We start from the raw sequence: 56,917 nt of genomic DNA, 5'->3' as shown, positions 1-56,917 counted from the left end.
GGAACGCATCGCGCAGCCGATCGATCGGCCGCTCCAGCGCGAGCTCGGACAGAAACGGCGGCACGCCGATGCGCAGCTCGCCCGACGGTTCGCCGTCCGGCGCGCCCGCCGCCATCAGCTCGTCGACCGCGCCGAGCACGTTGCGCGCGAGCGCGTAGACGTCGCGCCCGGCCGCGGTCGGCTTCAGCGGCTTGCTCTGCCGCTCGAGCAACGGCACGCCGAGCAGCGATTCGAGGTTCTGCACGCGCCGCGTCAGGCCCGGCTGCGTCAGATGAAGCTTCGCGGCCGCGGCAACCATCGACCCGCTGTCGACGACCGCGACGAACGCCTGGAGATCACGCGTATTCAAAACAAACTCGCATAATCATGTTAGACATATTTCAATTGTCGCATAAACACCGGGGACCTACGATGGGAATTCCTTCGACCTCCCCGTCAGGCTTCCGATGAACTGCCCTGCCAACCGTTGCTCCGCCCCCGTTTCCTCGTCCGTCGCCGCGCCGCCCGCGCTGAGCACCGGCATGACGCTGTTCTTCGCCGCGACGGTCGGCGTGATCGTGATGGATCTGTTCGCCGCGCAACCGCTGACCGGCCCGATCAGCGCGGACCTGCACCTGCCGCCCGGCCTCGCCGGGCTCGTCGCGATGCTGCCGCAACTCGGCTACGCGGCCGGCCTCGCATTGCTCGTGCCGCTGGTCGACCTGCTCGAGAACCGCCGCCTGATCGTCGCGACGCTCGCCGTCTGCGCGGCGGCGCTCGCGCTGCCCGCCTTCACGCGCTCGGGCACCGTGTTCCTGCTCGCGACGCTCGCGGCCGGCGCCGCGTCGAGCGTGATCCAGATGCTCGTGCCGATGGCCGCGTCGATGGCGCCCGAAGCGCAGCGCGGCCGCGCGGTCGGCAACGTGATGAGCGGGCTGATGCTCGGGATCCTGCTGTCGCGGCCGCTCGCGAGCCTGATCGCGGGATCGGCCGGCTGGCGCGCGTTCTATCTGCTGGCCGCGCTCGCGAACGCGGCGATCGCCGTCGTGCTCGCGCTGCGCCTGCCGACGCGCACGCCGTCGATCACGGCCGGCTACCGCGCGTTGCTCGCATCGATGGGACGCCTGCTCGCCGACGAGCCGGTGCTGCGCCGGCATGCGCTGTCGGCCGCGCTCGCGATGGCCGCGTTCAGCGCGTTCTGGACCGCCGTCGGGCTGCGGCTCGCGCAGCCGCCGTTCGCGCTCGATCTGCATGGGATCGCGCTGTTCGCGTTCGCCGGCGCCAGCGGCGCGATCGTCACGCCGCTCGCCGGCCGCGCGGGCGACCGCGGTCACGGCCCGGCCGCGCAGCGGCTCGCGCACGGCACGATGCTCGCGGCGCTCACCGTGCTCGGGATCGCCGGCGCCGGCTGGTTCGGCTTCGACGCGCATGCGCATCGCGGCGTCGCGCTCGCGCTGCTGGCCGGCGGCGCGGCACTGCTCGATGCGGGCGTGATCGTCGACCAGACGATCGGCCGTCGCGCGATCAACCTGCTGAACCCGGCCGCGCGCGGACGCCTGAACGGGCTGTTCGTCGGGCTGTTCTTCGTCGGCGGCGCGCTCGGCGCGGCGCTCGCGGGCAGCGCGTGGGCATGGGGCGGATGGAGCGCAGTGTGCGGTGTCGGGTTCGCGTTCGCCGGCGCGGCGGCCGTGTTCGGGCTGACGGCCGGACGCGGCGCCGGCGCGGTGGCGCTGGATCGCCCGCGTGCGTAAGCGGACAGCGGTGCGACGCGGCGCCCGAAAACTGAACGCCCCGCCCTCTTGCGAGGGACGGGGCGTTCGGTACGCCGGTGCGGGCCGGGAATCAGTGACGAACCAGCGCCATCATCGCGCCGAAGCCGACGAACAGCCCGCCCGTCAGCCGGTTGAACACCTTCGCGACGCTCTGGCTCTTCAGCGTGGCGCCGATGCGCGTGCCGAACGCCGCGTAGACGAGATACCAGCTCACTTCGATCGCCGCGAACGTGACGACGAGGATGCCGAACTGCGGCAACGTAGGCTCGGCCGCGTTGATGAACTGCGGCAGCAGCGCGGCTGCGAACAGGATCGCCTTCGGATTGCTGCCCGCGACCAGGAAGCCATTGCGGAACAGCGCCACGCGCGACGCCGACGCCCCTTGCGACACGGCATCGGCGTCGGCCGCCGGCGCGTCGTCCACGCGTGCGCGCCACGCCTTCACGCCGAGATAGATCAGATAGGCCGCGCCCGCGAAGCGCAGCGCGTTGAACATCGCCGGCCATGCCTCGAGCACCGCGCCGAGCCCCGCCGCGGATACCGCGAGCATCAGCACCAGCGCGCTCAGGCAACCGGCCATCGTCGCGGACGAGCGCCGCAGCCCGTGCCGCGCGCCGTGCGTCATCACGAGCAGCATGTTCGGGCCCGGAATCGCCGACACGACGAACACCGTCGCCACGAAAAGCCACCACGTATGCAAGTTCATGAACTGCCTCTGCCTGGAATGATGTAAGGGAAAACGGACTGCCGATTATGCCGTGCGCACGGCGCTTCTGTCGCGTGTCAGCGGCCGGCGCGGCGCAGCGCGGCCTCGCCGAGCACCGCGAAATCCTGGTCGCCGCCGCCGTGCGCGAGCACGTCGAGCAGGCTGTCGCGCACGACGCTCGCCACCGGCAGCGGCACCGACGTCGCATCGCCGGCCTCCAGCGCGAGCCGGACGTCCTTCAGCCCGAGCCGCGCCTTGAAACGCGCGGGCTCGTAGCGCCGCTCCGCGATCATCGCGCCGTAGCCTTCGTAGACGGGCCCCGGGAACACGCTGCTGGTGATCACGTCGAGGAAATCGCGCATCGCGACGCCGTGCGCGCCCAGCAGCGCGGACGCCTCGCCGAGCGTCTCGATCGCCGACGCGAGCGTGAAATTCGCGGCGATCTTCGCGACGTTCGCGTGCTGCGGCAACGAACCGAAGCGCCAGGTCTTCTGGCCGATCGCGTCGAACAGCGGCTGCACGCGGTCGATTGCCTCGGCCGGGCCGCCCGCCATGATCGTCAGGCGCGCGGCGGCCGCGACGTCGGGCCGCCCCATCACCGGCGCGGCGACGTAGTCGATGCCGCGCGACGCATGCGCGTGCGCGAGCGATTCGGCGAGCGCGACCGACACCGTCGCCATGTTCACGTGGATCAGCCCGCGCGGCGCCTGGGCCAGCAGCGCGTCGTCGAATACCGCGCGCGCGGCCGTATCGTCGCCGAGCATCGAGAACACGGCGTCGCCGCGAAACGCGTCGGCCGGCGTGTCGACGACACGCGCGCCGACTGCCGCCAGCGGCTCGGCCCGCTCGCGCGACCGGTTCCAGACCCGCACCGTGTGGCCCGCCTTCAGCAGGTTCGTCGCGATCGCCTGCCCCATTTCGCCCAGCCCGATAAACCCGAGATCCATGTCCCGCTCCTTCGCTCCGTGAAGCCGCGAGTTAAACACAGATGCCGGCGCTTTGCAGCGCCTGCCGCCGACCGGGCGCGGTGCGATACTGCACGGATGACGACCGCGACCTTCCGCTTTCACGGCGAACTGAACGCCTTTCTCGCGCGCCCGCAGCGCGATCGGACGTTCGCGCACGCGTACGCCCGCGATGCGACGGCGAAGCATGCGATCGAGGCGCTCGGCGTCCCGCATACCGAAATCGGCCGGCTGTGCGTGAACGACGCGCCGGCCGCGCTCGACCGGCCGCTCGACGACGGCGACCGCGTCGAGGTCTTTCCCCAGCGCGCACGGCCGGCGGCCAATGGCGCGGCCGCGCGGCAACCGGCGTCATGGCGCTTCGTTGCCGACGCGCATCTCGGCGGCCTCGCGCAACTGCTGCGCCTCGCCGGTTTCGACACCTGCTACGACAACCACTACCGCGACGATGAACTCGCGGCGCTCGCCGAGCGGGAGAACCGGATCGTGCTGACACGCGACCGCGAGCTGCTGAAGCGGCGCGCGGTCGCGCGCGGCTGCTATCTCCATGCGCTGCAGCCGGCCGACCAGTTGCGCGAACTGTTCGAGCGGCTCGATCTCGCGCCGCACATGCGGCCGTTCCGGCTGTGCCTGCGCTGCAACGCGCCGCTGCATCCGCTCGATGCGGCGGCCGCGGCACCGCGCGTGCCGGCCGGCATCCGGCAGCGGCACCGGCGCTTCGCCGCGTGCGACGTGTGCCGGCGCGTGTTCTGGGAAGGCTCGCACTGGCGGCGCATGCGCGCGGTGGTCGACGCGATGCGCATGCCGCCGCCCGCCCGGCTCGACGAACCCGCCGAACCCGGTGCCTGAAAAAACGAAACCCCGCATGCCGGAGCATGCGGGGTTGGCAGACCGGTGACCGGCAACGCCGGCCGTGGCGGCGAACCGCTTAGTTCTGCGTGCCTGCGTCGTTCGTGCCGGCAGCCGATGCGGCTGCAGCCTTCGCCTGGCCCTTCTTCGAACCGTGGTGCTTCAGTTGGTGCTTCGGCTTGCTGTGATCCTTCTTGGCCGGTGCCGAAGCGGCGGCCGACGTGTCGGCTGCCGGCGCGGACGCCTGTGCGAATGCCGAAACCGATGCGAGTGCGAATGCTGCGGCGATGATCGAAGCGAGCGTCTTCTTCATTGTTCTTCCTTTAGCGGAGAAAAAATCAAACGTACCGGTAATCAAAGATGCGAGGCATTCGCACCGGAGCCCCAGGCCGCGAGGCCGGCTTTCGCCGTTTCCGTCGCGACAAAACCTGACGCACTGGTTCCATAACGCACTGCGTTCGCAGCAAGTTGACACGTTGCTTGCATCCTCGGGTTTCCCCGGGGGCAGGCGCGTCGGCCGGCGCCGGCAGGCCGGACAGGCCGCCGCCGCACGGCGCCGCAAACCGGCTCGCGCGACGCCGGGGCGGCGCTTATACTGGCGTCCATCCGTCCCTTTCCCCGGAAACCGGATCGCGCCGGTCACACGACCGCCGCCGTCTCGAGGCGCTCAAATTGCCCGATCACAATCTGGACAAACTGAAAATCGACCGGCGTCCGATCGCACCGGTGCCGCGCCGGCGGCGGTGGGTCCGCTATGCGGTCGCCGCCGCGCTGATCGTCATCGCGATCGTCGCCGGCCTCGCGCTCACCGGTCGGCCGACCGTCGACACTACGTCCGTCACGTCCGCCTATCCGTACCAGAACGACACGCAGCTCAACGCGACCGGCTACGTCGTGCCGCAACGCAAGGCCGCGGTCGCGTCGAAGGGCCAGGGGCGCGTCGAATGGCTCGGCGTGCTCGAAGGCACGCGCGTGAAGCAGGACGAGATCATCGCGCGGCTCGAAAGCAGCGACGTGCAGGCGTCGCTTGCCCAGGCGCGCGCGCAGGTGCAGGTCTCCCGCGCGAACCTCGGCGTCGCGCAGGCGGAACTCAAGGATGCGGAGATCGCGCTGCGCCGCACCGCCGCGCTCGCGCCGCGCGGCGCCGTGCCGGCCGCGCAGCTCGACACCGACACGGCCCGCGTGAACAAGGCGCGCGCGACGCTCAATAGCGACCGGGCCGCGATCGCGTCCGCCGAAGCGAACGCGCAGGCCGCGCAGGTCGCGGTCGACCAGACGGTGATCCGCGCGCCGTTCGACGGCATCGTGCTCGCCAAGCACGCGAACGTGGGCGACAACATCACGCCGTTCTCGTCCGCGTCGGACAGCAAGGGCGCGGTCGTGACGATCGCCGACATGGAGACGCTCGAGGTCGAGGCCGACGTCGCCGAATCGAACATCGCGAAGATCCGCGCCGAGCAGCCGTGCGAGATCCAGCTCGACGCGCTGCCCGACATGCGCTTCGCCGGCCGCGTGTCGCGGATCGTGCCGACCGTCGACCGCTCGAAGGCCACCGTGCTCGTGAAGGTGCGCTTCGTCGACCGCGACGAGCGCGTGCTGCCCGACATGAGCGCGAAGATCGCATTCCTGTCGAAGCCGGCGTCGCCGCAGGACCGGCAGCCGGTGACCGCCGTGCAGGCGAGCGCCGTGGTCGAGCGCGACGGCCGGCCGGTCGTGTTCGTCGTGAAGGACGACGCCGTGCATGCGGTGGCCGTGACGCGCGGCATGCGGATCGGCGAGCTGGTGGCGATCCGTGGCGTGAAACCCGGCGACACGGTCGTGCTCGCGCCGGGCGCGAAGCTGAAGGACGGCGCGAAAGTGACCGTCGCGAAGAAGTAGCGCGCGTGAACGACGCCCCGCCGCCCCTCGTCGAGATCAGCCACGTCGCGAAGTCGTACCGGCGCGGCAACCAGATCGTGCCCGTGCTGACCGACATCTCGCTCGACATCGGCGAAGGCGACTTCGTCGCGCTGATGGGACCGTCCGGCTCCGGCAAGAGCACGCTGCTGAACCTCGTGGCCGGCATCGACCGGCCCGACAGCGGCGAGTTGCGCGTCGGCGGCCTCGACATCTCGCAACTCGCCGAGGCGCAACTGGCCGAATGGCGCGCCGCGAACGTCGGCTTCATCTTCCAGTTCTACAACCTGATGCCCGTGCTCACCGCGTTCGAGAACGTCGAGCTGCCGCTGATGCTCACGCACCTGTCGCGCCGCGAACGACGCGAGCGCGTCGAGCTCGTGCTCGACATGGTGAATCTCGGCGATCGCACGCGCCATTACCCGTCCGAGCTGTCGGGCGGCCAGCAGCAGCGCGTCGCGATCGCGCGCGCGCTGATCACCGATCCCGTGCTGATCGTCGCCGACGAGCCGACCGGCGACCTCGACCGCACGTCGGCCACCGACGTGCTCGCGATGCTGCAGCGGATGAACGCCGAACTCGGCAAGACGATCATCATGGTGACGCACGACGCGCATGCGGCCGGCGCCGCGCGTTCGCTCGTGCATCTGGAAAAAGGGGAGCTGATCGATGGGCACGCCGGCTGACCGGCGGCGGGAGCGCGCAAGATGGTCGTGAAGCTGATCGCGCGCAACGCGCTGCGGCACCGGCTGCGCACGCTCCTGACCGTACTCGGGCTGACCATCGCGGTGCTCGCGTTCGGGCTGCTGCATACGGTGGTCGACGCGTGGTACGCGGGCGCGGCGGCCGCGTCCAGCGGCCGGCTCGTCACCCGCAACGCGATCTCGCTGGTGTTTCCGCTGCCGGTGAGCGACGAGAACCGGATCCGCGGCGTCGACGGCGTGACGGCCGTGGTCCGCTCGAACTGGTTCGGCGGCATCTACCGCGACCCGAAGAACTTCTTCGCGAGCTTCGCGGTATCGGACAACTATCTCGACCTGTATCCCGAATTCATCCTGCCGGCACAGCAGCGCGCGGACTACGACCGCGACCGCCGCGGCTGCCTCGTGGGCCGCCAGCTCGCGACGCAATTCGGCTTCAAGGTCGGCGACGTGATCCCGCTGAAGGGCACGATCTATCCGGGCACGTGGGATTTCGTCGTGCGCGGGATTCTCGACGGCCGCGACGATTCGACGATCACGCGCCAGTTGGTGTTCCACTGGGATTACCTGAACGAGACGGTGCGCAAGCGCACGCCGAAGCAGGCCGACCAGGTCGGCGTGTTCGTGCTCGGCATCGCGAACCCCGACGACGGCGCGTCGATCGCGCGCAACGTCGACGCGGTGTTCAAGAACTCGCTCGCCGAAACGCTGACCGAGACCGAACAGGCGTTCCAGCTCGGCTTCGTCGCGATGTCGAACCAGATCATCGCGGCGATCCGCCTCGTGTCGTACGTGGTGATCCTGATCATCATGGCCGTGATGGCCAACGCGATGGCGATGAGCGCGCGCGAGCGCACGGCCGAATACGCGACGCTGAAGGCGCTCGGCTTCGGCCCCGGGTTCCTCGCGCTGATCGTGTTCGGCGAATCGGTCGCGATCGCGGTGGCCGGCGGCGGGCTCGGCATCCTCGCGACGCCGCCCGCCGCGAGCCTGTTCAAGCAGGCGGCCGGCGGCATCTTCCCGGTGTTCAAGGTGTCGACCGAGACGGTCGTGCTGCAGGCCGCGTGCTCGGTCGCGGTCGGCCTCGCGGCCGCGCTCGTGCCGGCATGGCAGGCCGCGCGCGTGCGCGTCGTCGAAGGCCTGCGGGCGATCGGATAGAGGCGCGCATGGCGATCCCGCTCACCTACATCGCGCGCAATCTGTGGACCCGACGGCTCACCACCGCGCTCACCGCAGGGGGGATGGCGCTCGTGATCTTCGTGTTCGCGACGGTGCAGATGCTCGACGCGGGGCTCACGAAAACGCTCGTGTCGACCGGCGAGGCGGACAACGCGGTGGTGATCCGCAAGGGCGCCGAGACCGAGATCCAGAGTTCGATCGACCATCAGCAGGCCAACGCGCTCGAGATGCACCCGGCCGTCGCGCTCGGCCCCGACGGCCGGCCGCTCGTATCGAAGGAAGCCGTCGTGCTGATCTCGCTCGTCAAGACGTCGACCGGCAAGCCGTCGAACGTCGTGATCCGCGGCGTGTCGCCGGCCGGCCTCGCGCTGCGGCCGCACGTGAAGCTCGCGGCCGGCCGCCCGTTCGCGCCGGGCTCGTCGGAAATCGTCGTCGGCAGCGCGATCGCGAAAGGCTTCAGCGGCACGCAGCTCGGCGACCGCCTGCATTTCGCGCAGCGCGACTGGACCGTCGTCGGCGTGTTCGACGCGGGCGGCAGCGGCTTCGACTCGGAGATCTGGGGCGACGTCGACCAGTTGATGCAGTCGTTCCGGCGTACCAGCTATTCGTCGATGGTGCTGCGCATCCCGAGCGCCGACGGCTTCGCGCGCTTCAAGGCCGACATCGACGTCGACCCGCGGCTGACCGACGAGGCGAAGCGCGAACAGACCTTCTACGGCGACCAGTCGAAGGCGCTGTCGACGTTCATCAACATCCTCGGCATCACGCTGTCGACGATCTTCTCGATCGCCGCGATGATCGGCGCGATGATCACGATGTATGCGTCGGTCGCGAACCGCGTGGCCGAGATCGGCACGCTGCGCGCGCTCGGCTTCAAGCGCACCAACGTGCTCGTCGCGTTCCTGCTGGAGGCGCTGCTGCTCGGCTTCGTCGGCGGCGTGATGGGGCTCGCGTGCGCGTCGCTGATGCAGTTCGCGTCGTTCTCGACGACCAACTTCCAGACCTTCTCGGACCTGTCGTTCCGCTTCGTGCTGACACCGGCGATCGTCGTGAAGACGCTCGTGTTCTCGCTCGTGATGGGGCTCGTCGGCGGCTTCCTGCCGGCGATGCGCGCCGCGCGGCTGAAGATCGTCGACGCACTGCGCGCGCAGTGACGCGCGCCGCCGCTCACGTTCGACGTTCGCGCGGCACCCACGCGCCGTGGAACCCGGCCGGCACGCGACGCGGCAGATGCACGGTCGCCACCGGCCCCGCGTCGATCGCGCGCGCATCGAGGATCACGACGTCGCTCGTATCCGTCGCCGCGCGGTAGACCATCACCAGCAGCCAGCCGTCGTCCTCGCCGTCTTCGTCGCGACGGCCCGGACGCGGCACGAACACCGGTTCGCCGTTCTGGTCGCCGGGCGGCACCGCATAGTGCATCGTCGTGCCGCGCACGTGATCGAAACGCATCACGCCGCGCATTTCCGTGGGGTTCGGCTGCTCGGCCGCATACAGATAGCGGTAGCGGCGCCCGGTCCGGCTTTCGTCGATGCGCGGCAGCTCGATGCCGCCGTCGGCGAGCGGTCCTTCGTCGACCAATCCGTTCGCCGTATCGATCACGTAGCGCCACAGCTCGCCGACCGGGTTGTCGGCGAAGCGGCCCGTGCGCGCGTCGAGCCGCAGGAACGACGGATAGCGCACCGCGTCGAGCACGATGCACGACGCGTCGCAGTCGTACGCGTTCACGACGTGCTGGATGAAGCACGGCTCGACGCCGAACCAGCGCACGTCGCCGCCGTGGCGCGGGATCACGCCGATGCGCGCGGGCCGGTCGTCGTGCCAGCGCAGCGGCATCCGGTGGCCTTGCTTCAGCAGCGAGAAGTCGTAGCCGACGTTCAGGTCGAGCAACAGGCTGCGGGTTTCGGTGATCGCGAGGTCGTGCATCATCGACGGCGCGCTCAGCTCGATCTCGAGACCGACGCGCAGCACGCCCTGCGCATCCACGACGCCGTAGCGCAGCCACGGCGCACGCCAGTCCGCGCGAAACAGGATCAGCTCGCCGGTCACCGGGTCGACCTTCGGATGCGCGGTCATCCCGCCGTCGAAACCCGCATGCCGCGCCGGCAGGCCGGGCGAATCGAGCGCGGCGGTGATCGCGAGCGGCGCGCCGCCCTCGGCCAGCGCGAGCAGTTCGCCCGCATGCTGCAACACGCTCACGTTCGGATTGGTGTCGGGCAGATGCGGCACTTGCCCGGGTGCGTGCACGGCGGCCCAGCGCTGCGTGCGCGCCCAGCGGTTCCGGTAGCTGGCCGCGCGGCCGCCGTCGAACGCGATCGCATGCAGCATCGCGGCCTCCGGCCACCACGACAGCACGTCGTTGCCTTCGAAACGGCCGCCCGGCGGGTTCGGGCCGTTGCGCAGCAGCGTGCCGTCGAGTTCGCGCGGAATGGTGCCCGTCACACGCAGATCGACGAGGTCGACTTCGTCGGCGACCGGCGCAATCGCGCCGCGGTTCAGGTCGAATACGGTCATTGCGTCGGCGCTCCGTCAGTGGCCTTCAGTGGACGGCGGCAGGTCGCCGCGCGCCAGCGCGAGCGCATGGTCGCGTACGTCGTCGGGCCAGCCGGCGACGCACTCGGCCAGCCGCGCCGGATCGTTCGCATACAGCGCCCGCGCGGCTTCCTCGAAACCGGGCAGGTCGCCCGCCATCGCCGACATGAAGTGGTAGGCACGGGCCTGCGCGTCGCGCTGCCGGTCGGCCGCCGCATGCGTGCGCCGCGCGTCCTCGACGAGCTTGCGCAGCGCGACCGACGCGCCGCCCGGCTGCGCGCCGAGCCATTCCCAGTGACGCGGCAGCAGCGTGACCTCGCGCGACACGACGCCGAGCTTCGGCCGGCCGCGGCCGCGCTGCTCGCCCGCGCCGGCCGGCTCGCCGGCGCCGCCGGATGCATCGCCCGACGGCACCGCATAGCGCGCGCGAACGTCGTCCGCCGTGCCGCGCAGGTCGAGGTCGATCGAGCGGCCCGTCGCGTCGTCGAAGATCAGGATCGAACCGGGCATCGCGTCGCCGGCCGCCTGCCGGACTGCGAGCGCGACCGTCGCGAGCGGGCCCGACGCGAGCCGCCGGTGCCCGTCGAAGGCCGTATACGAAGGAAGGAGCGTGGAAGTCGTCATGGTGGTCGCCCGCAGGCTGGAATCGGAATGACGCTATTTTTATCCGGGTATTAATTGGATGTCAATATTATCCGGGTAAAAAAAGCCAGCGGATCCCACCCCGCCGCGTGGCCGGGATGGCCGACGTGGCCGATCAGGCCGCCCGCGCCGGCACCGCGATGCCGCGCGCGCTGGCCAACGCGTCGTCGAGCGACACATGCCCTTCGAACGCCGACGACGCCGGCGGCGGCAGGTTTTCCTCGATCGCATGCGCGAACTGCACGCCGGCATCGTCGGCGAGCCGCGCGCGCAGCGCGGCGACACGCGGGAACGCATCGCGCTCGAACACCGCGTGATAGTCGGCCCAGCGCGCGATCCCGGCGAAGTACGCATCGGCCAGCGTGCGCCGCGCGCCCAGCAGCCACGGGCCTTCCCCGCGTTCGAGCAGCGCTTCGAGTTGCCGGTGCGCCTTCAGCACCTTGCCGCGACCGTATGCCTGCAGCGCCGTTTTCTCGGCGCCTTCGGTGTCGTGTTCATACACGTACCAGAGCGCACCGAACGCGTTGAAGAACGTCGTGTTCAGCCACGCCAGCATCCGGTTCAGCCGGTCGAAATCCGCGCTGCCCTGGCGAAACGCGAGGCCGCTGTCGAGCGCCTGCGCGCCGATATGGCCGAGGATCGCGATGCTTTCGGTCAGCACGTCGCCGTTCGCGGTGACGAACGCCGGTGTTTCGGCGACGGGGTTCAGGGCGACGAACGCGTCGCTCGTCACCGCGCCCGGCATCGTGATGCGCGACAGCCGGTACGGGCGGGCGACCCATTCGAGCGCGACGATCGAGCCGAACGAGCAGCCGGCGGGAATACCGTAGAGAAGGATCGGAGACATCGGAGAATTCCGCGAAAGTTGAACGAGCCGTCATGCTCCCATGGCGGACGATGGCGCAGTAGCCGCTAAAATCGAAACCCGTCGTTTCTCCATGTGGACGCTGGAAGTGAATCTGAACGATCTCTACCTGTTCGTGCAGGCGGTGGATGCCGGCAGCATGTCGGCGGCCGCGCGCCGGCTCGACCTGCCGAAATCGACGGTCAGCAAGCGCGTGGCCGAGCTCGAGCGCACGCTCGGCGCGCGGCTCGTGCATCGCACGTCGCGCAGCTTCCGGCTCACACCGGTCGGCGCCGAATTCTTCGAGCATGCGCGCGCCGCCGTGATCGAGGCCGAAAGCGCGCGCGACGCGGTGCTGCGGCAGGCCGCCGAGCCGGCCGGCGTCGTGCGGATCACGAGCTCGGTGCCGGTCGCGCAGCACATCCTCGCGCCGTGCCTGCCGGCGCTGGCGATCGCGCACCCGAAGCTGCTGCTGCAGATTCATGCGAGCGACCGCCTCGTCGACATCGCGCAGGAAGGCTTCGACATCGCGGTGCGCAGCCATTTCGCGCCGCTGCCCGATTCCGCGCTCGTGCAACGGCCGCTCGCGGCGTCGCCGATCGTCGTCGTCGCCGCGCCGGCCTATCTCGCACGGGCCGGCACGCCCGAGACGCCGGCCGATCTCGCGCAGCACGACGGGCTCCACCCGGGGCCGCAGCCGTGGCGACTGCAGCGCGGCGGCAACGCCGGCGACACCGTCGACGTGACGCCGCGCTTGCGGCTGCAGGCCGACGAATCGACGCTGCTGCTACAGGCGGCGACGGCCGGCCTCGGCCTCGCATGCCTGCCCGACTGGATCGCCGGGGCCGCGCTCGCGTCCGGTACGCTCGTGCGCGTGCTGCCCGGCTGGTGCGCCGGCACCGTCACGACGACGCTGCTGATGCCGCATCGGCGCGGCCAGTTGCCCGGCGTGCGCGCCGCCGTCGAGTTTCTCGCGCAGCACGTGGCGCACCATCACCGCAACAGCCCGGACGACGCGCGCGCGTAACCGCGCACTTCATTCGATCGATTCAAATGCTGAATCGATCAAGTCAGCAATTGGCATGAAAGCGCAAATGTCGACATGACAGAATGGCCGGGACGCTGCGCCTGCATCGGCGTCCGGTGCCCGGCCTCCCGTCGGCGGCATCCACACACATCACGCGCGCACCCGACGCGCCTGCCGCACGACGGCACCTTCCGCCCTTCGGAGGAGACGAGTCATGAATCCGCTTCACGCGCTGCCGGCGTCCGCGTCGGCAACGGCCCGGCGCACCCGCGTGCGCTGGCTGGTGCTGGCCGTCCTGTTCGCGATCACGACGATCAACTACGCGGATCGCGCCGCCATCGCGATCGCGGGCCCGGCGCTGGCCCGCTCGATGCACCTGAGCCACGTGCAGATGGGCTTCATCTTTTCCGCGTTCGGCTGGTCGTACGTGGTCGCGCAATTGCCGGGCGGCTGGCTGCTCGACCGCTACGGCTCGCGCATCGTCTACGCATTCAGCATCTTCTTCTGGTCGCTGTTCACGCTGCTGCAAGGCGGAATCGGCTTCTTCGGCGGGGCGGCCGCGTTCGCGCTGCTGTTCGGGCTGCGTTTTCTGGTCGGCGCGGCCGAGGCGCCGTCGTTCCCCGCCAACAGCCGGATCGTGTCCGCGTGGTTCCCGGCGCCCGAGCGCGGCACCGCGTCGGCGATCTTCAACGCCGCGCAGTACGCGGCGACCGTCGTGTTCGCGCCGCTGATGGGCTGGCTCGTGCATGCGTTCGGCTGGCAGTCGGTGTTCGCGGTGATGGGCGTGCTCGGCTTCGTGTTCGTGCTGGTGTGGAACCGCACGATGTACGACCCGAAGCATCACCCGAACATCAACCGCGCGGAACTCGACTACCTCGCCGAAGGCGGCGCGCTCGTTAACATCGACCAGGCGACGGGCGGGCGCGACGGCGGCCCGTCGATGCGCCACGTGAAGGCGCTGCTGAGAAACCGGATGCTGGTCGGCGTGTACGTCGCGCAGTACTGCATCAACGCGCTCACCTACTTCTTCATCACGTGGTTCCCCGTCTATCTCGTGCAGGCGCGCGGGATGTCGATCCTCAACGCCGGCCTCGTCGCGTCGATCCCCGCCGTATGCGGGTTCCTCGGCGGGATTCTCGGCGGCGTCGTGTCCGATGCGCTGCTCAGGCAGGGCCGGTCGCTGTCGGTCGCGCGCAAGGTGCCGATCGTGATCGGCATGCTGCTGTCGATGTCGATGATCGTCTGCAATTACACCGATTCGCACGTGCTCGTCGTGGTGTTCATGGCGCTGTCGTTCTTCGGCAAGGGGCTTGGCGCGCTCGGCTGGGCCGTCAACGCCGACACCGCGCCGCGCCAGATCGCCGGCCTGAGCGGCGCGCTGCTCAACACGTGCGGCAATCTTTCCAGCATCACGACGCCGATCGCGATCGGCTATATCGTCGACCGCAGCGGCTCGTTCAACGGCGCGCTCGTCTATGTCGTCGCGCATGCGCTCGTCGCCGTGGTCTGCTACCTGTTCGTCGTCGGCGAGATCCGCCGCGTCGAGCTTCAATGAACGGCGCGGGCCGCGCCGGCGCGTCCGGCGGCCCGCACGCCACCGGAACCAGGAGCGAATCGATGTCCGAACCCAGCCGTGCCGGCACCCCGCGCGTCACCCGCATGCAGGTGATTCCCGTCGCCGGCCGCGACAGCATGCTGCTCAACCTGTGCGGCGCACACGCGCCGTACTTCACGCGCAACCTCGTGATCCTCGACGACAGCAGCGGGCATACGGGCGTCGGCGAAGTGCCGGGCGGCGAAGGCATCCGCCACGCGCTCGAGCGCATGACGGATCTCGTGGTCGGGCAGTCGATCGGACGCTACCAGGCAACGCTCAACGCGGTGCGCGCGGCGCTGTCCGGTGCGGGCGCCGGCGCCGGGCGCACGATTCGCCACGAAGTGACGTCGGCCGGCGAGGCGGCGGTGCTGCGTCAGCCGCACGAGATCAACCTGCGGCTCGACAACGTGATCACCGCGATCGAAGCCGCGCTGCTCGACCTGCTCGGCCAGCACCTCGACGTGCCGGTCGCGGCGCTGCTCGGTGAAGGCCAGCAGCGCGACGCGGTGCCGATGCTCGCGTATTTGTTCTACCTTGGCGACCGGCGCCGCACCGATCTGCCGTATCGCGACGAAGCGCAGGCGTCGGACCCGTGGTTCCGGCTGCGCAACGAAGCGGCGCTCACGCCGGCCGCGATCGCGCGGCAGGCCGAAGCCGCGGTCGAGCGCTACGGTTTCGCCGATTTCAAGCTGAAGGGCGGCGTGATGGCCGGCGCCGACGAGATGGAAGCGATCGCGGCGATCAAGGCACGCTTTCCCGACGCGCGCGCGACGCTCGACCCGAACGGCGCGTGGTCGCTCGACGAGGCCGTCGCGCTGTGCCGCGGGCAAGGCCACCTGCTCGCGTATGCGGAAGATCCTTGCGGGCCGGAAGGCGGCTATTCGGGCCGCGAGGTGATGGCCGAATTCCGCCGCGCGACGGGGATTCCGACCGCCACCAACATGATCGCGACCGACTGGCGGCAGATGGATCATGCGGTGCGGCTGCAGGCGGTCGACATTCCGCTCGCCGATCCGCATTTCTGGACGATGCAGGGCTCGGTGCGGCTCGCGCAACTGTGCCGCGACTGGGGGCTCACGTGGGGATCGCACTCGAACAACCACTTCGACGTGTCGCTCGCGATGTTCACGCATGCGGCAGCGGCCGCGCCCGGCACGATCACCGCGATCGATACGCACTGGATCTGGCAGGAAGGCGACGCGCGGCTCACCCGCGAGCCGCTCGCGATCGTCGGCGGCAAAGTGGCCGTGCCGGAACGGCCGGGGCTCGGCATCGAACTGGACATGGCGCAGGTCGAGGCCGCGCATGCGCTGTACAACGAGGTGGGCGGCACCGCGCGCGACGATGCGGTCGCGATGCGTTATCTGGTGCCGGGGTGGACGTATGATCCGAAGCGGCCGAGTTTCGGGCGGGTTTAGGGTGGGCTGACGGGGGGCGGCTGCCGATTCGGGCAGCCGGCCGCATTCGGCCGGCTGCCCGAATCGGCCCGCGCGGTCGGCGGTCGGGCGCTTCCATCCATCGGCAACAGAACGCGCTCCATGACGGCATCCGGTCCGACACTGCGGCAGATCATCGTCTTCGTGCTGTATTCGGTGCTGTGTCTGGCCGGGAGCATGACCGTCGCTGGCTATGTCGCGCCCCGGATCACGCGGAACGTATCGAATTTCGAAGGCGGTGCGGGCTATGCGGCGCTGGGGTGGATCGTCATCTCGACCTGCACGTTCTGCGGGCTGTCGATCGCCTTCCGCGTGGTGCTGCGGAAAAGAACCGTGGTGCTCGCGGTTATTACGGCGGGATTCGCTGTGTTGGCGTTCAGGGCGATCCGCGAGTTGGCGACCTGGCGGGTCGATCAGCGGTTCCGCAAAAACAAAAAGGGCTTGATCTTGCGATCAAGCCCTTCGAATTCCGTTGGTGGAGCGGAGGAGGATCGAACTCCCGACCTTCGCATTGCGAACGCGACGCTCTCCCAGCTGAGCTACCGCCCCAACAGTCGATCATCATACACACGCATTTCCGCGCTTGGCAATAGGGGTTACGTCACCCCGACGCGTTACTTCGACGGTGCTCCAGCCAACACCCATTCGACCACCGACCGGGCGTCTGCGTCGCTCATGCGCGGATGCGCCGGCATCGGAATCGCGCCCCACACACCCGAGCCGCCGTCCTTCACCTTCTTCGACAGCTTGGCCACGGCCTGCGGATCGGACTTGTAGCGCGCGGCGATATCCTTGAACGACGGGCCGACGAGCTTGCGGTCCACCGCGTGGCAGCCCATGCACGCGTTGCTGCGGGCCACCTTCAGGCCGTCGCCGACGTCCGCATGCGCGACGCCCAGCGTGCCGGCCGCGAGCGCCGCAGCCGCGGCGCCCTGCACCATCCATCGTTTCATCTGCTTCATCCGCATGCCCGTCATTGCGCCTTCGCCTTCGGATTGCCCGGATGCACGCTCGACGAATTCGAGATCGGCGCGGGCGGCTGCAGCGGCGCGGACTGCACCGATGCGTCGGGCACCGCGCCGACCGTCGCGCTGTCCGCCGGTGCGGCAGCCGCCTGCGCGCCGGATGCGCCGCTCGCCGGCGACGCGTCCTGCAGCGCCTGCGCGTCCTGCGGCTTCACGTACTGGAACACCTTCACGACCTTCTCGACGCCCGGCACCTGGCTCGCGGCTTCCGCACCGCGATTGCCTTCATCCACCGTCACGAGACCCATCAGGTAAAGATTGCCGCGTTCGGCGACGACCTTGTAGTAGTTCGCCGAGATGCCCTTCGTCGCGATCAGCTCCGACTTCACGCGCCCTTCGAGGTACGAGTCGTTCGCGCGCGACGACAGCGACGACGCCGGCTCGACCGACAGCTCGTTGACGATGCCGTTCACGTTGTTGATGCCGCGCACGATTTCCTCGGCGCGCTGCTTCGACGCATCGTTCGGCACTTCGCCCGTCAGCAGCACGCGACGGTTGAACACCGTCACGTTCACGTGCGACTGGTCCGGCAGCCCGTTGTTGATCTGCGTGAGCGACTTGACCTGGATCTCGCGATCCTCCGTCTGCGCGCCGAGCGTACGGCGATCGGTCGCGATCAGCGCGCCGCCGCCCGCCGCAGCGCCCACGACTCCGAGCACACAACCCTGCAGCGACACGGCGAGGCCCGCCGTCAGCGCGGCGAGCAGCGTGGTTCTGACGAGCGTCTGTTTGACGCGGCTTTGATTCATCGACGGCTCTCCTTCGTTCAATCCTCACCCAGCAGCATCGCGTCGATGCCGTCGCACAGGCAGTGGATGGTCAGCAGATGGACTTCGTGGATGCGCGCCGCGCGAACGGCGGGCACGCTGATCGGAATATCGGTGTCGGACAGCGCGGCCACGACCGTGTGGTCGTTGCCGCCCGTCAATGCGACGACGGTCATCTCGCGCTCGTGCGCCTCGTCGATCGCCGCGAGCACGCGCGGCGATGCGCCGCCCGCGTCGAGCACCAGCAGGATGTCGCCCGTCTGGCCCAGCACGCGCACCTGCTGCGCGAACAACTGCTCGACGGCCGCGGCGCCCGCGAGGCCGGCCTGCGACGCGTCGGTGGCCAGCGCGATCGCGGGCAAGCCCGGACGCTCGCGCTCGAAACCGCCGACGAGCGACGCGGCGAGGTATTGCGCGGCGGCGGCCGACGGGCCGTCGCCGCATGCGACGATCTTGTTGCCGTTCGCCAGTGCGGCGAACATCGCATCGACCGCGGCTGCGATCGGCAGCGACAGCGTGTCGGCCGCTTCGGCGTGAAGCGCGGCGCTGTCGCGGAATTGTTGCTGAATACGTTCGACTGACATCGATTCCTGGTGAACTGGGCGCGCGGCACAACTCGCGCGACATCGTGGGTGCGGCGAGTTTACCGTACTCCGGCGCCCTCTCCGGGGGTCCGGCAAGAACTCTTTACATCTCGTCACAGCTCGCGGCTACGCGTCGTCGGTACGAAATGCGTCGCGCAACCACGCGAGCCGCCCGGCCTCGAACGCAACGACGTCGAAACGGCACGCGGCGCCGGCGCCGTGCCGCGACCAGAACTGCAACGCGGCCGCGACCAGACGCCGCCGCTTGCGCCAGCCGACGCTCGCGGCCGCACCGCCATGCCGGGTGCTGCGCCGCGCGCGCACTTCGACGAACACGAGCATGCCGTCGGGCTCGCGCATCACGAGATCGAGCTCGCCGCCGCGCATCGTCACGTTCGCGGCGACGAACCCGAGACCGCGGCGCTCGAGAAACTGCCGCGCGCGCTGCTCGAACGCCGCGCCGACCGGTTTGGATCGCGCCGCGCCGGAAAAGTTGTCGCCCGAATGCGGCCGACCGCGCGCGCCATCCGGCCGGGCCGGCGCCGCGTGGCACAATGCCGTCCTTGTTCCGCTCGTGCCGCGATTGCGTGCCTTGCCTGCCATGACTGCCCTCCTCGAACTCGCGCCTACGCAGCACTACCCGGACGCCGTGCTCTACGTGGTCGCCACGCCGATCGGCAATACGGCCGACATCACGCTGCGCGCGCTGCACGTGCTCGGCCTCGCCGACCGCATCGCTGCCGAAGACACCCGCAATACGGGCCAACTGCTCGCCCGCTACGGGATCTCGAAACCGCTCGTCGCCGTGCACGAGCACAACGAACGCGAAGCCGCGCAGCGCGTGATCGAACTGCTGCGTGGCGGCGAACGCGTGGCCTACGTGTCGGACGCCGGCACGCCCGGCATTTCGGACCCCGGCGCGCGACTCGTCGACGCCGTGCGTGCCGCCGGCTTCACGGTGGTTCCGCTGCCGGGCCCGAGCGCGGCCGTGACCGCGCTGAGCGTGGCCGGCGACTGGGCCGGCGCATTCACGTTCGCGGGCTTCCTGCCGCCGAAGGCGAAACAGCGCGCGACCGCACTGCAGGCGCTGGCGTCGCACCCGTACGCGCTGGTGTTCTACGAAGCGCCGCACCGGATCGCCGAAACCGTCGCCGCGCTCGCCGACGCGTTCGGCCCCGCGCGCCGGCTGCTGATCGCGCGCGAGCTCACCAAGCTACACGAGCAGTTGTTCCAGGGCACCCTGGCCGAAGGACAGAGCTGGCTCGCGGGCGATGCGAACCGGCAGCGCGGCGAGTTCGTGCTGGTCGTCGAAGGCGCGCCGGCGGCAAGCGGCGAAGCCGACGACACCGCGCACGACGCGCTGCTCAGGCTGCTGCTGGAAGAAGTGCCGGTGAAGAGCGCGGCCAAGCTCGCGGCCGCGCTCACGGGTGCATCGCGCAACGCGCTGTATGCGCGTGCGCTCGCGCTGAAGGAAGGCTGACGCGCGACGCCGGCGCGCGGAAACGACAAAGGGCTGCCGGAAGGCAGCCCTTTGTGCATGAGCGGACGATCCGCCGCGTTACTTCGCCGAGATCGACGCGAACATTTCGTCGCGCGCCTCGCGCGCTTCCTGCGGCGACAGCCCTTCGATCTTCACGCGGCCCGTGCCGGCGTGCACGAGGCCGATCACCTTGGCCGCCGCATACGACAGGTCGAGCACGCGGCCACGCTTGAACGGCCCGCGATCGTTGACCTTCACGACGACCCACTTGCCGGTCGATGCGTTCGTCACCTTGATGTACGACGACAGCGGCAGCGTGCGGTGCGCGGCGGTGAACGCGTTCATGTTGAAGCGCTCGCCGTTCGCGGTGCGCCGGCCGTGGAAATCCCGCCCGTACCACGATGCGCGGCCGGTCTGGCGGAAATCGGACACGTCCTTGCCGTCGATCGGCTCGGCGTCCGCCAGCGACGACTTCTTCGCGTCCTTGCTGTCGGCAGCCGGCATCGACGCCAGCGCGGAATCGAAATTGAGCGGCTGCTTGTCGTCGTCCGCCTTCGCGGCAGCGGCCGTCCTGTCGACCGCCTTCTTCTGGCTCACGCTGCCGGTGGTCTGGCTGGATGGCACAGCACAGCCCGTCAGCGCAAAAAATAATGCAATGGTTCCGAATCGGCTCGGAAAACGTAAATTCATCGACGTGTCGCCTTCTGGTTCGGGCCGCATCGATACAACGCTGCTTCACAACGCAGAGATGCGGCCCGGACGGCAAATGCGTGCACGCCCCGCTCGAGTGCGAGCAGGCGGCTAGCATGGGCGCGGCGTTCGTCTAGGCCGCAACCGTCCTGATTAGCTTTCACGTCTGGCGCAACCTGTCCCCAACAGCCTGACCAGACCCCACATGCCGCCATCGAACATGGCTTCACGTTCGCGCGCGTCGATACGACCAACGCACAGGAACGGCGGCACAGGCCTCATCCGGCGGCGCGGCAGCTGGGCCGCAGGCGGGCGCGCAGCACCCGGCCGGACAAGACGTGAGCACCGAATGCTCGGTGCTGGATACACCGCCGGATTCCCCCGGCGGCCGATGCTTGACGGTGAATCGGATGCCTTATTTAACAGGGCCGAAACACCAGCGAATTGCGTGAAATTCACGCGCAATGGGGCGCATTATACATAAATCAAAACCTTGTCTCGAAAAGCGCCCCCGGCGGACCATTGATTCTCGCTATGGCTGTAACAATCGGCATGCTCCGGGAATGCCCTCATCCACGCGCCGCGGCATGCATCGCACGCACGGCAGGCGGCGCGCGCGACCGGTACAATCGCTCCTTTTAGCCGCCGGTGCCTCCATGAAAGTCACGCTCATTCCGGTCACGCCATTCCAGCAGAACTGCTCGCTGCTCGTCTGCGAGAAGACGGGCCGCGCCGCCGTCGTCGATCCGGGCGGCGATCTCGACCGGATCGAACAGGAAGTCGCGCGGCAGAACGTGCAGGTCGAGAAGGTGCTGCTCACGCACGGGCACATCGATCACTGTGCGGGCGCGAAGACGCTCGCGACGCGCTACGGCGTGCCGATCGAGGGGCCCCAGGAAGACGAACGCTTCTGGATCGAGAAGCTGCCGATGCAGAGCGAACGCTTCGGCTTTCCGGCCGCCGACAGCTTCGAGCCCGACCGGTGGCTGAACGACGGCGACACCGTGCAGTTCGGCGACGAGACGCTCGAGGTCTATCACTGCCCGGGTCACACGCCCGGCCACGTCGTGTTCTTCAGCCGCGCGCATCGCGTCGCGATCGTCGGCGACGTGCTGTTCGCGGGCTCGATCGGCCGGACCGATTTCCCGCGCGGCAATCACGAGGATCTCGTCCGTTCGATCAAGGAAAAGCTGTGGCCGCTCGGCGACGACGTCACGTTCGTGCCCGGTCATGGCCCGGTGTCGACGTTCGGTGACGAGCGCCGCACGAACCCGTTCGTGTCCGACAAGGTATTCGGATGAATCAGACCGCCATCCCGGAAATTTACGTCAGCACCGACGTCGAAGCCGACGGCCCGATTCCGGGCCCGCACTCGATGCTGAGCTTCGCGTCGGCCGCCTATACCGAGGACAAGCAACTGATCGCGACGTTCTCGGCAAACCTCGAGACCCTGCCCGGTGCGCACGCGCACCCGGTGCAGGAAGCCTGGTGGAAAACCGAACCCGAAGCGTGGGCCGCATGCCGGCGCGACCTGCAGACGCCCGAGACGGCGCTGGTCGCCTACGTCGAATGGGTCGAGGCGCTGCCCGGCAAGCCGGTGTTCGTCGCGATGCCGGCCGGCTTCGACTTCACGTTCATGTTCTGGTACATGATGCGTTTCGCGGGGCGCTGCCCGTTCTCGTGGTCGGCGCTCGACATCAAGACGCTCGCGTTCGCGATGACGGGCCTGCCGTACCGCAAGGCGATCAAGCCGCGCTTTCCGAAGCACTGGTTCGACGATCATCCGCACACGCACGTCGCGCTCGACGACGCGATCGAGCAAGGCGCGCTGTTCTGCAACATGCTCGCCGACCTGCGCCGTCAGCAGGCCGCGCTCGCGGGCCTGGCCGTGTCGGATACCGATCGGTCGGATAGCGCGGGGGCGGGACAAAATCCCACGGATCCGCGAGCAAATTAGCGAATCTCGCTCAACAGCGCGTCGCCAGATTGCCTTTCCTTTCCCGGCCCTCTAACATTCAGCGTGTTGTAGCTGCCGCATGGAGGCGCAGGTGACGCTCGATTCCTTTTCGCAAAAAATCCTTCGCCTGTTGCAGCTCGACGCGCGCCGTTCCGTTCAGGAAATCTCCGACCAGGTCGGGCTGTCGAGCACACCGTGCTGGCGCCGCATCAAGGACATGGAACAGTCGGGCGTGATCCAGCGCTACACGGCGCTGCTCGATCGCGAGAAGCTCGGCCTGCACGTCTGCGCGCTCGCGCACGTGCACCTGACGCGCCACAACGAAGGCGGCGTCGAGCAGTTCGAGCGCGAGATCGCGACCTGCCCGGAAGTCACCGAGTGCTACAGCACGACCGGCGAAGCCGATTACATCCTCAAGATCGTCGCGCCGGACATCAAAGCCTACGACGTGTTCCTGCACGAACGCATCTTCAAGATTCCGGCCGTGTCGCAGGTGCGCACGAGCGTCGTGCTGCGCGAAATCAAGTTCGACACGCAACTGCCGCTGTAACGCGCAGCCCCACCCCTGCGGCCGGCCGCGTTCGCGGCTGCCGGCTGCCGGCTGCCGGTCACGTCTGCACGGGCAGCGTGCGCGTGAAGCCGATCCGGCGCGCACCGAACTCGCGCTTCAGCGTCTCGACGTCGAGCCGACCGGCCAGCGTCGCATCGGCGTCTCGCGGGTCGCTGTCGAGCGTCACGTCGACCTCGAGCCCCGTACTCAGGTAATGCAGATTGATCGCCGCCGCGTGCAACCCGCGCTGCGCGAGCGCGGCCTCGAGCCGGGCCGCGAGCTCGCCGCGCGGCGGCAGCGCGAGCGCCGGACGGCGCGCCGCGTCGTTCTCGGGGTCGACGTGGATCAGCGCGTCCAGCACGCGCGGGTCGGACAGCACGCGCGCCCGCGCGGTCTCGGCGATGTAATGCCCTTCGGAGACGGAGATCTTCGGATCGACGAGGATGTGCGCATCGACGAGCGCGGCATCGCCCATCTTGCGCGTGCGCAGGTCGTGCACGTCGCGCACGCCGGGCGTCGCGGCGAGCAGCGCGCGGATCTCGGCCGTGTCGGCCGTATCGAGCGCGCGGTCGGAGAGGTCCTGCAACGCGTCATAGCCGAACGTCCAGCCCATGCGCGCGACCATGAAGCCGACGATCGCCGCCGCGATCGGGTCGAGCAGCCGTACACCGGCCAGGCTGCCGACGATGCCGATCGCGACGACGAGCGACGACGCGGCATCCGAACGCGCATGCCACGCGTTGGCGACGAGCATCGCCGAGCGCACGCGCCGCGCTTCGCGCAGCATGTAGCGGAACAACGCTTCCTTCGACACGAGCACCGTCAGCGCAACGATCAGCGCGGAAAAATGCACGGCCGGAATGTTTTCGAGATTAACGAGACGGTCGCCGGCGCGCCAGAGCATGCCGATACCGACGGCAATCAGGATCGCACCGAGAAACAGCGACGCGACCGTCTCGTAGCGGCTATGGCCATAATTGTGGTCGGCATCCGGCGATGCGCCGCTATGCCGATTCGCAACCAGCACGACAAAATCCGAGATCAAATCGGAAATCGAATGCACACCGTCGGCAATCAATGCCTGCGAATGCGCAATCACGCCAACGACGATCTGAAATGTCGCAAGCACGACATTCAGCACAATACTGACGAGCGTGCTCTTGCGCGCAACTGCGTGCTTATCCGCGCTCTGCGCGTCGCCGGAAAACGTGGACATGAAATATGAGATATCGGTGTGCGAGTCGTAATTCTATCAAAGGCGCCCTGCGAGCCCTTCCAATACCCACAAATTTCTCATTTAAATCAATCGCTTATGCGAACGTGTCGCATTTTCATTCACGCGACACACGCTTACATTTTCATGACGGCGCAGAGGACCCTGCCGGTGCCCGGAAAACAAAAAAGCCGCGCTCCTCGACGGACACGCGGCTCTCTTGAAGAGCAGGCAACTTAAACGAACGTTTAAATCGCAAACTGATCGCGGTTCTTGCCGGCGATCCAGCGCGGCGGCTTGCCACGACCCGACCACGTTGCGCCCGTTTCCGGGTCACGGTATTTCGCCGCCACGCCTGCGCGCGGACGACCGACCTTGCCGGCCTTCGCGCGGCTGAGACCGAGTTCGGCGAGCGAAAAGCCGTAGTCGGCAATTTTCTGCTTCACGTCATTCAGCACTTCAGCGTATTCACGCGACTTCGCTTCTTCGATTTGCTTCTCCAGCTTCTCCCGCTGGGCCAGCAGGTCCTTGTAAGAAGACATAGTTTCCCTTTCTATCTATCTGACCAATGGCGCCGGTCTGCAGCCAGCTCACCATTCATGAAATATATGTGCCTCGGATTTTCGAAGGCAGAGATTAGCACAAAAAAGATTTGATAGAAGCGAGATTCATGAAAATCCCGAGGCCAATTGGTATTCGCACATGTCATTTTGACCGGCCGCGGCCTTTTCTCAAATTTTTACGCTCCTGCATAGAGATTAGGACATTAGCGATCGACTATTCGGTCTATCAACATACGCAATTACCCTGCATTCAAGAAAATCAAAGCTTTCATCGGACGACAGTTTTGCAAAAACCACATGACGCAGTTTGCTAAACGGACAAATCCCTGACCCGTGACGTCACGTCACATCCTTTGCGCAGGCGATCAGCCGCTCGTGCAGCGCACCGGCATCGGCCGAAGGCGACTCGAACGGCGTGCGCACGCGGCGCCCGTCGCATCGCCAGTCCGCGCCATGGCGATCGACGCCGAGCAGGTCGAGCCCGTCGCGGCGTGCGTCGCTCGTCTCGTATGCACGCCACAGCGCCTGTTCGTCGTCGAATGCGAGCGGCGGCAGCGCATCGAGATGCGTGCCGTCGACCCAACCCATCCGCCCGAACCCGCCGATATAGCGCAGCCGCTCGATCTCGAGCGCCCAGAACGCGAAATCGCCGAGCGCGAGATAGCGCGCGGCGTCCGGTTCGTAGCGCAGGTAACGCGCGGTGACGTGCGGATCGTCGCCGAGCGGCACGAACCGGCCCAGCAGCGTCGCGCGCTCGGCATTCAGGACCTCGCCGCCGCTCGCATCGACGACGAGGAAACCCGCACGCGGATCGGCGGCGAGATTGCGCGTATGCTCGGCCAGGCCGCTCACCAGGATCACGGGCCGATGGCTTGCATCGGGCGCAAACGGCACGACCGTCGGATACGGGAAGCCCTGCGGTTCGCGCGCATGGGTGGCGAGCGTGCCGAGCGCGCAGCGATGCAGCAGATGCAAGGCGAAGGCGGGATCGATGTTCAAGCGGAACTCCTGCGGTCGAAAGGCGGCGCGGCGGGCATCGCTTCGATGTTACCCGCGCTCGCCGCACGTTGCGCATCGGCCGAACGGCCGATGCGACGCCGAGCCGCCGCCGCAAGATGGCCCGATCGCCCGAGCATCGACCGAACGGCCATCGCCCGGCAAGAACGTAAGCGGTTCGATAGAATCGGACAAATCCGACGGGCGCCGTGTGCGCCCGCGCATTTTCCTGGCGAGCCTCCCCGTGTCCGAATCCTCCTCCCCCGAATCGTCGTCCCCGTTCGCCGCGCCGCCCGACGCGCATCGCGTGCTGCCGCTGCCGGCCCGCCAGCGTGCGCGCACGGCGTCGATGGCGCTGTTCTTCGTCGCCGGCATGATGTACGCGTCGTGGGGTGTGCACGTGCCGACCGTGCGCGACAAGTTCGCGCTGAGCCCCGGGCTGCTGTCGATCGCGCTGTTCGCGGTCGCCGGCGGGTCGATCGCCGCGATGCTGACCATCGCGCGCTGGATCGCGCGCGTCGGCTCGCGCACCGCGTGCCTCGCCGGCGGGCTCGTGATGTCCGCGTGTGCGGCGCTGATCCTCGTCGTGCCCGACTACTGGATGCTGCTTCCGGTGCTCGCGCTGTTCGGCTTCTCGATGGCGACGCTCGACGTCGCGATGAACGCCGAGGCCAGCGCGGTCGAAATCGCACTCGGCAAGCCGATCATGTCGTCGCTGCACGGGATGTTCAGCATCGGCGGGATGGCCGGCGCGGCGGCCGGCGGCGCGCTGCTGTCGGCCGGCATGGCGCCGGTCGCGCATCTCGCGCTCGCGGCGGCGGCGTGCGCCGCGGTGCTCGTGGCCGCGAGCCCGGCCGTGCTGCCGCACGTGCCGCATCACGAACAGGCGCACGGCGGCGGCAACCGCTGGCGCTCGCCCGCGTTGTGGATGCTCGGCGGCATCGCGTTGATCGCGCTGGTCGCCGAAGGGGCGATGTACGACTGGGCGACGGTCTACATGCGCGACGTCGTCGCGGCGAGCCCCGCGCTCGCGAGCGCCGCGTACGCGGCGTTCTCGGGCGGGATGGCCATCGCGCGCTTCGCGGGCGACGCCGTGCGCGCCCGCTTCGGCGCGCCGCAGCTCGTGTTCGCGAGTGCGTCGCTCGCGTGCGCGGGGATGATCGGCGCGCTGCTGCTGCCGAACCCGGTCGCGGTGCTGACGGGTTTCACGCTGATGGGCCTCGGGCTGGCCAACATGATGCCCGTGCTGTTCGCGGCCGCCGCGCGCGTGAAAGGCATCCATGCGGCCGAAGGGCTCGCGCACGTGGCCGGGCTCGCGTATTTCGGGCTGCTGTTCGGTCCGGTCGTGATCGGCGCGGTCGCGCAGGCCGCGAACCTGACGATCGGCCTGTCGGTCGTCGCACTATGCGCGGCGCTCGTCGCGCTCGTCGCACCCAGGGTGCTCGCGCACCTGAAAATCTGACGGCGCGGCGGCGCACGCCGGCCCAAAAAGAAAGCGCGCATGCGTGGCCGCATGCGCGCTTTCACCCCTGCTGTTGACCGCTGGTCGCGTTACATCTTCACTTCGTCGAGCAGCGACTTCTTGCCGCTCTTGTAGTTGTACAGCGAAATCACGCCGTGCTGCAGGTCGCCCTTCGAATCGAAGGTCGTCGTGCCGATCACGCCCGTGTATTTCGTCGCCGGCATCGCCGCGAGGATCTTAGCCGGGTCAACCGAGTTCGCGCGCTTCATCGCGTCGGCGATGATGTACACGGCGTCATACGTGAACGGCGCGTAGATCTGGATCGGCTGGCCGAAGCGCTTCTCGTACTTCGCCTTGAACGCGCTGCCGCCGGGCATCTTCTCGAGCGAAGCACCGGCTTCCGAGCACACGACGTTGTCGGTCGCGTCGCCGGCCAGGTCGGCCAGCTTCTCCGTGCACACGCCGTCGCCCGCGAAGATCTTCGCGCGCAGGCCGAGCTGCTTCGCCTGCTTCGCGAACGGGCCGCCGGTAGCGTCCATGCCGCCGTACATGATCGCGTCCGGGTTCTCGCCCTTGATCTTGGTCAGAATCGCGCGGAAGTCGACCGCCTTGTCGTTCGTCGCGTCATGCGACATCACCTTCAGGCCGAGCGCCTTCGCCTTCTTCTCGAACTCGTTCGCGAGACCCTGGCCGTACGCGGTCGAATCGTCGACCACCGCCACGCTCTTGATGCCCTTCGAGTGCGCGTAGTTCGCCAGTGCCGGGCCCTGCTGCGCATCGGTCGCCACCACGCGGTACGTGGTCTTGAAACCTTGCTGCGTGTACACCGGGTTGGTCGCCGACGGCGAAATCTGCACGATGCCCGCATCGCTGTAGATCTTCGAGGCCGGGATCGACGTGCCCGAGTTCAGGTGGCCGACCACCGCGACGACCTTGTCGTCGACGAGCTTCTGCGCAACCTGCGTCGCCTGCCGCGGGTCGGCGGCGTCATCCTGCGGGTCGAGTTGCAGCGTGATCTTCTGGCCGCCGATCGTGAGACCCTTCGCGTTGATCTCCTCGACTGCGAGACGCGCGCCGTTTTCGTTGTCCTTGCCCAGGTGTGCAATGCCGCCCGTCAACGGCGCGACGTGGCCGATCTTGACGACTTGATCGGCGCACGCGTTGCTTGCAGCTGCAGCACACAGCATCGCCGCTGCGGTGATCGGCAACAGCTTTTGCATCTTGATATTCATGTAAGTCTCCAGTTCGGTCCCAAAAAACGCCATCGCCCGGTGCCCCGCTGCCATCCCCGTGTTTGCAATCACTGGACGATTCGCCGGTTGCATCGTTCATGCACTTGGCCTCAAGCACGTGAAAACCGCCGCTTTTAGCGGCCGCCCGCCCGTACTTGCGCGCAAGTGTAGGTGATCAAATTAATTTGTGGGACTTTTTTGGGGTAGTGGTAACACTACCGATATGTGCGCTTTGGAAGGAGGACTCGAATAGCGCTGCAAGCCCCGACGGATAAGGGTTTCCGCTAATTCGCGACATACTTTCGAAAGGTCGTTTCGACCCATTCGCGAGGGCATTTCGATTCGGTATTTTGTGCCCGCGATCGTTGAATGAAACGCGCGTGACACCACGCGCGTTTCGTCGTCCGGTATCGATCGTTCTGGCGGATGAAGCAGCGTTCAGGCGGCCGCCGCACGCCATTCCGCGTCGAGCGCGGCGACCAGTTGCGACGTCGTCAGCGCATCGCCGCGCCGCCGCGCGAGCGGCGCGCCCTGCCCGGCCCACAGCGACAGGTAGTCGCCGTCGTTCGCGCGCGCGGCGGCCTGGCGCAACGGCTGGGTCAGCGCGTTCTGGATCGGATACGGTGCGGCGTCCGCGACATGCTCGCCGAGCCGCGCCATCAACGCGTTGCGCAGCCCGCGTGCATGACGGCCGGTGATCGCGCGCGTGACCTGCGTCGACGTATCGGCGCTCGCGAGCAGCCGCGCCTTCCAGTCCGCCGCGATCGCGCTTTCCGCGCAGGTGAGGAACGCGGTGCCGAGTTGCGCGCCCTGCGCGCCGAGCGCGAGCACGGCCGCGATGCCGCGGCCGTCCATGATCCCGCCCGCGGCGAGCACGGGCAGGCCCGTCGCGTCGACGAGCTGCGGCACGAGCGCGAGCGTGCCGATCAGCGCATCGTCGGCGGAACCGATGAAGGTGCCGCGATGGCCGCCCGCCTCGGCGCCTTGCGCGGAGATCGCGTCGGCGCCGGCCGCCTGCCACGCGAGCCCTTCGGCCACGTGCGTCGCGGTGCCGATCACATACGTGCCGGCGGCTTTCAGGCGTGCGACGTCGGCCGCGTCGAGCACGCCGAACGTGAAGCTCGCGACCGGCACGCGCAGCGCAACGAGCGCATCGAGCTGCGCGCGGAAATCCGGCGCGTAGCGCGCAGGCGCCGTGCCCGGCGGCAAGCCGAGCGTTGCGTTCAGCGGATCGATTGCGGCCAGCGCGCGCGCGACGGTCGCCGCGTCGGGCGCGGCTTCATCGGGCAGCACGAACAGGTTGATCGCGAACGGGCGATCGGTCGCCGCGCGGATCGCGGCGACTTCGGCTTCGATACGTTCGGGCCCGAGCGCGCCGGCGCCGAGGCTGCCGAGCGCACCGGCATTCGACGCGGCCGCGACCATCGCGGTCGTGGTCGCGCCGACCATCGGCGCCTGCACGAGCGGCAGGCGCAGGCCGAAGCGTTCGGAAAAGGGCGTGGAAAACGAGCGGGCAGACATGGCGAATCCTTGGATGACGATGCGCGAAAGCGCTTTGTAAAGGCCGACAACATCGACTCTATCGAAGCGGCGCGGCGCCGAAAAATGAATAATCGAGATCGAAACGATCGCTGCGCGAGAAGCGGCCGCGCGCGCTGCAGCACCGGACGATCGGTGGCACACTAGGCCGCCCTCTACTTGTTCCCCGGGGCGCCTCGCGCACCCCGTACGCCAGGAGTTCAAAACGTGACTGCCCAATGGATCGACATCCCGACCGGTAACGACAGCTTCGGCGGCTATCTTGCACTGCCCAAGCGCGGCAAGGGCCCTGCCGTCATCATCATCCAGGAAATCTTCGGCGTGAACGCGCACATCCGTTCGGTCGCCGACCAGTACGCGGCCGACGGCTTCGTCGCGCTCGCGCCGGACGTGTTCTGGCGCACGCAGCCGCGCGTCGAGCTGACCTACGACGGCGCGGATCGCGACAAGGGCATCGAGCTGATGAAGAAGACCGACGTAGGTCTCGCGGTCGCGGACATCGGCGCGGCGGCCGACGCGTTGCGCGCGCGCCCCGAAGTGGGCGGCAAGCTCGCCGCGATCGGCTACTGCTTCGGCGGCCAGCTCGCGTACCGCGCGGCGGCGACCGGCAAGCTCGACGCGGCGGTGTCCTATTACGGCGGCGGCATCCACAACGCGCTCGATCTCGCCGGCCAGGTCAAGCAGCCGATCCTGTTCCACTACGCGGAAAACGACCACGGCATTCCGCTCACCGCCGTCGACCAGGTGAAGGCCGCGTTCGCCGGCCACGGCGATGCGTCGTTCCACGTGTACCCGGGCGCCGAGCACGGCTTCAACTGCTCGGACCGCGCATCGTACAACCAGCGCGCGGCGGCGCTCGCGCACGGCCGCACGTTGACCTTCCTCGCCGAGCACCTTTAAAAAAGGCACGACCGCGGGCCCGCCACGCCGGGCCCGCGTTATGCTCGCACCATCGCCACGCGTGACAACGGGGGTGACGCGATGCACTCGGACTATCTCGCGCATGATGCAATCGGCCTCGCCGCGCTCGTGCGCGAGCGCCGCGCAAGCCCGCGCGAACTGCTCGACGCCGCGATCGGCCAGGCCGAAGCGGTCAACGGCGCGATCAACGCGATCGTGCTGCAGGACTACGAAGCCGCGCGCCAGCGTGCGGCGGCAGCGCCCGCGCTGGGCGCCGACGCGCCGTTCGCGGGCGTACCGTATCTCGTCAAGGATCTCGGCGCGGCGGTCGCCGGGCTGCCGCTGTCGATGGGCAGCCGGCACTACCGTTACTTCGTGCCGGCCGACGATTCGCCGGTGATCGCGCGCAGCCGCGCGGCCGGCCTCAACGTATTCGGCAAAACCAACACATCCGAGATCGGCCAGATGCCGTACACGGAACCGGAACTGTTCGGTGCGTGCCGCAACCCGTGGAACCTCGATCACACGCCCGGCGGTTCGAGCGGCGGCGCGGCGGCGGCCGTTGCGGCCGGCATCGTGCCGCTCGCGCATGCGTCCGACGGCGGCGGCTCGATCCGCATTCCGGCGTCGTGCTGCGGGCTGTTCGGCCTGAAGCCGAGCCGCAACCCGGTGCTCGTCGACCTGCCGTCGAACGGCGAACTCGTCGTCCAGCATGCGGTGTCGCGCAGCGTGCGCGACAGTGCGCTGCTGCTCGACGTGACGACCGGCCAGACACTGCCGCCCGGCGCGGCCGGCACCTTCCTCGGCGCGCTCGATACGCCGCCCGGCCCGCTGCGGATCGGCCTCGTCGTCGATCCGATGCTCGCGCCGGCGCTCGCCGACGACACGCGCGCGGCGCTCGACGATGCGGCCGCGCTGCTCGAATCGCTCGGCCATCACGTCGAGCCGGCGACGCTGCAACTCGACTACGCGCGCGCGGCCGAAACCTTCCTGACGCTGTGGGCGACGATCGCCGAGGAAATGGTGCTCGGCGCGCGCGAACTGACCGGCCGCACGCCGCGGCGCGGCGAATTCGAGGCCGCGACCTGGGCGATGGCCGTGGTCGGCCGCCGCCTCGCGCGCACGCGGCTGCCGGACGTGCTCGAATGGCAGCGCCAGCTCACCGTGCAGGTCGCCGGCCTCGTGTCGCGCTACGACGCGATCCTGTGCGCGTCGCTCGCCGGGCCGCCGGTGAAGATCGGCGAATTGCAGCCGACGCCGTTCGAATCCGCGCAGATGAAGCTTCTCGCCGCGCTGCCGGTGAAACCGCTGCTGAAGGAAATGCTCGCGAAGTCGTCGGAGAAGGCGTTCGCGTGGGCCGGCTGCACCGAGCTGTTCAACCTGACCGGCCAGCCGGCGATGTCGGTGCCGCTGTACTGGAATGCGCGCGGACTGCCGATCGGCGTGCAGTTCGCCGCGCGCCACGCCGACGACGCGTTGCTGCTCCGGCTCGCGCGGCAGCTCGAACAGGCACGGCCGTGGTTCGACCGCCGCCCGCCGCTGATGCAGGCACAACGCTGACGCGCGCACGTTTGCGCCACGCGTCCCGCGTCGCCCGTCACGATAAAAAAAGCCCCGCCGGCACGAACCGGCGGGGCCGTTGCGCATGCAACCGCGTGACGGCGCTTACACCGCGAGCCGTTCGCAGATCGTCCGCGTCGCGGCCGCTGCGTTCAGCGTGTAGAAGTGCAGCCCCGGCACGCCCGCGTCGATCAGGCGCTGGCACAGGCTCGTGACGACGTCCGCGCCGAACGCACGGATCGACTCGCGATCGTCGCCGAAGCTCTCGAGCCGGCGCGCGACCCAGCGCGGCACTTCGGCGCCGCACATCTCGGAGAAGCGCATCAGTTGCGAGAAGTTCGTGATCGGCATGATGCCCGGCACGATCGGCACGTCCACGCCCAGCTTGCGCGCATCGTCGACGAAGCGGAAATACGCATCCGCGTTGAAGAAATACTGCGTGATCGCGGAATTCGCGCCGGCTTTCACCTTGCGCGCGAAGCTCTCGAGATCGGCCTTCGGCGACCGCGATTGCGGGTGGTACTCCGGGTAGCCCGCGACCTCGATGTGGAACCAGTCGCCATGCTCGGCGCGGATGAAGCTGACGAGCTCGGACGCATAGCGCAGCTCGCCGACCGCGCCCATCCCCGACGGCAGGTCGCCGCGCAGCGCGACGATGTGCCGGATGCCGTGCGAGCGGTACTGGTCGAGAATCGCGCGCAGGCTGTCGCGCGACGAGCCGATGCACGACAGGTGCGGCGCGGCCTCGAGGCCGCCCTTCTGCATGTCGAGCACGGTATCGAGCGTGCCCTGCTGCGTCGATCCGCCGGCGCCGAACGTCACGGAGACGAATTTCGGCTTCAGCGGCAGCAACTGCGCGCGCGTGGCGCGCAGCTTCTCGACGCCGTCCGCCGTCTTCGGCGGGAAGAATTCAAACGAGAGTTCGATCGGTTTCATGATTCGATGGGGTTGGGCCCATGCCCGCCCTCAGCCGATGTCGCGCTGGCCGAAGATCAGGGCGGACAGCAGCCACGACACGATGCTGTACAGGATCGAACCGAAGAACGCGGACCAGAACCCCGACACCTCGAAGCCCTTCAGCAGCGACGACGCGAACCAGAAGCACAGCGCGTTCACGACGAGGATGAACACCCCGAGCGTGACGATCGTGACGGGCAGCGTCAGCAGGATCAGCACCGGCCGGATCACCGTGTTGATCAGCCCGAGCACGACCGCGATGATCAGCGCGGTGCCGAAGCTCTTGATGTGGATCGACGGCACGAGGTACGTGATGATCAGCAACGCGAGCGCGTTGATGACCCAGGTGAGGATGACGCTCATGGAGTGCTCCGGTTCGGTTGTCGATCGGTACGATCGGTGAGCGCCGCCGCGCCGTGCGCCCCGCGGCGGGTACGCACGGCACGGCGGCGGACGCGCATCAGTAGCGGTAGTGGTTCGGCTTGAACGGGCCGTCCTTCTGCACGCCGATGTACGCAGCCTGCTCGTCCGACAGCACCGACAGGTTCGCGCCGATGCGCGCGAGGTGCAGGCGCGCGACCTTTTCATCGAGGTGCTTCGGCAGCACGTACACCTTGTTCTCGTATTGATCGCCGCGCGTGAACAGTTCGATCTGCGCGAGCGTCTGGTTCGCGAACGAGTTCGACATCACGAAGGACGGGTGGCCGGTCGCGCAGCCGAGGTTCACGAGGCGGCCTTCGGCCAGCAGGATGATCCGCTTGCCGTCCGGGAAGATGATGTGGTCGACCTGCGGCTTGATGTTTTCCCACTGGTACTGGCGCGTCGACGCGACGTCGATTTCCGAGTCGAAGTGGCCGATGTTGCAGACGATCGCGTTGTGACGCATCGCCTTCATGTGATCGTGGTTGATCACGTGGTAGTTGCCGGTCGCCGTCACGAAGATGTCGGCCTTGTCGGCCGCGTATTCCATCGTCACGACGCGGTAGCCTTCCATCGCCGCCTGCAGCGCGCAGATCGGATCGATTTCGGTGACCCACACGGTCGCGCCCAGGCCGCGCAGCGATTGCGCGCAACCCTTGCCCACGTCGCCGTAGCCCGCGACGACCGCGACCTTGCCCGCGATCATCACGTCGGTCGCGCGCTTGATGCCGTCGACGAGCGACTCGCGGCAGCCGTACAGGTTGTCGAACTTCGACTTGGTGACCGAATCGTTCACGTTGAACGCCGGGAACGGCAGGCGGCCGTCCTTTTCCATCTGGTACAGGCGATGCACGCCGGTCGTGGTCTCTTCGGTCACGCCCTTGATGTGCGCGAGGCGCTTCGAGTACCAGTTCGCGTCGACGTCGAGGTGCGCCGCGATCGACTTGTACAGCGCGACTTCTTCCTCGTTGGTCGGCTTCGCGATCACCGAACGGTCCTTCTCGGCCTTCGAGCCGAGGATCAGCAGCAGCGTGGCATCGCCGCCGTCGTCCAGGATCATGTTCGCGAATTCGCCGTTCGGCCATTCGAAGATGCGGTGCGAGAACTCCCAGTATTCGTCGAGCGATTCGCCCTTGAACGCGAACACCGGCGTGCCGGCTTCGACGATCGCGGCAGCAGCGTGGTCCTGCGTCGAGAAGATGTTGCACGATGCCCAGCGCACGTCCGCGCCGAGCGCCTTCAGCGTCTCGATCAGCACGCCCGTCTGGATCGTCATGTGCAGCGAACCGGCAATGCGCGCGCCCTTCAGCGGCTGCTGCGCCTTGTATTCGTCGCGGATCTGCACGAGGCCCGGCATTTCGGTCTCGGCGATGTTCAGTTCCTTGCGGCCCCAGCCGGCCAGCGCCATGTCGGCGACGACGTAATCGTGGGAAGCCTTGGAATCGATAATGGCGTTCATCACGCCCTCCTTTCTAAAAAGTTTCTAGATTGGTGACGTGAGCGCCGTTCAGGAAGCGGGGCCGGCGCGGAAAAATCGCTGCACGGCTGCTTGGTGAAGCCTTCCGAGCCTGGCGGACGCTGGATGGTCCGTCGCAACGCTCCTCGGAAAACGGAGGGGATTGTAGCAAATCGGCGCGCGAAATGCGCGAGCGCCGGGCAACCGCGGCACGGGCGCGCGGCGTCGGCGCGCGCGGCCGCCCCAAAGGGTCAGGATTCGGCGCCGACCCACGCCTGTTCGCGCAGCCGCGCACGCAGGCGCGCGACGGCCTGGCTGTGCAACTGGCACACGCGCGATTCGCTCACCTCGAGCACCGCGCCGATCTCGCGCAGATTCAGACCCCGTTCGTAGTACAGCGACATCAGCAGCTTCTCGCGCTCCGGCAGCCGCTCGATCGCGTCGACCAGCGCCTCGCGCAGGTGCTCGTCGAGCAGCGCCGACAGCGGATCGGCGTGATCGACGCGATAGCGGTCGAGAAACGGCTCGTCGTCGGCCGCGCGGTCGAAATCCTCGTAGTAGATGAGCTGGCTGCCGTGCAGGTCCTGCAGCATCCCCTGGTATTCGTCGAGCGGCATGTTCAGGTGCTGCGCGATCTCGGTTTCGCTCGCCGAGCGGCCGAGGTGCTGCTCGACCTGGTGCACCGCGTGCTCGACCTCGCGCGACGTCTTGCGCAGGCTGCGCGGCAGCCAGTCGTTGCTGCGCAGCTCGTCGAGCATCGCGCCGCGGATGCGCTGCGTCGCGTAGGTTTCGAATTGCGCGCCCTGGTCTTCCTTGTAGCGGCCGGCCGCATCCATCAGGCCGATCATGCCGGCCTGGATCAGGTCGTCGAGATCGACGCTCGCCGGCATCTTCGCGACGAGCTGCAGCCCGAGGCGGCGCACGAGCGGCGCGTATTGCGCGAGCACGTCGGCCTGGGACATCTTTCCTTGAGCGTTGTACATCATGGCTCCCTCCTTCGGGTGGCGCTCACGCGGCGTGTGCCGCGCCCGCCTCGTACGACGGCTTGCCGCCGGCGTGGACCGCGCGGCCCGCGCCCGAACGCGGGCGCATCGGCCAGTACAACAGGTCGGCGGCAATCTGCCGGTAGTCGCGCGCAGCAGCCGACGACGGGAACGCGTCGACCACCGCATGCATCAGTTCGCGGGCGTGCTCGACGAGCGGATCGGCGCTCACGCAGCCGGCGTCGGCGATCGATACGGTCAGGTAGCGGCTCGCGACGCCCGCGAGGTTGTCGAAGGCCGTCTTCGCGTCCGCGTGGCTGCCGACCTGATTCGTCAGCACGCGGAACTGCGCGAACGCGTGTGCGAAATGCAGCCGCTTCATGCACGCGTACGCCTCGGTGATCGCCTGCGCGGCGACCCGCGTGACGACCAGCACGTCGTGTGCTTCGCGCGCGAGCGCCGAGAACGACCCGTCGGCGCCGAGCTGCGCGTCGACGAGGACGATGTCGGCCGGGCCGTCGATGAAGTCGCTCAGTTGCGCGTCGCTGTAGCCGGCGCGCGCGAGCCGCGCGGCGCCGCACAGGCCGAAGCCGGCCGCCACCCGCGTGCGTTCGCCGTCGCGCAGCCACGCGCCGGCGAGCGTCGCGCTGGCCGAATGCACGTCGGCGCGCTCGTCGACGACGAGCACGTCCTTGCCGAGCGACGCGAGCGCCGCCGCGAGGTTCACCACGGTGGACGTGCAGCCGACGCCCGCCGGGCCGCCCGTCACCGCGACGATGCGCGACGCGCGCCCGGCCAGCAGGCGCCGCAGCCCTTCTGCCTGGTCGATGATCCGTTTATCCAAATCGCACCTCGTGCAGCTCGGCGGTGGAACGTGCGGTCAGTGCGGAAAGCAGCGTCGGCATGTCCTCGTCTTGCGGCACGAAGGGCGAGCCGTCGCGCGGCACACAGAACGCGCTCTTCAGCAGGAATCGGGTCGACGCGACGTACAGGTTCTCCGGCACCTTCTGGCCGGTCGACACGTAGTGGACCGGCAGCTTGTAGCGGATCACCGTGTCGAGCACGCCGCCGAGGTGGGTCGCCTCGTCGAGCTTCGTGAGAATGCAGCCGGCCAGGTCAGGCCCGGCCAGGTCGGGATGCTCGCCCGCGCTGCGGTACGCCTGCACGACTTCGTTCAGCGTGTCGCCGTGGCTCGTCGCGTTCAGCAGCAGCAGGCGCTGCACCGGCGCGTTCGCGCCGTGCAGCATCGCGATCTGATCGGACACCGCGCGGTCGCGCTGGCTCATGCCGATCGTGTCGATCAGCACGATGTGCTTGTTGCGCAGCTCGGACAGCGCGAGCGCGAGGTCGCCCGCATCCTTCACCGCGTGAACCGGCACGCCGAGAATCTTGCCGAAGATGCGCAGTTGCTCGTGGCCGCCGATCCGGTAGCTGTCGGTGGTCAGCAGCGCGACCTTGCTCGCGCCGAAGCGCATCACGCAGCGCGCGGCCAGCTTTGCGGTGGTGGTCGTCTTGCCGACGCCCGTCGGCCCCATCAGCGCGAACACGCCGCCGCGCTCCATCAGCGCGTCCTCGCTGTCGAGCACCGGCAGGTTCGACGCGAGCACCGACTGCGCCCATTCGGCGGCCTGCTCGAAAGTCTGTGCGCCGTCGCCGGATGGCAGGTTGTCGACCAGCATCCGCACGAGCTGCGCGGAGAAGCCGGCCGCGAACAGGTGCTTCGTCAGCGCGCCGTGGACGGCGCTGCGACGCTGGCGGTCGTGCCACATCAGGCTGTCGAACTGCTCCGTCATCATCCCGCGCAGCTCGCCGAGCTCCTGCATCACGGTGTCGTTGACGATCCGCTCGATGCGCGACTTCACCGCATCGGCTACCGCGGCGGCCGTGTCCGCGGACAGGCGCGTGCGCTCCGTCGCCTTGGCGGCGTATGCGCCCATGTCGGAGGCGCGCTTCGTGGCGGCCGGCGATCCGGCGGCCGGCGCTCCGGCGGCCGGCATCCGGCGTTCCGCGTCGCGCACGATGTCGCGCGCCCAGTCGTGCGGCGTCGCGCCGGCCGCGGCTTGCGGCGCGGGCGCGCCCGCCCGCGGCTCGGCCGGCGCCTGCGCGCGGGCCATCAGCGCGTCGCGCTGCTGCGTCAGGCGCTTCGCGTGCTCGACCAGCCACGGCGCGGGTTCGGAAGTGGCGGCCGGCGCGCCGGCGGCCGACGTACCGGCGACGGGCGTACCGGCAGCGGGCGCACCGGCCGTCGCTGCCGCGATCGAAGACGCTGCCGCCGGCTCGTCGGCATCGATCGACGAAGCGTGCACGTCGGCCTCTTGCGCGTCGGCGCTCGCGCCGAACACAGACGAGAACACGTCCGGCAGCCCGCCTGCGCCCGCCGCATACGGATTGACGGCCGGGCGCGGCGCCATGCCCGGGCGCGATACGATGCCCGGCACGGCGGCGGCCGGCACGGATTCCGGCTGGCGCGACGTCGCGAGACGCGGACGCGCGGCCGGCGGCGCCACCGCGGCGAGATCCGAATCGGCGAGTGCAACGATTTCGACGCTGCCGTCATCGAGCGTGCGGTTCGACAGCACGACCGCGTCGGCGCCGAGCGCCTCGCGCACGAGACGAAGTGCGTCGCGGCTCGTTGCGCCGGTGAATTTGCGAATGTTCAAGCGGAACCCCCGATGACGTTAACGACTTTGATCGTGCGCGTGTCCGGCACTTCGGCATACGACAGCACTTTCAATTGCGGCAGGCTGCGGCGCAGGAAACGCGCGAGCATCGCGCGCAGCGCGTGCTGCACGAGCAGCACGGGCGGCAGCCCGAGATTCTGTTGACGCAGCATCGCCTGCTGCGTGCCGGTCAGTAGGTTGTGCGCGAGGCCGGGTTCGAGGCCCGGGTTCGCGCCGGTGGCGAGCGCCTGCGACAGCACGCGCTCCAGATTCGCGTCGAGGCCCATCACCTGCATTTCGCCGTTGCCCGGATACCACTGCTGCGTGATCGCGCGGCCGAGCGAGAGCCGCACCGCGGCCGTGATCTCGTACGCGTCGCCGCGGCCCGCATGCTCGGACACGGCCTCGAGGATCGTGCGCATGTCGCGGATCGGTACGCCTTCCTCGAGCAGGTTCTGCAGCACCTTCTGCAGCGTGGTGAGCGAGATCGTCTTCGGCACGAGGTCCTCGACGAGCGACGGCGCGTCCTTGCCGGTGCGCTCGACGAGCGCCTGCACTTCCTGGCGGCCGAGCAGCTCGGCCGCATGCTGGACGACGAGATGGTTCAGGTGCGTCGCGACGACCGTGCTCGCGTCGACCACCGTGTAGCCGTACACCTGCGCCTGCTCGCGCAGCGCGACGTCGATCCACACGGCCGGCAGCCCGAACGCGGGATCCTGCGTGACGGCGCCCGGCAGCGCGGCCGTCACCTGGCCCGGGTTGATCGCGAGCCACTGGCCCGGGAACACTTCGCCGACGCCGATCTCGACGCCCTTCAGCGCGATCCGGTACGCGTTCGGCCGCAGTTCGAGGTTGTCGCGGATATGGATCACCGGCGGCAGGAAGCCGATTTCCTGCGCGAATTTCTTGCGGATGCTCTTGATGCGCTTGAGCAGCTCGCCGTCGCTGTTCTTGTCGACGAGCGGAATCAGCCGGTAGCCGACTTCGAGACCGAGCGGGTCGATCAGCTGCACGTCGTCCCACGTCGCTTCGTGGCTGTCGGCCGGCAGCACGGCGGGCGGCGCGATGTCGGTCACGTCGCCGGCCGCCTTGCGGGCCGCCGCGCGCCTCGTCTGCGTGCGCGCCAGCCAGATCGCGCCGCCGCCGAGCGCGAGGAACGCGAAGTGCGGCATCCCGGGGATGAGCCCCATCAGCGCGATGATCGCGCCGGTGATGTTCAGCACGCGCGGGTTCGTGAACAACTGGCCGGTGATCTGCGTGCCGATGTCCTCGTCGGTCGCGACGCGCGACACGATCACGCCGGCCGCGGTCGAGATCACGAGCGACGGGATCTGCGCGACGAGGCCGTCGCCGATCGTCAGCAGCGTGTAGTTGGTGCCGGCCGCGGCGAACGACATGTCGTGCTGGACCATCCCGACGATCAGCCCGCCGATCACGTTGATCGCCATGATGATCAGGCCGGCGATCGCGTCGCCGCGCACGAACTTCGACGCGCCGTCCATCGACCCGTAGAACTCGGCTTCCTGCGATACCGCGAGGCGCCGCTTGCGCGCCTGTTCCTCGTTGATGAGGCCCGCGTTCAGGTCGGCGTCGATCGCCATCTGCTTGCCGGGCATCGCGTCGAGCGTGAAACGCGCGGACACTTCGGCGATCCGCCCCGCGCCCTTCGTGATCACCATGAAGTTGATGATCATCAGGATCACGAACACGACGATGCCGACCGCGAAGTTGCCGCCGACGAGGAAGTGGCCGAACGCCTCGATCACCTGGCCGGCCGCGTCCGGCCCGGTGTGCCCTTCGAGCAGCACGACGCGCGTCGACGCGACGTTCAGCGACAGGCGCAGGAGCGTCGAGAACAGCAGCACGCTCGGGAACGCCGCGAAGTCGAGCGGCTTCATCGTGTACATGCTGACGAGCAGCACCATCACGGACAGCGCGATGTTGAACGTGAACAGCAGATCCAGCAGCAGCGGCGGCAGCGGCAGGATCATCATCCCCAGGATCATGCAGATGAGGATCGGGCCCGCGAGCGCGCGCAGGTTCGTGCCCGCGAACGGGTTCGCGCGCTTCGCGAACAGGCCGGTGGTCGGGGTGCTCATGCTGCGCTCCCTTGCTTGCCGAGCGTGTCTTCGGCTTCTTCGCGCTCGTCGTCGGCGGACACCGACGCGCCCTTGTCGAGTTCGGCCGGCACGTCGAGATCGACCGGCACCGCCGGGAACGCGCCGCCTTCCGAACGGAAGCGCTTGAGCTGGTACACCCACGCGAGCACTTCGGCGACCGCCGAGTACAGCGAACCGGGGATCTCGCGCTCGAGTTCGACGTTGTGATACAGCGCACGCGCGAGCGGCGGCGCTTCGAGCAGCGGCACGTTGTGTTCGGCCGCGAGCTCGCGGATGCGCGCGGCGACGAGGTTCACGCCCTTCGCGACGACCTTCGGCGCGCGCATCTCGCCGTCCGTGTATTGCAGCGCGACCGCGAAGTGCGTCGGGTTCGTGACCACCACGTCGGCCTTCGGCACGGCCGCCATCATCCGGCGGCGCGCGATTGCGCGCTGCTGCTGGCGGATTCGCCCCTTCACGTGCGGATCGCCTTCGTTCTCGCGATGCTCGCGCTTCACTTCTTCCTTCGTCATGCGCAACTTCTTGTTGTACTGCCAGAGTTGGTAAGGCACGTCGAGCCCGGCGACCACCAGCATCCCGGCGACCGTCGTGCCGCAGCACACGGCGACCAGATGCAGCGCATCGGGCAGCGCGGCGCCGAGCGGCTGCGTCGCGAGACCGAGCAGTTCATCCTTGCTGCGCCAGATCGCGATGCCGCCGATCCCGCCGACGACGAGCGTCTTCGCGACCGACATCCCGAGCTGGATCGGGCCCTGGATCGAGAAGATCCGGCCGAGGCCCGAGATCGGGTTCAGGCGGTCGAACTTCAGCTCGAACGTCTTTGGCGAAATCAGCCAGCCGCCGAGCGCCATCGGCGCGAGCAGCGCGGCGACGCCGGTGAGCGCGAGCAGCGGCAGCAGCGCGGCGAAGCCTTCGAGGCTCGCGCTGCCGGCCGCCGACAGCATCCGGTTGGTGTCGAACGCGGTCGCGCGATCGAAGGTGAACGCGCCGCGCAGCATCGCCTGCAGGTGCCCGCCCGACGGACCCGCGAGCAGCCATGCGCCGTAGAATCCCGCCGCGAGCAGCGCGAACGAAGCCAGTTCGCGCGAACGCGCGACCTGCCCCTCCTCGCGCGCCTTCTCGCGGCGCCTGGGAGTGGCGGCTTCGGTCTTGTCGAGATCGCTCTCGTCTGCCACGGGGCCTCCGGTCGGGTACGGCGGAATGCCGCTTTCCAGTGACACCGATTATTCATGGAGGCGTCAAACGCCGATCGGTCGAGCAAAGCCGGGAAAGGGGGGTATTTCGGGCAATCGGGCGAGTCGCCGCAAACGCTGTCGGATCGGGGCGGAACGATGCGACGCGGGGCGGAAAACGGTCCGGTCGGTGCATGGGCGAAGCGGCGGTCGCAACCGGGACGGCCGCGGCGTAATGCGAGGGGGAACGGTGAAACGACGGGGGAAAGATCGGGGGAAACGGGGCCAGACGCAAGGGAGTCGGGAGTCGGGAGTCGGGAGTCGGGAGTCGGGAGTCGGGAGTCGGGAGTCGGGAGTCGGGAGTCGGGAGTCGGGCGTCGGGCGTCGGGCGTCGGGCGTCGGGCTTCGGGACAGGCCGGCGGCCGCCGGCCCGAACGACCTGAGCGGCCTAAGCGGATTCGCCTGCCGCCGCCCGCTGCAGCGCGCCGAGATCGAGCTTCTTCATCGTCATCACCTGCGCCATCACGCGCTCGGCGCGGGCCGGGTCGCCCGTCATCAGTTCGGCCATCTGCACGGGCACGACCTGCCACGACACGCCGAAGCGGTCGCGCAGCCAGCCGCATTGCTGCGCGCGCTCGTCGCCGCCTTCGGACAGGCGCGCCCAGTAATGGTCGATCTCGTCCTGGTCGCGGCAGTTGACGACGAACGACACGGCCGGCGTCATCTGGAACACGGGGCCGCCGTTCAACGCGACGAACGCCTGCCCGTCGAGCTCGAACGCAACGGTCATCACCGCGCCCTCGGCGTTGCCGGACGCGTGCGCGCCGGCCTTGCCGTAGCGCGCGACGTGCACGATACGCGCGTTGTCGAACACCGATACGTAGAAATCGGCCGCCGCCTCGGCGTCGCGGTCGAACCACAGGAACGGCGTGATGCGCTGGATACGCGGGTTCATGGCGTTGTCTCCTCGATGTCGTGCCGGCACCGGTGCCGGTCTTACATCGTAGGCGCTATGCCGGCGTCTGGCAGCGATCCGGTCCGTAGCGCACGCCCGGCGCATCGGAATAAAAAAGGGGGCGATCGCTCGCCCCCTCGTTGCTGCGTCCGGCCGTGCCGCGTCAGAACGCGACGAACGGCTGCGCGCCGCCGCTCGCGGTCTTGTCCATCCCGAAGTAGATCGTCTTGCCGTAGAAGTGCGGCATGCCGATGTCGAGCCAGCTGGACGAGCCGAACGGGCCCGCGATGTCGTTGAACGCGAACGTCGACGGGTTCGCGAACAGCGCATCCGCGTTCGCGACCGTCATCGACACGGTGCCCGACGCGCCGTTCTGGCCGCTCAGCGTGGCCGAGTAGGGCGTCGTGGCCGACGGGCAGTAGAACTGCGTATTCCTCGAACAGACCGTCTGCGAATCGTTGAAGAAATACGCGTTCGAGCCCGTATCGAAGAACGCGGTCACGTTGCGCCCCTGGAACGTCGCGCTGACGTCGCCGGTCGTGGTCGACGTCATCACCGTCTTGCCGCTCAGGCTCGGCAGGCCGAACGTCAGCGTGCCGGTTGCGCTCGCCTGCCCGCTGGACGAGATGTCGGGCATCTGCACGCTCACGCCGTCGTTGTTCGCGAACCGATGCACCGGGTTGGCCACCTGCTGCGCGAGCGGCACGAGCGCGACCGTGCAGCTCGCGTTGTCGCCGTTCGGGCACGCGTAGTAGTTGTTGCTCGTCGACGTCGACGTCGCGCAGGTCGTGCCGCAGTCGTACGGCGCCGGCCCGATGCCGAGGATCCCGTTCGCGCCGAGCGCGCCGGTCGAGTTGGCCGACGCGCCGCCGTTCGTGCACGAGCTCGGCACGTTCGTCGTGCCGAGGTCGCCGATGATCTGCACGGGCAGCGAGCTCGCCTGCTCGGCGCCGATCGACAGGTCGACGGTGCGCACCGACCCCCACGTGTAGCTCGACACGAACTTGCCGCATTCGGCGACCGGCGCGCCGCCGCTCGTCACCTGCGGCAGGCTGTCGTGCACACCCGCCACCGCGCTGCCGACGAGCCGCAGCCCGTAGGACGCGGTATCGACGAGCACGTTGTTGACGATCTGGCAGTTCGACGTGCCCGGCACGCAGACCTTCACGCTGATGGTCGGGATGTTGATCACGTTCGCGGCGCCCGCGCCGACCGTGATGACGGCCGTGTTGCCGCTGTTGCCGTCGGATCCGCCCGAGCCGTTGCCGCCCGTGTTGCCGTTGTTGGCCGAACCGCCACCGCCGCCGTCGCCGCCGCCGCATGCCGTCACGAGTACGGCCGTTGCGGCCAGGAGGCCCAGCACGCCGAGCCAGCGCTTGAATGTACGAGGAATGCTCAAGATCGCTCTCCCGCTGTCACTGGATATCGGTGCCGGCCACGCCGGCCGGCAGCGCCGACGGCAGCCATGCCTGGCCGGAGAAGGCGCCCATGTGGCCGCCCGTCCGGATCACGAGGCCGCTCGTCTCGACGGCCACCGGTGCGCGCCAGCCGCGCGCCCGGTGCGCCGCCTGGACGCCGGCGGTGTACTGCGGGAAATAGCTGCCGAGCAGCGACGCGAGATCCGGCATCGTCGGCCCGCGCCACGCGAGGCCGAACACGCTGCCGGCGGCCGACGTGTATTCGTGGATGACGGTGCCCGATCCGAGCGTGATCTCGCGGACGGTATAGGCGGCCGTGCTCGTCTGCACGCCGTCCGCCGAGCGCATCGCGCGCTGCAGCGCACGCACGGTGGCGGCCTGATCGTCCGCCGGCGGCGACATCGGCGCGCCGCCCAGTTCCGCGTGTGCGTGGACGGCCCACAGCACACCCATTGCAGCCGTCGCATGCGCGACGGTCCAGCCCAAGCGTTTCAGCTTCACGTTCCCCCCCACGGGACTGGCTTCGTTGCCGACGGCGCCGCCATCGGCCCACGCCGCCTGCCAACTTATCAATCTTACGGATGACGCTACGTTGCTGCTGACGCGTAGTATGCCTGCGGAGTGTGGTGAAGTGTCAATTCGACGCAGGATCGCGCCGCGCCGCGCAGGGGCGGCGCGCACGGTAGAACGAGGCGGGGACGGGGAATGCGCGCATCGGACGGCCCGCGGAACGGGGCGCGCGGATGCGCCGCGGCAGGATCAGAAGCCGAGGCTCGCGAGCAAGTCGTCGACCTGCCCCTGATCCTGGACGACGTCGGATTTGCCTTCCGGCGCGATCTGCGGGCCGTTCAGCAGCGATTCGGGGCTGCCGGTCGCGCTCATCTGCTCGGCCGCGAGCGCGGCCGCGGTGGCGGCGAACTGCTCGCGCCGCTCCGGCGCGATGTTCTCGACGAGCACGGTGAGGAGCTGCTGCTCGATCAGGTAGACCATGTCCATGATCTTCTTGATCACCTGCCCGGTCAGATCCTGGAAATCCTGCGCGAGCATGATCTCGAGGAGTTGCGCGCGGGTCGCCGACGTCGACTCGGGCAACGTGCGCAGGAACGCGCGCGTATCGTCCATCAGCTCGCGCACTTCCGCGTGCTCGATCGGTGCGGCGTACCACTGCGCCCAGCGTGCGTCAAGCGCCTCGGCCTCGTTCTGGATGCGCTCCTGCATCGGCTTCGCGACCTCGATCGCATTCAGCACGCGCACCGCGGCCTGCTCGGTCATCGTCGCGACGTAGCGCAGCCGATCGCGCGCATCGGGCACGGCCTCCGCCGCACGCTCGACGTGCTTGTCGAGCCCGAGCTCGCGCATCGAATCGCGCAGCGTGCGCGTGACGTGGCCGATGCGCGCGAGAATGCGATCGCTCGGGAAGTCGGCGCCTTCTGGATGGCTGTCGGCGCTGAACCCCGCGCCGGCGAGCGCCGCATGGATCGGCTCGTTCACGTCAGCTCCCGGCTTTCGCCATCTTGTCGATGATCTTGTTCAGCTTCTCGTCGAGCGTCGCGGCCGTGAACGGTTTCACGACGTAGCCGCTCGCGCCGGCCTGCGCGGCCGCGATGATGTTCTCCTTCTTCGACTCGGCCGTGACCATCAGCACCGGCAGGTGCGTGAGCGTCGCGTCGGCGCGGATTTCCTTCAGCATCGCGAGGCCGTCGAGGTTCGGCATGTTCCAGTCGGAGATCACGAAGTCGAAGCCGCCGCCGCGCAGCCGCGCGAGGCCGGCCGCGCCGTCCTCGGCTTCGTCGACGTTCGTGTAGCCCAGTTCCTTGAGCAGGTTGCGGACGATCCGGCGCATCGTCGGGAAATCGTCCACCACCAGGATTTTCATGCTCTTGTCCATCGTCGTTCCTTTCCAGATTCGTTTCCGTCGGGACGCGTATCGTGGCACGCGCCCCGTGACATTCCCTTCACACGCGCTGCACGCGGTCGCCCATCGTCGCCAGGCGCGCCATCACGCGGCGGCTCATGTCGGCGAGCGGCGCGATCTCGTCCGCGCCGCCGAGCGCGATCGCCTCGCGCGGCATCCCGAACACGATGCAGCTCGCTTCGTCCTGCGCGAACGTGTGAGCGCCCGCGCGTTTCATTTCCAGCAGGCCGGCCGCGCCGTCGCGGCCCATCCCGGTGAGGATCACGCCGATCGCGTTCTTGCCCGCGTGCGTCGCCGCCGAGCGGAACAGCACGTCGACCGACGGGCGGTGCCGGTTCACCGGCGGCTCGTCCGACAGTTGCGCAATATAGTTCGCGCCGCTTCTCGCGAGCAACAGGTGCGCGTGGCCCGGTGCGATGTACGCATGGCCCGGCAGCACGCGTTCGCCGTGCTCGGCTTCCTTCACCGCGATCCGGCACAGGCCGTTCAGCCGCTGCGCGAACGACTTCGTGAAGCCCGGCGGCATGTGCTGCGCGATCAGCACGGCCGGCGCATCGGGCGGCAGCGGCGTCAGCACTTCGCGGATCGCCTCGGTGCCGCCCGTCGACGCGCCGATGATGATCAGCTTCTCGGTACTGACGAGCGGGTTGTTGATCATCGGCGCGGCCGCGGCGCTATCCGCCGTGCGGGCGGCGGCCTGCGGCTGCGGCGCCTGGCGCACGCGCGCGCGCGACGCCGCGCGGATCTTGTCAGCGAGCTTTTCCGCGTAGTCGAGCATCCCGTCGCGAATCCCGACGCGCGGCTTCGTGACGAAATCCACCGCGCCGAGTTCGAGCGCACGCAGCGTGATTTCCGAGCCGCGCTCGGTCAGCGACGACACCATCACGACCGGCATCGGCCGCAGGCGCATCAGTTTCTCGAGGAAGTCGAGCCCGTCCATGCGCGGCATTTCGACGTCGAGCGTGAGCACGTCGGGGTTGTGCTGCTTGATGAGCTCGCGCGCGACGAGCGGGTCGGGCGCGGTCGCGCACACCGTCATGTCGGGCTGGCTGTTGATGATCTCGGTCATCAGGCTGCGGATCAGCGCCGAATCGTCGACGCACAACACTTTGATCTTCTGCACTGCGGTCATGCCTCCTGCTTTCTTGATAGGGTCGCCGCGTACGGGGCGCCCGGGCTCCCGGCATGCGGGTTCGCCGTCCGCGCGCCGCCGCCACTGCCGGCCGGTGCGGCACCGCGCGCGCCGAACAGCTCGATGCGCGGGCGCGCCGGTTGCGGCGCCGCCGGCCGCTTCGCGGCGAACAGCTCGACGTGCGCGCGCGTGCGCGCGGCGCGGGCGCGATCGGCCTCGCGCGCGAGCGCGGCTTCGCGCTCGGTCACGCCCGGCACCTGCAGCCGCAGCTTCTTCACCATCGCGCGCCCGCTGTGCGGCATGAACGCGACCTTGCGCGGATGCACGCCCTGCAGGTCTTCCGCGGTGATGCGGATGCGCTCGAGCGCGAGATAGCGGCGCACGAAATCCGCATTGCGATCGCCGATGTTGATCGTCGTCATCCCGGCCAGCACGGCCGCGCCGCCGAACACCTTCGCCTCGATGCGCTCGCGGCGCCCGCCGGCCTTGATCAGCTCGTTGATCAGCACTTCCATCGCATACGCGCCGTAGCGCATCGATTCCGACGCGGCCGCGCCCGGATCGGCGCCGTCGTCCGGCAGCATGAAGTGGTTCATCCCGCCGATGCCCGCGTACGGGTCGTGCAGGCACGCGGCGACGCACGAGCCGAGCACGGTCATCAGCACCATGTCCTCGGCCGTCGTGTAGAACTCGTTCGGCAACAGCTTCACGCCGGGGCGCTCGAAGTGGTTGTCGAAGTAGCGATTGGTCGCGATCGGCAGTGCGCTCATCCGCGCTCTCCATAGGCGAGCGCACCGCCCGCGGCCCGCGCGCGCGACGGCATCGCGCTCGCCGCGCTCGCCGCGCTCGCCTGCGCGCCGCGCGGCCGTGCGCTCTGCGCGGCGTCGCGCGTCAGTTCGTACACCGTCTGCCCGCGCAGCCGGAACGCCTGCGTCACATACGTGAAGTTCTCCGAATGGCCGGCGAACAGCAGCCCGCCCGGCTTCACGAGCGGCTCGAAGCGCGACAGCACCTGCCCCTGCGTCGGCTTGTCGAAATAGATCATCACGTTGCGGCAGAAGATCGCGTCGAACGGCTTCGCGATCCCGTAATCCGCATCGGTCAGGTTCAACTGTTCGAAGCGGATCATCGCGCGCAGCTCGGGGCGCACCTTCACGCGGCCGGCCTGCGCGCCCGTGCCCTTCAGGAAGAAGCGCTTCAGCCGCTCCGGCGACAGGTGCTTGACCTGGTCGTACGTGTAGATGCCGGCTTCGGCCTTCGCGAGCACCTGCGTGTCGAGATCGGTCGCGAGGATCGACGCGCTGCGCGCAGCCGTTTCGCCGAGCGCCTCGATCAGCGTGATCGCGATCGAGTACGGCTCCTCGCCGGTCGACGCCGCCGAGCACCAGACCGATACCGGCGCCGGCCGCGATTTCACGAACTCGGACAGGATCGGGAAATGGTGCGACTCGCGGAAAAACGCGGTCAGGTTGGTCGTCAGCGCGTTGGTGAACGCTTCCCACTCGAGCGGATCGTCTTCCTGCTCGAGCAGGTCGAGGTAGTCGCGAAACGTGTCGAGGCCGCGCGCCCGCAGCCGTCGCGCGAGACGGCTGTAGGCCATGTCGCGCTTGTGCTCGGACAGCGAGATGCCCGCGCGTTGGTGGATCAGCGCGCGGATGCGGGCGAAATCCGCGCCGGTGAACGCGAAGTCGCGCCCCGGCTCGCCCGCGCGAGGCGAGGCATCCGGTGCATCGGGTCGAAACGGCGCGCGCGCGTGCGACATGGTTTAGAAGGTCTCCCAGTCGTCGTCGGACGCGCCGGCGGCCGCCAGCGACGGCTTCTCGCCGTTCAGCGCCGGGCGCACGAGCGCGGGTTTCGCGGCCGGCTTGTCCGCCGGCGCGGCCGTCTTCGCGAGACGCGGGCCGTAACCGCCCGCCGCGGCGCCGCCACGTGAAGCCGCTGCGTCCTTCTGCGTACGCGCGGCGGCATCGGCCTCGCGCTTCGTTTCGGGGGCGGCGCCCGCGGCTGCCGCGCGCGACGCCGGCGCGGCGCGGCGTGCCGCCGCTTGGGCCGCAGCCTGCGGCGCCGGCAGCGCGGCGACCGGCGCACGGTCGCGCGATTCCGACGGCAGCGCGGCCGGTTCGTGCGCGATCGGCCGCGCGACGCCGCGCGCCGGCGCGAGCGCGATGCCGCCCGCGACACGCCAGCCCGACACGATCGCCTTCATCTGGCGCGTCTGCTCCTCGAGCGACGCGGCCGCGGCGGCCGCCTGCTCGACGAGCGCCGCGTTCTGCTGCGTGACCGCATCCATCTGGCCGACCGCGCGATTGACCTGCTCGATGCCGGTCGACTGCTCGTCGGACGCGGCGCTGATCTCGCCCATGATGTCGGTCACGCGGCGCACGGCCTGCACGATCTCGTCCATCGTCGAGCCGGCGCGCGCGACGAGCGCCGAGCCGCTGTCGACCTTCTCGGCCGAATCGCCGATCAACTGCTTGATTTCCTTCGCGGCGCTCGCGCTGCGCTGCGCGAGCGAGCGCACCTCGCCCGCGACCACCGCGAAGCCGCGGCCCTGCTCGCCGGCCCGCGCCGCTTCGACGGCCGCGTTCAGCGCGAGGATGTTGGTCTGGAACGCGATGCCTTCGATCGTGCCGATGATGTCGACGACCTTGCCCGAGCTCGCCGCGATGTCCTGCATCGTCGACACGACCTGGCCGACCACTTCGCCGCCCTGCGTCGCGATGTCCGATGCATTCACCGCGAGCTGGCTCGCCTGCCGCGCGTTTTCCGCGTTCTGCCGCACGGTGCCCGTCAGTTGCTCCATGCTCGACGCGGTTTCCTGCAGCGATGCGGCCTGCTCCTCGGTGCGCTGCGACAGGTCGGTGTTGCCGGTCGCGATCTCGCGCGCGCCGACGTCGATCGACTCGGCGCCGCGATGCACCGCCTGCACCATCGTCGTGACGGCGTCCTGCATCCGCTTGATGCCGCCGAACAGGCGGCCGATCTCGTTGGTGCTGAACACGCTCACCGGCTGCGTGAGATCGCCGCCGGCGATGCGCTCGAAGTGCGCGATCGCGTCTTCCAGCGGCTTGACGATCAGCCCGCGCAGCGCGAAGCGGATCGCGATCACGACGACGAACGCGATCGCAATGCCGGCCGCGATCAGCGCGATCATCATCGAGATCTGCGACTGCGTCTCGGTCTGACGTTCTTCCGCGCGCTTCTGCAGCGCCGCGATCACGGCCGCCGCCGTCTGGTCGAACGCGACGAACATCGGGCTGATCTTCGTGTCGGCGATCGCGTGGTACGCCGCCATGTCGCCCGCGCGCGCCGCGGCGAATTCGGGCTCGACGCCTTCCTTCACGATCGTCGTATACCGTGCGGTGAGCTCGTCGACGAGCGCCTGCTCGATACCGGGTTTCGGCGTCGACTGGAACGCCTGCCAGTTCTGGTTCGACTTTGCATACAGCGCCTGCGCGCGCTCGAGCACCTTCGCGGCCTCGGCCGCATTGCCGGCTTCGGTCAGCGTACGGAAGCGGTCGAGCGCCACGCGCGAGCGCAGCAGGTGCGCGGCCGTGTCGTCGAGCGTGTGGATCGCCGGCAGGTCGACGTGCGCGATCTCGTCGAGCGAGCGGCTCGCGTGATTCAGCGCGTAGAGGCCGAGCCCGCCGACCGCGGCGGTCAGGCACACGAGGATGAGTCCGACCGCCGTGAGCGTCGTGCGGATCGACCAGTTATGCAACATTGCAGATTCTCCCGAAATTGCTGCGCGCGCGGCGCGCTTACCCGCCGAGCGTCTCGATCAGCGCCATTTCACGGCTCGACATCAGCTTCTCGATGTCCATCAGGATCAGCATCCGGCCGTCGACCGTGCCGAGGCCCGTCAGGTACTCGGTCGTCAGCGTCGCGCCGAATTCCGGCGCCGGCATGATCTGGTCGGTCTGCAGCGTCAGCACGTCCGACACGCCGTCGACCACCATCCCGACCACGCGGTTCGACACGTTCAGGATGATCACGACGGTCTGGTGGTCGTACTCGACGCGGCCGAGATGGAACTTGATCCGCATGTCGACGATCGGCACGATGATCCCGCGCAGGTTGATCACGCCCTTGATGAACTCGGGCGCGTTCGCGATGCGCGTGACGCTGTCGTAGCCGCGGATTTCCTGCACTTTCAGGATGTCGATCCCGTATTCCTCGTCACCGAGCGTGAACACGAGGAATTCCTGGCCCGTCGCGTCGCCGTGTTCCGCGTCGCGGCGGCTCGTTACCGCGTTCGCCGCGGCCGGATTGATCATTTGGACTTCAGCAGACACGTTTGCCCCCAATCGGTTGATGGCGAGAGTCAGAACATCGCGAGCTCGGCGCCGGCACGGGCGCCGTGCGTCGCACGGGTTTCGCGGTTCAGCGCCGCGACGTCGACGATCAGTGCGACGCTGCCGTCGCCGAGAATGGTCGCCGCCGAGATGCCGTGCACCTTGCGGTAGTTGGTTTCGAGGTTCTTCACGACCACCTGCTGCTGGCCGACCAGCTCGTCGATCAGCATCGCGAAGCGGCGCCCCTCGGTTTCCATGATCGTGACGATCCCCTGCGTCGGGTCGGTGCGCGCGTCGTCGACCGAGAACACCTCGTGCAGCGCGACCAGCGGCAGGTATTCGCCGCGCACGCGCACCACGCGCTCGCCGTTGCCGACCGTGTAGATGTCGTCGTTCGACGGCTGCAGCGACTCCATCACGAAGTTCAGCGGCAGGATGAAGATCTCGCTGCCGACCTTCACCGACATCCCGTCGAGGATCGCCAGCGTGAGCGGCAGCACAATCCGCGTGGTCGTGCCGCGGCCGGCCTGCGACGAGATCTCGACGTGGCCGCCCATCGACTGGATGTTGCGCTTCACCACGTCCATCCCGACGCCACGGCCCGACACGTCGGTCACAGTCTCGGCGGTCGAGAAGCCCGGCGCGAAGATCAGTTGCCACACTTCGTCGTCGCTGATGTTCTCGGAGATCTGCATGCCTTGCTTCGCGGCCTTCGCGAGGATCCGCTCGCGGTTCAGGCCCGCGCCGTCGTCGCTCACCTCGATCACGATGTTGCCGCCGTGATGCGCGGCCGACAGCACGAGCTGGCCGACCGCGTCCTTGCCGGCGGCGACGCGCCTGTCGACGGTTTCGATGCCGTGGTCGAGGCTGTTGCGCACCAGGTGCGTGAGCGGATCGATGATCCGTTCGATCAGGCTCTTGTCGAGCTCGGTCGCCTGGCCGAACGTGACCAGCTCGACCTGCTTGCCGAGCTTGCCGGCGAGGTCGCGCACGAGCCGCGGGAAGCGGCTGAACACGTAGTCCATCGGCATCATGCGGATCGACATCACCGCTTCCTGCAGGTCGCGCGCGTTGCGCTCGAGCTGCGCCATCCCGTTGAACAAACGGTCGTGCAGCGCCGGATCGAACGCACTCGCCGTCTCGGCCAGCATCGCCTGCGTGATCACCAGTTCACCGACGAGGTTGATCAGTTGATCGACCTTCTCGACGCCGACGCGGATCGAGCTGCCTTCGGCGCCGCCCGCGGCCGCGGCGGCCGGGCGGGCGCGCTTGTCGTCGTGATGCGCGGCGGCCGGCGCCGCGTGTTCGGCCGGTTGCGGTTGAGCGTGCTGTTGCGGCTGCGGCTGCGCTGCAGCCGCGGGCGGCTCGGCCGGCGCCGGAGCGGCCGGCTGCGGTGCGGCAGCCTGCGGCGCGAACACCTCGACGCGCGCGGGCTGCGCGGCGGCGGCCGCTTCAGCCGCTTCGGCAGCCGCGGCGGCGGTGTCCTGCGCGACGGCCGGTGCCGCCTGCGCGGTCGGCGCCGTGCCGTGCGCGACGCGGATCTGGCTTTCGTCGATCACGAAGCAGCACACCGCGACGATATCGTCGGACGGCACGTCCGATTCGACCCACAGCGACAGGTCGGCGCCCGCTTCCTCGCGCCCGACGATCCGGCCGAGGTTGCCGAGTTCCTCGGTGAGCAGCGCCTGGTCCTTCGCATCGACGCCGACCAGCGTGATCTTCAGGTGCGGGCCACCGGCGCCGGCGTCGGCCGCCGGATGCGCGGCCGCGACGGCCTGCTCGACCACATGGTCGGGCGCACGGTCGCCGCCGGCGGCGGGCGCGGCGGGCGGCGCCACGGCTGCGGCAACCGGGGCGGCCGGCGCGGGCTCGGCTGCGGCAGCGGATGCACCCGCCCCGCTTTCGGCCTTCAGCCGCTCGAGCTTTGCGCAGATCGCCGCGGCGGCGGCCGCGTCCGGTTCGGCGCTCGCGCGGTAGTCGACGAGCTGGTCGGACAGCACGTCCTTGGTCTCGAGGAACGCGTCGACCATGTCCTTGGTCAGCGTCAGCTCATGGTTGCGTGCGCGGTCGAGCAGCGATTCGAGGATGTGCGTCGTATCGGTCAGCGCGGAAAAGCCGAACGTCGCCGCGCCGCCCTTGATCGAATGCGCAGCGCGAAAGATCGCCGCCAGATCCTCGGGATCGGGCGAATCGACGTCGAGATTCAGCAGCAGCTGCTCCATCTGCGCGAGCAGCTCGTCCGCTTCGTCGAAAAAGGTCTGGTAGAACTGAGTGATGTCGAGAGTCATGCCCGGTCACCGGTTGAATTCGTCGCGTTCATGTCAGGAGGCAGCCGGCTCGGACAGCGTGGCGACCAGGTCGACCAGCACGCCCGGGTCGATCGGCTTTTCGATCCAGCCGGTCGCACCCGCGTCGCGTGCGGCGTCCTTGAACGCGTCGCTGCCCTCGGTCGTCAGCACGAGGATCGGCGTGTCCGCGTACGCGCTCAGCTTGCGCAGCGCGGCGATCACCTCGAGCCCGCTCTTGCGCGGCATGTTCTGGTCGGTCAGGACCAGGTCGTACGGCGCCGTCGCCGCCATGTCGAAGCCGGCTTCGCCGTCCGGCGCCACCGTCACGTCGTAGCCGGCCTGCGCAAGCGTGGCCTGCAGCAGCGCACGCATGGTCGCGGAGTCGTCGATGGCGAGAATGGTTCGGATCATGTCTGTCTCGGAAACGTCAGGGTTTCGGCGCCACGGCAACGGCGCTCGCCACGACCGGACGCACCGCCGGCGCCGGGCCGCCGAGCTGCTGCGCGAGCAGCTTCGAACCGGCCGCGTCGGCGGACAGCGTCGTCGTCGTCGCGTCGTCGCGCATCAGCGCTTCTTCGGATTTGCGATTCAGCACGATCACGCTGATCCGGCGGTTTTCCGGATCGAGCGGATCGGCCTTGTTCAGGTTCTGCGTCGACGCGAGGCCCAGCACGCGCAGCACTTTCGCCTCGTCCATGCCGCCGGAGATCAGCTCGCGGCGCGACGCGTTCGCGCGATCGGCCGACAGCTCCCAGTTGCTGTAGCCGCCCTCGCCGCCCGCGTACGGCACGGCGTCGGTATGGCCCTGGACGATGATCCGGTTCGGCACGTCGTTCAGCGTCTTGCCGATCTCGCGCAGGATGTCGCGCATGTACGGCTCGACGTGGTCGCTCGACATCGCGAACATCGGCCGCTTCTGCGTATCGACGATCTCGATGCGCAGCCCCATCAGCGTCGAATCGATGCGGATCTGCTGCTTGAACTGGCGCAGCGTCGGATTGGCCTCGATCGCGGCCATCAGCTTGATCTGCAGGTCGTGCAGGCGCGCCTGCTCGAGCCGTTCGAGCGCGCCCTGCGCCTGCGCTTGCGCATGCTCGTCGACCGGCTTCGCGACGCGCTCGGCGAGCGACGTCGTGCCGTCGGTGCGGCGCAGCGTGCCGGCGTCGACGCTCGACAGGTCGCGGCCGCCGCCGTTGATGATGCTCGCGTCCTGCGAGCTGCGATCGCCGCTGCCGAGAATCGCGGCCTTCAGCGGCATGTTGAAGTATTCGGCGATCCCCTTCAGCTGCACCGGCGTGACCGAACTCAGCAGCCACATCAGCAGGAAGAACGCCATCATCGCGGTCATGAAGTCCGCGTACGCGAGCTTCCATGCGCCGCCGTGGTGGCCCTTCTTCGCCGGGGCCACCCGCTTGACGACGATCGCGCGATCCTTGCTCTTGCTCATCGGTCGCTCCGCGTCACTTCGCCTTCACGCGGCGCACATGTTCTTCGAGCTCGGAGAACGACGGGCGCTCGGTGGAGAAGAGCACCTTGCGGCCGAACTCGACCGCGATCGCCGGCGCATAGCCGTTCAGCGTCGCGAGGATCGTCACCTTGATGCACTGGAACATCTTGGTCGACTCGGCAACGCGCTGCTCCGCGAGGCTCGCGAGCGGCCCGATCAGCCCGTACGACAGCAGGATCCCGAGGAACGTGCCGACCAGCGCCTGCGCGATCATCGCGCCCAGCACCGCGGGCGGCTTGTCGGCCGACGCCATCGTGTGCACGACGCCCATCACGGCCGCGACGATGCCGAACGCCGGCATCGCGTCGCCGACGCGCATCAGCGCGTGCGCCGGGCCTTCGCCTTCCGCGTGGTGCGTCTCGATCTCCTCGTCCATCAGGCTTTCGATCTCGAACGCGTTCATGTTGCCGCCCACCATCAGGCGCAGGTAGTCGGTCAGGAATTCGACGATGTGGCGATCGGCGAGGATCTTCGGGTATTGCGTGAAGATCGGGCTCTTTTGCGGATCGTCGATGTCGGCCTCGAGCGTCAGCGTGCCTTCCTTGCGTGCCTTCGCGAGCAGCACGTAAAGAAGCGCCATCAGCTCCATATAGACGTCCTTCGTGTATTTCGAGCCCTTGAAAAGCGTCGGCAGCACGCGCAGCGTGGCCTTGATGGTCTTGCCGCCGTTGCCGAGAATGAACGCGCCGACGCCGGCGCCCACGATCATCAGGATCTCGACCGGCTGGATCAAGGCGCCCAGATGCCCGCCTGCCAGCGCATAACCGCCGAAGACGGACAACAGCGTCACGAGTGTTCCCACGATAATCAGCACTGCCTGTCCCTCACGAAAGACCGGCGGGGAGACCGCCGTTAAACAGGTTTACGGCAGTCGGCAGGAAAACTTTCGCGGCCGCCCGGCGGCGGCCCGACGGTGTTTACCAGAGCAATGCGCGGACGATTCGCGCGGCCCGCGGGCGTCGCCCGTGCGCCGCGCGTGCCCCGTCCTCCCTTGCC

The 56,917-nt window shown here is 68.8% G+C and carries 55 protein-coding genes, 1 tRNA gene and 1 riboswitch (1 of these 57 cut by a window edge); of the genes, 16 read left to right on the top strand and 40 right to left on the bottom strand.

What is annotated here, in order from left to right:
- Positions 1-349: the start of a LysR family transcriptional regulator gene (locus tag WS61_RS21920; protein WP_059503355.1), read on the bottom strand. Its footprint begins 581 nt before the window's first position; only the first 349 of its 930 coding nucleotides appear in the window; its start codon is at positions 347-349; its stop codon lies off the left edge, out of view.
- A gap of 97 nt (positions 350-446) precedes the next feature.
- On the opposite strand from WS61_RS21920, the gene WS61_RS21915 reads away from it, so the two are divergent.
- On the top strand, positions 447-1,730 hold the full coding sequence (locus WS61_RS21915; protein WP_059503353.1) for an MFS transporter: 1,284 nt from the start codon (positions 447-449) through the stop codon (positions 1,728-1,730).
- A gap of 91 nt (positions 1,731-1,821) precedes the next feature.
- On the opposite strand, the gene WS61_RS21910 is transcribed toward WS61_RS21915, so the two are convergent.
- Positions 1,822-2,457 carry a LysE family translocator gene (locus WS61_RS21910; protein ID WP_059503351.1) on the bottom strand — a complete coding sequence of 212 codons (636 nt, stop codon included), beginning with the start codon at positions 2,455-2,457 and terminating at the stop codon, positions 1,822-1,824.
- Positions 2,458-2,534: 77 nt separating this feature from the next.
- Entirely contained in the window at positions 2,535-3,611 is a 1,077-nt protein-coding gene (locus WS61_RS21905) for an NAD(P)-dependent oxidoreductase (protein ID WP_257127324.1), read from the bottom strand.
- Between WS61_RS21905 and WS61_RS21900 the strand changes: the two genes are divergently transcribed.
- Entirely contained in the window at positions 3,501-4,271 is a 771-nt protein-coding gene (locus tag WS61_RS21900; protein ID WP_059503348.1) for a Mut7-C RNAse domain-containing protein, read from the top strand. The genes WS61_RS21905 and WS61_RS21900 overlap by 111 nt on opposite strands.
- A 79-nt stretch (positions 4,272-4,350) precedes the next feature.
- Here WS61_RS21900 and WS61_RS21895 read toward each other — a convergent pair whose 3' ends face one another.
- Positions 4,351-4,584 (bottom strand): hypothetical protein, encoded by a 234-nt coding sequence (locus WS61_RS21895; protein WP_012327737.1) that lies wholly within the window; start codon positions 4,582-4,584, stop codon positions 4,351-4,353.
- Positions 4,585-4,943: 359 nt separating this feature from the next.
- Here WS61_RS21895 and WS61_RS21890 point away from each other — a divergent pair, with 359 nt between their 5' ends.
- From WS61_RS21890 to WS61_RS21875, 4 genes are read left to right on the top strand one after another with little or no spacing between them, the layout of a single operon-like run.
- Positions 4,944-6,149: an efflux RND transporter periplasmic adaptor subunit gene (locus WS61_RS21890; RefSeq protein WP_059503346.1), complete on the top strand. Its 1,206-nt coding sequence runs from the start codon at positions 4,944-4,946 to the stop codon at positions 6,147-6,149.
- 5 nt (positions 6,150-6,154) lie between these two features.
- The gene (locus tag WS61_RS21885) at positions 6,155-6,853 is read left to right on the top strand and encodes an ABC transporter ATP-binding protein (protein ID WP_059503344.1); all 699 of its coding nucleotides are present in this window, start codon (positions 6,155-6,157) and stop codon (positions 6,851-6,853) included.
- Between the two features lie 21 nt (positions 6,854-6,874).
- Positions 6,875-8,026 carry an ABC transporter permease gene (locus WS61_RS21880; RefSeq protein ID WP_059503342.1) on the top strand — a complete coding sequence of 384 codons (1,152 nt, stop codon included), beginning with the start codon at positions 6,875-6,877 and terminating at the stop codon, positions 8,024-8,026.
- An 8-nt stretch (positions 8,027-8,034) separates the two neighbouring features.
- The gene (locus WS61_RS21875) at positions 8,035-9,201 is read left to right on the top strand and encodes an ABC transporter permease (RefSeq protein ID WP_059503340.1); all 1,167 of its coding nucleotides are present in this window, start codon (positions 8,035-8,037) and stop codon (positions 9,199-9,201) included.
- A gap of 13 nt (positions 9,202-9,214) precedes the next feature.
- Here WS61_RS21875 and WS61_RS21870 read toward each other — a convergent pair whose 3' ends face one another.
- From WS61_RS21870 to WS61_RS21860, 3 genes are all read right to left on the bottom strand, one after another.
- Positions 9,215-10,561: a carotenoid oxygenase family protein gene (locus WS61_RS21870; protein WP_059503337.1), complete on the bottom strand. Its 1,347-nt coding sequence runs from the start codon at positions 10,559-10,561 to the stop codon at positions 9,215-9,217.
- Positions 10,562-10,576: 15 nt separating this feature from the next.
- Complete coding sequence (locus tag WS61_RS21865) at positions 10,577-11,203, bottom strand: DUF2239 family protein (protein ID WP_059503335.1); 627 nt, start codon at positions 11,201-11,203, stop codon at positions 10,577-10,579.
- A gap of 133 nt (positions 11,204-11,336) precedes the next feature.
- Complete coding sequence (locus tag WS61_RS21860; protein WP_059503333.1) at positions 11,337-12,068, bottom strand: glutathione S-transferase family protein; 732 nt, start codon at positions 12,066-12,068, stop codon at positions 11,337-11,339.
- A gap of 40 nt (positions 12,069-12,108) precedes the next feature.
- Here WS61_RS21860 and WS61_RS21855 point away from each other — a divergent pair, with 40 nt between their 5' ends.
- The 3 genes from WS61_RS21855 (at position 12,109) to WS61_RS21845 (ending at position 16,107) form a co-directional block, all read left to right on the top strand.
- Positions 12,109-13,092, top strand: a complete 984-nt coding sequence (locus WS61_RS21855; RefSeq protein WP_059503331.1) for a LysR family transcriptional regulator — start codon at positions 12,109-12,111, stop codon at positions 13,090-13,092.
- 214 nt (positions 13,093-13,306) lie between these two features.
- Positions 13,307-14,647, top strand: a complete 1,341-nt coding sequence (locus tag WS61_RS21850; protein WP_059503330.1) for an MFS transporter — start codon at positions 13,307-13,309, stop codon at positions 14,645-14,647.
- A gap of 62 nt (positions 14,648-14,709) precedes the next feature.
- Entirely contained in the window at positions 14,710-16,107 is a 1,398-nt protein-coding gene (locus WS61_RS21845) for an enolase C-terminal domain-like protein (protein ID WP_059503408.1), read from the top strand.
- Positions 16,108-16,598: 491 nt separating this feature from the next.
- Here WS61_RS21845 and WS61_RS21840 read toward each other — a convergent pair.
- From WS61_RS21840 to WS61_RS21820, 5 genes are all read right to left on the bottom strand, one after another.
- Positions 16,599-16,674: transfer RNA gene (locus tag WS61_RS21840), tRNA-Ala, on the bottom strand.
- Positions 16,675-16,739: 65 nt separating this feature from the next.
- Complete coding sequence (locus tag WS61_RS21835; RefSeq protein WP_059503328.1) at positions 16,740-17,102, bottom strand: c-type cytochrome; 363 nt, start codon at positions 17,100-17,102, stop codon at positions 16,740-16,742.
- Complete coding sequence (locus tag WS61_RS21830; protein WP_059503406.1) at positions 17,099-17,899, bottom strand: BON domain-containing protein; 801 nt, start codon at positions 17,897-17,899, stop codon at positions 17,099-17,101. The genes WS61_RS21835 and WS61_RS21830 overlap by 4 nt, the downstream gene beginning before the upstream one ends.
- Positions 17,900-17,916: 17 nt before the next feature.
- Complete coding sequence (locus WS61_RS21825) at positions 17,917-18,501, bottom strand: SIS domain-containing protein (protein ID WP_059503326.1); 585 nt, start codon at positions 18,499-18,501, stop codon at positions 17,917-17,919.
- 126 nt (positions 18,502-18,627) lie between these two features.
- Entirely contained in the window at positions 18,628-19,056 is a 429-nt protein-coding gene (locus WS61_RS21820; RefSeq protein ID WP_179949298.1) for a YraN family protein, read from the bottom strand.
- 46 nt (positions 19,057-19,102) lie between these two features.
- Here WS61_RS21820 and rsmI point away from each other — a divergent pair, with 46 nt between their 5' ends.
- The gene (gene rsmI / locus WS61_RS21815) at positions 19,103-19,981 is read left to right on the top strand and encodes a 16S rRNA (cytidine(1402)-2'-O)-methyltransferase (RefSeq protein WP_059503322.1); all 879 of its coding nucleotides are present in this window, start codon (positions 19,103-19,105) and stop codon (positions 19,979-19,981) included.
- Positions 19,982-20,059: 78 nt separating this feature from the next.
- On the opposite strand, the gene WS61_RS21810 is transcribed toward rsmI, so the two are convergent.
- A complete protein-coding gene (locus WS61_RS21810; protein WP_059503320.1) occupies positions 20,060-20,671 on the bottom strand; it encodes a septal ring lytic transglycosylase RlpA family protein in 612 nt (203 codons plus the stop codon).
- 656 nt (positions 20,672-21,327) lie between these two features.
- Between WS61_RS21810 and WS61_RS21805 the strand changes: the two genes are divergently transcribed.
- The 3 genes from WS61_RS21805 (at position 21,328) to WS61_RS21795 (ending at position 23,178) form a co-directional block, all read left to right on the top strand.
- A complete protein-coding gene (locus WS61_RS21805) occupies positions 21,328-21,972 on the top strand; it encodes an MBL fold metallo-hydrolase (RefSeq protein ID WP_059503319.1) in 645 nt (214 codons plus the stop codon).
- A complete protein-coding gene (locus WS61_RS21800; protein WP_059503317.1) occupies positions 21,969-22,628 on the top strand; it encodes a hypothetical protein in 660 nt (219 codons plus the stop codon). Before WS61_RS21805 ends, WS61_RS21800 begins: the two co-directional genes overlap by 4 nt.
- Positions 22,629-22,707: 79 nt before the next feature.
- Complete coding sequence (locus WS61_RS21795; protein ID WP_006477376.1) at positions 22,708-23,178, top strand: Lrp/AsnC family transcriptional regulator; 471 nt, start codon at positions 22,708-22,710, stop codon at positions 23,176-23,178.
- 58 nt (positions 23,179-23,236) lie between these two features.
- Here the strand turns inward: WS61_RS21795 and WS61_RS21790 are convergent, their stop codons facing one another.
- The 3 genes from WS61_RS21790 to WS61_RS21780 form a co-directional block, all read right to left on the bottom strand.
- Positions 23,237-24,394, bottom strand: a complete 1,158-nt coding sequence (locus WS61_RS21790; protein ID WP_059503316.1) for a cation diffusion facilitator family transporter — start codon at positions 24,392-24,394, stop codon at positions 23,237-23,239.
- Positions 24,395-24,639: 245 nt separating this feature from the next.
- Positions 24,640-24,933 (bottom strand): H-NS family nucleoid-associated regulatory protein, encoded by a 294-nt coding sequence (locus WS61_RS21785; protein WP_034209561.1) that lies wholly within the window; start codon positions 24,931-24,933, stop codon positions 24,640-24,642.
- A 360-nt stretch (positions 24,934-25,293) separates the two neighbouring features.
- Entirely contained in the window at positions 25,294-25,953 is a 660-nt protein-coding gene (locus WS61_RS21780) for a HugZ family protein (RefSeq protein ID WP_059503314.1), read from the bottom strand.
- 241 nt (positions 25,954-26,194) lie between these two features.
- Here WS61_RS21780 and WS61_RS21775 point away from each other — a divergent pair, with 241 nt between their 5' ends.
- Complete coding sequence (locus tag WS61_RS21775) at positions 26,195-27,412, top strand: MFS transporter (protein ID WP_059503404.1); 1,218 nt, start codon at positions 26,195-26,197, stop codon at positions 27,410-27,412.
- Between the two features lie 89 nt (positions 27,413-27,501).
- Here the strand turns inward: WS61_RS21775 and WS61_RS21770 are convergent, their stop codons facing one another.
- Together WS61_RS21770 and WS61_RS21765 are read right to left on the bottom strand one after the other, a co-directional pair.
- Positions 27,502-28,644, bottom strand: a complete 1,143-nt coding sequence (locus WS61_RS21770) for a branched-chain amino acid ABC transporter substrate-binding protein (RefSeq protein WP_059503402.1) — start codon at positions 28,642-28,644, stop codon at positions 27,502-27,504.
- Between the two features lie 438 nt (positions 28,645-29,082).
- Positions 29,083-30,165, bottom strand: a complete 1,083-nt coding sequence (locus tag WS61_RS21765; protein WP_059503312.1) for a nitronate monooxygenase family protein — start codon at positions 30,163-30,165, stop codon at positions 29,083-29,085.
- A 225-nt stretch (positions 30,166-30,390) separates the two neighbouring features.
- Here WS61_RS21765 and WS61_RS21760 point away from each other — a divergent pair, with 225 nt between their 5' ends.
- Entirely contained in the window at positions 30,391-31,083 is a 693-nt protein-coding gene (locus WS61_RS21760) for a dienelactone hydrolase family protein (protein ID WP_059503310.1), read from the top strand.
- Between the two features lie 81 nt (positions 31,084-31,164).
- Positions 31,165-32,643, top strand: a complete 1,479-nt coding sequence (locus WS61_RS21755; protein WP_059503308.1) for an amidase — start codon at positions 31,165-31,167, stop codon at positions 32,641-32,643.
- A gap of 105 nt (positions 32,644-32,748) precedes the next feature.
- On the opposite strand, the gene metF is transcribed toward WS61_RS21755, so the two are convergent.
- The 22 genes from metF to motA form a co-directional block, all read right to left on the bottom strand.
- Positions 32,749-33,579, bottom strand: coding sequence for a methylenetetrahydrofolate reductase [NAD(P)H] (gene metF / locus WS61_RS21750; RefSeq protein ID WP_059503306.1), 831 nt, complete (start codon positions 33,577-33,579; stop codon positions 32,749-32,751).
- A 30-nt stretch (positions 33,580-33,609) separates the two neighbouring features.
- Positions 33,610-33,963, bottom strand: a complete 354-nt coding sequence (locus WS61_RS21745; protein ID WP_006477367.1) for a phage holin family protein — start codon at positions 33,961-33,963, stop codon at positions 33,610-33,612.
- 97 nt (positions 33,964-34,060) lie between these two features.
- Positions 34,061-35,479: an adenosylhomocysteinase gene (ahcY, locus tag WS61_RS21740; RefSeq protein ID WP_059503304.1), complete on the bottom strand. Its 1,419-nt coding sequence runs from the start codon at positions 35,477-35,479 to the stop codon at positions 34,061-34,063.
- Positions 35,480-35,511: 32 nt separating this feature from the next.
- A riboswitch (S-adenosyl-L-homocysteine riboswitch) is annotated at positions 35,512-35,630 on the bottom strand.
- A gap of 97 nt (positions 35,631-35,727) precedes the next feature.
- A complete protein-coding gene (locus WS61_RS21735) occupies positions 35,728-36,462 on the bottom strand; it encodes an RNA polymerase sigma factor FliA (RefSeq protein ID WP_059503301.1) in 735 nt (244 codons plus the stop codon).
- 22 nt (positions 36,463-36,484) lie between these two features.
- Entirely contained in the window at positions 36,485-37,303 is an 819-nt protein-coding gene (locus WS61_RS21730) for a flagellar biosynthesis protein FlhG (RefSeq protein ID WP_027806797.1), read from the bottom strand.
- On the bottom strand, positions 37,296-39,119 hold the full coding sequence (gene flhF, locus WS61_RS21725) for a flagellar biosynthesis protein FlhF (protein ID WP_059503299.1): 1,824 nt from the start codon (positions 39,117-39,119) through the stop codon (positions 37,296-37,298). Before flhF ends, WS61_RS21730 begins: the two co-directional genes overlap by 8 nt.
- A complete protein-coding gene (gene flhA / locus WS61_RS21720) occupies positions 39,116-41,218 on the bottom strand; it encodes a flagellar biosynthesis protein FlhA (protein WP_059503297.1) in 2,103 nt (700 codons plus the stop codon). Before flhA ends, flhF begins: the two co-directional genes overlap by 4 nt.
- Positions 41,215-42,414, bottom strand: a complete 1,200-nt coding sequence (gene flhB / locus WS61_RS21715; protein ID WP_059503295.1) for a flagellar biosynthesis protein FlhB — start codon at positions 42,412-42,414, stop codon at positions 41,215-41,217. Before flhB ends, flhA begins: the two co-directional genes overlap by 4 nt.
- Before the next feature lie 445 nt (positions 42,415-42,859).
- On the bottom strand, positions 42,860-43,366 hold the full coding sequence (locus tag WS61_RS21710; RefSeq protein ID WP_059503293.1) for a VOC family protein: 507 nt from the start codon (positions 43,364-43,366) through the stop codon (positions 42,860-42,862).
- A 163-nt stretch (positions 43,367-43,529) separates the two neighbouring features.
- A complete protein-coding gene (locus tag WS61_RS21705; RefSeq protein WP_059503291.1) occupies positions 43,530-44,765 on the bottom strand; it encodes a DUF3443 family protein in 1,236 nt (411 codons plus the stop codon).
- A 16-nt stretch (positions 44,766-44,781) separates the two neighbouring features.
- The gene (locus WS61_RS21700) at positions 44,782-45,285 is read right to left on the bottom strand and encodes a DUF2844 domain-containing protein (RefSeq protein WP_059503289.1); all 504 of its coding nucleotides are present in this window, start codon (positions 45,283-45,285) and stop codon (positions 44,782-44,784) included.
- Positions 45,286-45,543: 258 nt separating this feature from the next.
- On the bottom strand, positions 45,544-46,275 hold the full coding sequence (gene cheZ, locus WS61_RS21695) for a protein phosphatase CheZ (RefSeq protein ID WP_059503287.1): 732 nt from the start codon (positions 46,273-46,275) through the stop codon (positions 45,544-45,546).
- Position 46,276: 1 nt separating this feature from the next.
- On the bottom strand, positions 46,277-46,672 hold the full coding sequence (gene cheY / locus WS61_RS21690; protein WP_006754880.1) for a chemotaxis response regulator CheY: 396 nt from the start codon (positions 46,670-46,672) through the stop codon (positions 46,277-46,279).
- A 67-nt stretch (positions 46,673-46,739) separates the two neighbouring features.
- Complete coding sequence (locus WS61_RS21685) at positions 46,740-47,831, bottom strand: chemotaxis response regulator protein-glutamate methylesterase (RefSeq protein WP_059503284.1); 1,092 nt, start codon at positions 47,829-47,831, stop codon at positions 46,740-46,742.
- The gene (gene cheD / locus WS61_RS21680; RefSeq protein WP_059503283.1) at positions 47,828-48,601 is read right to left on the bottom strand and encodes a chemoreceptor glutamine deamidase CheD; all 774 of its coding nucleotides are present in this window, start codon (positions 48,599-48,601) and stop codon (positions 47,828-47,830) included. Before cheD ends, WS61_RS21685 begins: the two co-directional genes overlap by 4 nt.
- Positions 48,598-49,593, bottom strand: coding sequence for a CheR family methyltransferase (locus tag WS61_RS21675; RefSeq protein WP_059503281.1), 996 nt, complete (start codon positions 49,591-49,593; stop codon positions 48,598-48,600). Before WS61_RS21675 ends, cheD begins: the two co-directional genes overlap by 4 nt.
- Before the next feature lie 3 nt (positions 49,594-49,596).
- On the bottom strand, positions 49,597-51,555 hold the full coding sequence (locus WS61_RS21670; RefSeq protein ID WP_059503279.1) for a methyl-accepting chemotaxis protein: 1,959 nt from the start codon (positions 51,553-51,555) through the stop codon (positions 49,597-49,599).
- Between the two features lie 37 nt (positions 51,556-51,592).
- Complete coding sequence (cheW, locus tag WS61_RS21665; RefSeq protein WP_059503277.1) at positions 51,593-52,108, bottom strand: chemotaxis protein CheW; 516 nt, start codon at positions 52,106-52,108, stop codon at positions 51,593-51,595.
- A gap of 47 nt (positions 52,109-52,155) precedes the next feature.
- Complete coding sequence (gene cheA, locus WS61_RS21660) at positions 52,156-54,414, bottom strand: chemotaxis protein CheA (protein ID WP_059503274.1); 2,259 nt, start codon at positions 54,412-54,414, stop codon at positions 52,156-52,158.
- Positions 54,415-54,447: 33 nt separating this feature from the next.
- Positions 54,448-54,825: a response regulator gene (locus tag WS61_RS21655; RefSeq protein WP_034209581.1), complete on the bottom strand. Its 378-nt coding sequence runs from the start codon at positions 54,823-54,825 to the stop codon at positions 54,448-54,450.
- 16 nt (positions 54,826-54,841) lie between these two features.
- Positions 54,842-55,861, bottom strand: a complete 1,020-nt coding sequence (gene motB, locus WS61_RS21650) for a flagellar motor protein MotB (RefSeq protein ID WP_059503271.1) — start codon at positions 55,859-55,861, stop codon at positions 54,842-54,844.
- Positions 55,862-55,874: 13 nt separating this feature from the next.
- Entirely contained in the window at positions 55,875-56,735 is an 861-nt protein-coding gene (motA, locus tag WS61_RS21645; protein ID WP_059503269.1) for a flagellar motor stator protein MotA, read from the bottom strand.
- Positions 56,736-56,917: the final 182 nt, after the last annotated feature.

Source organism: Burkholderia sp. ABCPW 11, from assembly GCF_001523445.1.
Lineage (GTDB): Bacteria > Pseudomonadota > Gammaproteobacteria > Burkholderiales > Burkholderiaceae > Burkholderia.
This window is presented reverse-complemented; position numbering and strand designations above follow the sequence as displayed.

Excerpts from the sequence above, each read along its gene's own strand:
- WS61_RS21825 (WP_059503326.1), bottom strand. The coding sequence starts at position 18,501 with ATGTCAGTCGAACGTATTCAGCAACAATTCCGCGACAGCGCCGCGCTT.
- cheA (WP_059503274.1), bottom strand. The coding sequence starts at position 54,414 with ATGACTCTCGACATCACTCAGTTCTACCAGACCTTTTTCGACGAAGCG.
- WS61_RS21875 (WP_059503340.1), top strand. The coding sequence starts at position 8,035 with ATGGCGATCCCGCTCACCTACATCGCGCGCAATCTGTGGACCCGACGG.
- WS61_RS21735 (WP_059503301.1), bottom strand. The coding sequence starts at position 36,462 with ATGATGTACAACGCTCAAGGAAAGATGTCCCAGGCCGACGTGCTCGCG.
- WS61_RS21670 (WP_059503279.1), bottom strand. The coding sequence starts at position 51,555 with ATGTTGCATAACTGGTCGATCCGCACGACGCTCACGGCGGTCGGACTC.
- WS61_RS21745 (WP_006477367.1), bottom strand. The coding sequence starts at position 33,963 with ATGAGCGTCATCCTCACCTGGGTCATCAACGCGCTCGCGTTGCTGATC.
- WS61_RS21835 (WP_059503328.1), bottom strand. The coding sequence starts at position 17,102 with ATGACGGGCATGCGGATGAAGCAGATGAAACGATGGATGGTGCAGGGC.
- WS61_RS21805 (WP_059503319.1), top strand. The coding sequence starts at position 21,328 with ATGAAAGTCACGCTCATTCCGGTCACGCCATTCCAGCAGAACTGCTCG.
- rsmI (WP_059503322.1), top strand. The coding sequence starts at position 19,103 with ATGACTGCCCTCCTCGAACTCGCGCCTACGCAGCACTACCCGGACGCC.
- WS61_RS21900 (WP_059503348.1), top strand. The coding sequence starts at position 3,501 with ATGACGACCGCGACCTTCCGCTTTCACGGCGAACTGAACGCCTTTCTC.
- WS61_RS21800 (WP_059503317.1), top strand. The coding sequence starts at position 21,969 with ATGAATCAGACCGCCATCCCGGAAATTTACGTCAGCACCGACGTCGAA.
- WS61_RS21895 (WP_012327737.1), bottom strand. The coding sequence starts at position 4,584 with ATGAAGAAGACGCTCGCTTCGATCATCGCCGCAGCATTCGCACTCGCA.
- WS61_RS21790 (WP_059503316.1), bottom strand. The coding sequence starts at position 24,394 with ATGTCCACGTTTTCCGGCGACGCGCAGAGCGCGGATAAGCACGCAGTT.
- WS61_RS21855 (WP_059503331.1), top strand. The coding sequence starts at position 12,109 with ATGGCGGACGATGGCGCAGTAGCCGCTAAAATCGAAACCCGTCGTTTC.
- WS61_RS21830 (WP_059503406.1), bottom strand. The coding sequence starts at position 17,899 with ATGAATCAAAGCCGCGTCAAACAGACGCTCGTCAGAACCACGCTGCTC.
- WS61_RS21915 (WP_059503353.1), top strand. The coding sequence starts at position 447 with ATGAACTGCCCTGCCAACCGTTGCTCCGCCCCCGTTTCCTCGTCCGTC.
- WS61_RS21685 (WP_059503284.1), bottom strand. The coding sequence starts at position 47,831 with ATGACCGCAGTGCAGAAGATCAAAGTGTTGTGCGTCGACGATTCGGCG.
- WS61_RS21710 (WP_059503293.1), bottom strand. The coding sequence starts at position 43,366 with ATGAACCCGCGTATCCAGCGCATCACGCCGTTCCTGTGGTTCGACCGC.
- ahcY (WP_059503304.1), bottom strand. The coding sequence starts at position 35,479 with ATGAACGCCATTATCGATTCCAAGGCTTCCCACGATTACGTCGTCGCC.
- WS61_RS21810 (WP_059503320.1), bottom strand. The coding sequence starts at position 20,671 with ATGAATTTACGTTTTCCGAGCCGATTCGGAACCATTGCATTATTTTTT.
- WS61_RS21785 (WP_034209561.1), bottom strand. The coding sequence starts at position 24,933 with ATGTCTTCTTACAAGGACCTGCTGGCCCAGCGGGAGAAGCTGGAGAAG.
- WS61_RS21910 (WP_059503351.1), bottom strand. The coding sequence starts at position 2,457 with ATGAACTTGCATACGTGGTGGCTTTTCGTGGCGACGGTGTTCGTCGTG.
- WS61_RS21765 (WP_059503312.1), bottom strand. The coding sequence starts at position 30,165 with ATGTCTGCCCGCTCGTTTTCCACGCCCTTTTCCGAACGCTTCGGCCTG.
- motB (WP_059503271.1), bottom strand. The coding sequence starts at position 55,861 with ATGAGCAAGAGCAAGGATCGCGCGATCGTCGTCAAGCGGGTGGCCCCG.
- WS61_RS21675 (WP_059503281.1), bottom strand. The coding sequence starts at position 49,593 with ATGTCGCACGCGCGCGCGCCGTTTCGACCCGATGCACCGGATGCCTCG.
- metF (WP_059503306.1), bottom strand. The coding sequence starts at position 33,579 with ATGAAACCGATCGAACTCTCGTTTGAATTCTTCCCGCCGAAGACGGCG.
- cheY (WP_006754880.1), bottom strand. The coding sequence starts at position 46,672 with ATGGACAAGAGCATGAAAATCCTGGTGGTGGACGATTTCCCGACGATG.
- WS61_RS21655 (WP_034209581.1), bottom strand. The coding sequence starts at position 54,825 with ATGATCCGAACCATTCTCGCCATCGACGACTCCGCGACCATGCGTGCG.
- cheW (WP_059503277.1), bottom strand. The coding sequence starts at position 52,108 with ATGATCAATCCGGCCGCGGCGAACGCGGTAACGAGCCGCCGCGACGCG.
- WS61_RS21870 (WP_059503337.1), bottom strand. The coding sequence starts at position 10,561 with ATGACCGTATTCGACCTGAACCGCGGCGCGATTGCGCCGGTCGCCGAC.
- cheD (WP_059503283.1), bottom strand. The coding sequence starts at position 48,601 with ATGAGCGCACTGCCGATCGCGACCAATCGCTACTTCGACAACCACTTC.
- flhA (WP_059503297.1), bottom strand. The coding sequence starts at position 41,218 with ATGAGCACCCCGACCACCGGCCTGTTCGCGAAGCGCGCGAACCCGTTC.
- WS61_RS21880 (WP_059503342.1), top strand. The coding sequence starts at position 6,875 with ATGGTCGTGAAGCTGATCGCGCGCAACGCGCTGCGGCACCGGCTGCGC.
- WS61_RS21850 (WP_059503330.1), top strand. The coding sequence starts at position 13,307 with ATGAATCCGCTTCACGCGCTGCCGGCGTCCGCGTCGGCAACGGCCCGG.
- WS61_RS21865 (WP_059503335.1), bottom strand. The coding sequence starts at position 11,203 with ATGACGACTTCCACGCTCCTTCCTTCGTATACGGCCTTCGACGGGCAC.
- WS61_RS21755 (WP_059503308.1), top strand. The coding sequence starts at position 31,165 with ATGCACTCGGACTATCTCGCGCATGATGCAATCGGCCTCGCCGCGCTC.
- WS61_RS21770 (WP_059503402.1), bottom strand. The coding sequence starts at position 28,644 with ATGAATATCAAGATGCAAAAGCTGTTGCCGATCACCGCAGCGGCGATG.
- WS61_RS21845 (WP_059503408.1), top strand. The coding sequence starts at position 14,710 with ATGTCCGAACCCAGCCGTGCCGGCACCCCGCGCGTCACCCGCATGCAG.
- WS61_RS21860 (WP_059503333.1), bottom strand. The coding sequence starts at position 12,068 with ATGTCTCCGATCCTTCTCTACGGTATTCCCGCCGGCTGCTCGTTCGGC.
- WS61_RS21795 (WP_006477376.1), top strand. The coding sequence starts at position 22,708 with ATGGAGGCGCAGGTGACGCTCGATTCCTTTTCGCAAAAAATCCTTCGC.
- WS61_RS21905 (WP_257127324.1), bottom strand. The coding sequence starts at position 3,611 with ATGCTTCGCCGTCGCATCGCGGGCGTACGCGTGCGCGAACGTCCGATC.